This window comes from Microbacterium sp. SORGH_AS_0428 (genome assembly GCF_031453615.1).
Taxonomy (GTDB): Bacteria; Actinomycetota; Actinomycetes; order Actinomycetales; family Microbacteriaceae; genus Microbacterium.
Genome location: NZ_JAVIZT010000001.1, coordinates 1,027,090 through 1,084,760 on the forward strand (window position 1 = coordinate 1,027,090; position 57,671 = coordinate 1,084,760).

Below are 57,671 nucleotides of genomic sequence, written 5' to 3' on the forward strand. Positions count from 1 at the left end.
CAGCACCGTCGTGACCGCCACCGCCGACGCCCAGCGCCCCGCCACCCGGCGGGAGGGCCCGCCGGCCCGCCGCGCGCGGACGTACGCGGCCGCGGCGCGACTGATCGCGAACGGCGCGAGGATCACCGCCCACGTGACGAGGACGCGCGGCTGGGAGAACCCGACCGCGGCGACCGCGACCACGGTGATGCCTGCGGCGGGCCAGAGCGCGAGGTACGTCGCGTTCAGACGGGTGCGGCCGCGGGGGACGAGCGCGGCCAGCGGAGCCGCGATCGCGACCGGGAGCAGCGCGGTCGCGAGATAGCTCGGATACAGCGTGCCCCAGGTCAGCAGGCCGTACGGCATGGCGGCGAACGCGGCACCCAGCGGCAGGGCCACGAGTGCGACGCGACCGGAGGCGAAACCGGACACCAGCACCTGTGCGAGCCACGCGACCCCGGGCAGCCAGACCACAGCCGCCACCGCGATCCACGCCGCGTTGGCGGCGATCGGGATGCCGGCGCCGGACACCTGCACGGTGGCCGCGACGAGCGCGTGCCACGCCGCGGGGTAGAACGCGAAGGTCTTGTCGGTCTCGATGAGGGTCCGCAGCGTCAACGACGAAGCATCGCCGTCGGCCAGGATGCGGGCGGTCGCGGAGAGGTGGAACACGTTGTCGTAGGTCTGGCTGATGCGCTCGGGCGACGGGACCAGGGCGAAGGCGACGACGGCGATCACCGCCGCGGCGCACAGCCACGCGAGCACGAGCGACCAGCGCGGAACGCCCTCGCGCGCCGGCGTCGCACGAGGGGTGCGACGCCGATAGACCGCCGCGCACAGCGCGAGGACGATCCCGATCACGAGAGGCTGCCATGCCGCGAAGGGCACGCCCAGCAACGAGAAGACGATCCCGGCGCCCGCGATGCTCGCAACGCCCGCCGACGCCGCGACGGCGGCACGGCCCACGAGACCCAGTCGGAGGGGGGCGCTCGCGATCAGGCCCGGCACGAGGATCACGAGTGCGGCCGCCGCGATGACCGGGACGGCCGAGAGCCAGCTCACCGCTGATCGCCCCCGTCGAACACGCGTCGCCACGATGCGTCCGAGGTCATGCGCCGAGCGGCGCTGCGGTACGTGCGCGCCAGGCGCGGCCACCGCAGCAGGAGCGTCAGATGAAGCCGGAGGCTGCGACGCAGCGCCCGGCGGGTCTCGCTCCGGCTGCGGCGGAACCAGTTCGTTGCCGATCCGTCGGCCGTGTCGACGAGGGCGGAGTCGATCCTCCGAAAAGCGGGCCACTGGGCCGCGGCGGCGCTCAGGTGCGCCTGCGGCTTCTTCCGGCTCTCCGAGGTCGCGCGCACCATCAGGTGGCGCAGGAGGGTGGCGGCCAGCGCGACCGCTCCGCCGCGAGACGCCGGGCCGTCGTCGGCTTCGGAGCCCTCCGGATCGACGACCGTCGCGTCGGGGTAGGCGGAGCGCAGCTCCCGCACCTCGGACAGCCGCGTGTCCAGTCGCGGCACGAGCGCATCGGGCCCGTCGAGGATGTCCTCCACGGCGAGGGCACGCAGACGCACGGCGCTGTACTGGAGCGACAGCAGCGGCTTGACATCGCCGAGGAACGAATGGGCGACGATGCGCACGGGACGTCGTCTCGGCGCATGCAGGAGCTCGCCGATCAGGCGGTTCCGGTGCAGGAAGTACGCCTCCCAGCTGCGCGTGGGCGCCTTGCCTCCCCAGCCCAGGTGCCACACGGCGATGCCGGGGATGCTGAGGGTCGGCACCCCCGCCTCGGCGGCGCGGCGACCGAACTCGACATCGTCGCCCTTGACGAACAGCGGCCAGGAGAGTCCGTGCGAGCGCAACAGGCTGACGGGGATGAGGCACATCCACCACCCGTTGAAGTCCGCCCGCTGCAGCGCGTGGAAGGAGGGCGAGCGGCGGAACGGCGAGCGGGAGAAGTCGTGGTCGTAGGCATCGGTGCGCGTCAGGTCGACCCAGCCGATCGAGGCGTTCCAGTGCTCGGCCTGCGTGTAGAGCACTCCGGGGTCGTCGAGATGGATCATGCCCCCGCCCACGATCACCGGGTCCCTCGCGGCGTCGGCGAAACGGACCGCGCGCAGCAGCGACTCCGGCTCCGAGATCGCATCGTCGTCGAGCAGGATCACGTAGTCGTCCTCGCCCGCCGCGAGAGTCTCGGACATCACTCGCGAGAAGCCGCCGGAGCCGCCGATGTTGCGCTGGCGCAGCATCGTGAGCCGATCACCGAGACGTTCGGCGACCGCGGCGAACCCCGGGCGCTCGGCGACGAGATCCTCTCCCTGGTCGACCACCACGATGCGACGCACCGCGCCGGCGATGTCGGGCTCGTCAGCGAGCTGACGCAGCTGCGCCAGGCAGTCGTCGGCCCGATTGAAGGTCGTCATGCCGACCGTGGCCGTCCCCGTGCGCCCCCCGCCCGCGATCTCCCACTGCGCAGCCTGCAGCCGGAGTCCGCCCTCACCGGCCTCGAGATCCAGCCACAGCGCTCCCCCGTCGCTGAAGCCCTCCAGCGGGATGTCGATCTGCGCGTCCTGCGAGCCGAGCTCCACCGTCGCCACGGGGACGGCCAGGGCCGCCGCGTCCGACCGCCAGATCCGGGCGATGCCCGTGCCCTCGGTTCGGATGCTCAGCCGCACCTCGTCCGCATCCGTGTCCCGCTGCCAGTAGGCGGCGGGGAACGCGTTGAAGTAGGAGCCGAGCGAGACGGTCGTCCCGGCGTCGAGGTCGAGCGTGCGCCGCCCGATGATCCGCGCTCCCGACGGCAACCCTCCGTCGATGTACAGCGCCCGGGTGTCCGGACGGTCATCGACCGGGAAGACGACACGGGCGACCGTGCGGTAGGTGAGCTCGCGTGTCACGTCAGGCGAGGGTGTTGTTCCACATGCTCAGCGCGGAGCCGATCGCCATGTGCATGTCGAGGTACTGATAGGTTCCCAGCCGCCCGCCGAAGTGCACGTCGGGCTCGCCCGCCTGCAGTTCGCGGTAGGCCAGCAGTCCGGCACGGTCGGCCGCGGTGTTCACCGGGTAGTACGGCTCGTCGGAGCGCTCGGCGAAGCGCGAGTACTCGCGCACGACGACCGTGCGGTCACGGGGATAACGATCTGCCCGCTCGGGGTGGAAGTGCTTGAACTCGTGGATGCGGGTGTACGGCACGTCCGCGTCCGCGTAGTTCATGACGCTCGTTCCCTGGAAGTCGCCGATCTCCAGCACCTCCTGCTCGAAATCGAGCGTCCGCCAGGACAGCGCTCCGGCCGTGTAGTCGAAGTACCGGTCGACCGGGCCGGTGTACACGATGGGAAGCTGCCCCACCGTCGCGCGCTTGCTGAACGGCTGGTCGTCGTCGAAGAAGTCGGCCTCCAGCCGCACCTCGATGCCCGGGTGATCGGCCATCCGCTCCAGCCACGCCGTGTACCCGTCGACGGGCAGCCCTTCCCAGGTGTCGTTGAAGTACCGGTTGTCGTACGTGTAGCGCACCGGCAGCCGGGAGATGACCGCGGCGGGAAGGTCGCGCGGGTCGGTCTGCCACTGCTTCGCGGTGTAGTCGCGGATGAACGCCTCGTAGAGCGGCCGTCCGATCAGACCGATGGCCCGCTCCTCGAGGTTCTGCGCGTCCTTGGGGTCGAACTCGCCCGCGAGCTCCTGGACGAGCCGACGCGCCTCGTCGGGCGTGTACGCCGCCTGGAAGAACTGGTTGATCGTGCCGAGGTTGATCGGCAGCGGGTAGACCACGCCCTTGTGCGTCGTGTAGACGCGATGCACGTAGGAGGTGAAGGCGGTGAAGCGGTTCACGTACTCCCACACGCCCGGGTTGGAGGTGTGGAACAGGTGTGCGCCGTACTTGTGGACCTCGATGCCCGTCGAGGGCTCGTCCTCCGTGTAGGCGTTGCCCCCGATGTGCGCACGACGATCGATGACGGTCACCTTGCGACCGGCAGCCGCCGCCCGCTCGGCGATCGTGAGCCCGAAGAAGCCGGATCCGACGACGAGAAGATCGGTCATGTCATGGTTCCTTTCCCGCGGGCGCTCGTCAGCGCCGTGTCGCGGAGGGTTCCCCACCGACCGGCCGGTCCTCCGGGGCTCCCAGGTTTCATCTGGCAGGATTGCTCGTTGTGAAAGGCATCATTCTGGCTGGCGGCTCTGGGACTCGCCTGCATCCGATCACCCTTGGCGTCTCGAAGCAGCTTATCCCGGTGTACGACAAACCGATGGTGTACTACCCGCTGTCGACGCTGATGCTCGCGGGCATCGAGGAGATCCTCGTCATCACCACCCCGCACGACGCCCCGGCGTTCGAGCGGCTGTTCGGCGACGGCTCCCAGTTCGGCATCTCCATCACGTTCGCGCAGCAGCCGTCCCCGGACGGGCTGGCGCAGGCGTTCACGATCGGTGCGGACTTCATCGGCGACGACACGGTGGCGCTGGTGCTCGGCGACAACCTGCTCTACGGCCCCGGTCTCGGCACGCGCCTGAAGCGATTCAGCGACATCAAGGGCGGCGCCGTCTTCGCGTACTGGGTCGCCGAGCCGTCCGCTTACGGCGTGGTGGAGTTCGACCGCGACGGCACGGCGATCTCGCTCGAGGAGAAGCCCACCGAGCCGCGCAGCAACTACGCGGTGCCCGGCCTCTACTTCTACGACAACGAGGTGGTCGAGATCGCCCGCGGACTTCGTCCGAGTGCGCGCGGCGAGTACGAGATCACCGACATCAACAAGGTGTACCTCGAGCGCGGCGACCTGCAGGTCGAGGTGCTGCCGCGCGGCACGGCGTGGCTCGACACGGGCACGTTCGACCAGATGACCGACGCCGCCGACTACGTGCGCACCATGGAGCGCCGTACCGGCATGCGCATCGGCGTGCCGGAGGAGGTCGCGTGGCGTCAGGGGCTGCTCACCGACGCCCAGCTGCGCGAGCGCGCCCTCACCCTGACCAAGTCCGGATACGGCACCTATCTGCTCGATCTCCTGGAACGGGGTTACTGACATGCGGCTTCTCGTCACCGGCGGAGCCGGCTTCATCGGGTCGAACTTCGTGCACCACGTGGTCGCCCACACGGACCACGACGTGGTCGTGCTCGACAAGCTGACCTATGCGGGCAACCGCGACTCGCTGGCCGGACTGCCCGCGGACCGGGTGGAGTTCGTCGAGGGAGACATCGCCGATGCTGCGCTCGTGGACGGGTTGTTCGCCCGCACGGATGCCGTCGTCCACTACGCAGCGGAATCGCACAACGACAACTCGCTGCACGACCCGCGTCCGTTCCTGGACACGAACATCATCGGCACCTACACGCTCCTCGAGGCGGCACGTCGCCACGACCGTCGCTTCCACCACATCTCCACCGACGAGGTGTACGGCGACCTCGAGCTCGACGACCCGGAGCGCTTCACCGAGCAGACGCCGTACAACCCGTCGTCGCCGTATTCGTCCACCAAGGCGGGCAGCGACCTCCTGGTGCGTGCGTGGGTCCGCTCGTTCGGGGTGCGCGCGACCCTCTCGAACTGCTCGAACAACTACGGCCCCTTCCAGCACGTCGAGAAGTTCATCCCCCGCCAGATCACGAACGTGATCCGCGGCATCCGGCCGAAGCTCTACGGCGCGGGCGAGAACGTGCGCGACTGGATCCACGCCGACGACCACTCCTCCGCCGTTCTCACGATCCTCGAGAAGGGCGTGATCGGCGAGACGTATCTGATCGGCGCCGACGGCGAGAAGAACAACAAGGACGTCGTCGAGCTGATCCTCGAACTCATGGGCGAGCCGTCCGACGCATACGACCATGTCACGGACCGCGCGGGTCACGACCTGCGCTACGCCATCGACTCGACGAAGTTGCGCACAGAGCTCGGCTGGGAGCCGGCCTATCGCGATTTCCGCAGCGGACTTTCCGCCACGATCGAGTGGTACCGCGCAAACGAAGCATGGTGGGCGCCCAGCAAGGATTCCACCGAGGCGTTCTACGCCGGCAAGGGGCAGTGAGCGGTGTGACCGCCGAATCGGACGACCGCGCCGGTCGTCCGGCCTCCTGGCGGACGCGCGTGCTGCAGACCGTCCGATGGGTCGTGATCGCGGCGGTGGTCGTCGTGGCGGTGTGGTACTTCGCGACCATGTGGGACACCGTCGCACCGGAGCTTGCCAAGATGCACCCGGCCGCCCTCGCCGGGTCGTTCGTCGTGCTGCTGGCCGGGCTGATGCTCACCGTGCTGTCCTGGACGACCCTGCTCAACGGGCTGGGCCATCCCGTGCCCTTCATCCGCGGGGCGCAGATCATGCTGGTCGGACAGCTGGGCAAGTACGTGCCGGGATCGGCTTGGGCGTACCTGCTGCAGATGGAGATCGGACGGCAGTACGGCATCGCCCGGGCGCGCGTGCTGGTGGCGTCGCTGTACGCCGCCGGCGTCGGAGTCGTCGCATCGCTCGTGCTTGCCGTCGCGGCGCTGCCTCAGCTGAACGAGGGCCTGCCCCAGGTGGTCTGGATCATCGCCCTGCTCCCGGTGGGTCTGGCATGCCTGCTCCCGCAGGTGATGACCTTTCTCGCGAACCTGGTCCTGAAGCTCTTCCGCCGCACCCCCCTCGGCCAGCGGGTGAAGCTGCGCACCACACTCGGCGCGCTGGGGTGGAGCATCGGCTCCTACGTCCTGTACGGGGTGCACCTCTGGCTCCTGACCGGCGGCGAGGCGGCGGTCACCGACATCCTGCTGTGCGCGGCGGCCATCGGAATGGGCTTCACGGTCAGCCTGTTCGCCTTCCTGCTGCCCTCGGGAGTCGGCGTGCGCGAGGCCGTGCTCATCGGCTGCCTCGGCCTCGTGCTGAGTGCGGGCCAGGCATCGGCGATCGCGCTGGTCTCGCGCGGCATGTTCACGGCGGGAGACCTCATCACGGCGGGCGCGGCGGCCCTGACGGCGCTCGTGCTGCGCCGACGGCTCCATCGCGCGGACGTGGTGCGGGCCGAGTACAGCGACGTCGCGAACTCTTGAGCTCAGCGTCGCGCGATACCCTCGAGAGTCATCCAAAGCGTTAGGCAGTTCTTCCCGTGCACTCCCCCCACGTCCCCGCATCCGCACTCGTCATCATCCCCACCTACAACGAGATCGAGAACCTCGAATCCATCGTGCGGCGCGTCCTGGATGCGGCCCCGGCCGTACACGTGCTGATCGTCGATGACGGCAGCCCCGACGGGACCGGGGAGCTGGCCGACCGTCTCTCGAGCGCCGACGAGCGGATCGCGGTCATCCACCGCACCGAGAAGAACGGTCTGGGAGCGGCCTACCTCGCCGGTTTCGCCCACGGTCGCGCGGCGGGTTACCCCTTGCTCGTCGAGCTGGACGCCGACGGCTCCCACCCGCCGGAGCGCCTTCCGGCGCTGCTCTCGGCGGTCACCGACGACCCGACCGGCCGCGTAGCCGGCGCGATCGGATCGCGGTGGGTGCGCGGCGGCTCGGTCGTGAACTGGCCGTGGCTGCGCCAGGTGATCAGCAGGGGCGGCAGCTGGTACGCCCGCACGATGCTCGGTCTGCCCGTGCGAGATGTGACCGCCGGCTACCGCGTGTACCGCTCCGACGTCCTGGAGCAGATCGATGTGGACTCCGTGGAATCGCGGGGATACTGCTTCCAGATCGATCTCACGCGCCGCGTGCACGGCGCGGGCTACGAGCTCGTCGAGGTGCCCATCGAGTTCCGGGAACGCGAGGCCGGCCAGTCGAAGATGAGCTCCTCGATCGTCGCCGAGGCGATGCTCCGCGTCACGCGATGGGGCATCGACCGGATTCTGCGCCGCCCCTGATCACCGCGAGTGCGCCAGCACGTCCTCGCAGGAGAGGTCGATGGAGCGGTCCGGCGCGACCGGCAGGGTGACCGTTGCGGGAGCGGCGGGATCCGCGCACACCACCGCCGCGGCCCTCGCGGCGGGCGACCAGCGATCGACCCAGTCACGAATGGACATCGTCATCGTGCTGCCGTTCATGAGCGCCCCGATCGTCACGGCGCACACGATCCAGGCACCCCAGTTCGCCGCCCTCGCCCGCGGCCACCTCTCGCGCATGACCGCGGCAGCGATGGGCAGCACGGCGACGAGCATGAGCCCCGACGCGACGCCGTAGCGGATGTTCACCACGAGTGTGCCAATGTTCTGGAGTCCCTCCTCGGCGTACATGAACCAGACCGAGCTGTTCGCCCACGCACTGCCGGTGTAGATCGCGGCAGACCCGAGGAGCAGGGCCACGGTGATGATCCGCTGCGATCCGTTCCCGCGAACGAGCACGAAGACGGCGGCGATCACGATGGGCACGAGGATCAGGACGGCCACGAGGAGCCCGGATTGGAGCACCCACGCGCGGATCGTGTCCGGATCCGCGGTGACCAGCGGCATGACGCTGTTGATCATCCATCCCATGACGGTCGAGGGGATGCTCAGGGGACCGTTGCTGGTTGCGCGCTCGACGGTCACCGCCGTCGCGACCTGAAGCGCGCTCCCGGCCAGGAAGGCGCCGAAGACCGGCCAGGACTTCTTCGAGCGGAGCCGGAACAGGATGAGGGGGAGGAAGAACACCGCCTGGATCTCGGTCGCGACCACGAGCCATGCCACGATCGCCCACAGCACGGAGCTCGTCCAGGTGCGCGGCCGGTACAGGAGGATCCACGGCGCGAGCCACATCGCGTAGGTGTGGATGTCGGCGAGGTTGCCGATCGTCTCCTGGGTGGCCAGCGGGATGAAGGCGGTCGCCAGGGCGAGCGTCACCCGGGCGGGCGCCCACGGCACGATCTCCCGCGACAGCCAGTACACCGCTCCCGCGGTGAGTCCGGTGAGCACCGAGCAGATGGCGAAGACGAGCACCGCGTAGTACGGCAGGTCCAGCACGGGCACAAGCAGCGCGAGCACGAGTCGCGGCACGAAGTGCTGATAGCCCGCATAGCCCTCGAACAGCACGGACCAGCCGCCCTGGTCCAGGGCCTGCGCGAGGAAGATGTTCGCGTCCTCGGCCCACACGCGGTCGCGATGGTCGCCGGGCACCCGCATCCACGTGACCGCCGCGGTCAGTACGACGATGCCGGCGAGGACCAGGTGGTCGACCCACCAGGCTCCGCCGCCGCGGCGCAGGAGACCGCGCGGGGCGCCCGCTGCCGTGTCGCTGGTCATCGCAGCTCCGACAGCGGCGGGTGCGCCCGGTCCTTGTCGGAGAGCTCGGCCTCGGCGAGAGGGATCGGCCACGCGATGGCGAGCTCCTCGTCGGCGAGGTTCACGAACGTGTAGGACTCCTGGGCCTTCGGGCTCCAGTGGTCGTTCACGAGGTAGGTGTACGCCGTGTTGGGCTCGAGGGTCTGGTAGGAGTTGCCCACGCCGCGGGGTACGAAGATGGCGGTCGAGGGATCGATCTCGGCCGTGAAGACGCGTCCGAAGCTCTCGCCCGGACGCAGATCCACCCACGCGCCGAACACGCTGCCGAAGGCCGTCGAGATGAACTTGTCCCAGGGCTCGGCGTGGATGCCGCGAGTGGTGCCGACGGCGTCGTTGAAGGAGATGTTGTTCTGCACCGGGCCGAAGTCCGGCAGCCCGACGGCGGTCATCTTCTCCTGCTGCCAGTTCTCCTTGAACCAGCCGCGGTTGTCCCCGTGCACGGGAAGATCGATCAACAGCATCCCGGGAATCGGTGTCTCACGGGCTGCCAGCGTCTTGCCATAGGTCACAGTCACCACGTCAGCCTAACGGCCGGGATGAGCGGCGACCGGCTCAGCCGTGTGCGGTGGCCGCGTACTCCGCCATGATCTGTCGGATGCGCGTCGCGTCGCCCCAGACCGCGGGCGAGTCGTACGGCCGGTCCGGGAAAGCACCGTACTCGAGCTCGATACCCAGAGCGTTGTCGGCGATGAACGCCTCCACCTGGGTGGCGAGGCTGACCGGCTCGCCGGAGCTGCAGTTGATCACACCGGTCACACCGGGCGTGACCGATGCGACGGCGATCTGATCGGCGAGCTCGGCGACGTCGATGAAGTCGTACTGGCTCTTGCCGGTCGTGAACGGGAAGCTTTGCTGACCGCGATCCGCCGCTTCGAGCAGACGGGCGAAGATCGAGTTGTTCCGGCGGTCGTCGCCGAAGATGTAGTAGCACCGCAGCCAGGCGAGCTCCACCTTGTCGGACAGCGCGATCTGCGTGGACTGGCGCAACGCGTCCTTGGCCACTCCGTAGAGCGACCGGGGAGCGGTCGGGGTGTCGGCATCGATCGCGCCCTCCCAGTAGCCGACCTCGTGCATGGTGCCCAGCACGCTCAGTCGCTGCACCCCCGCGGCCACGGCGTCCGACAGGAAGGCGAAGTGGGAGGAGAGCCGGAGCATGTGCGACGGCGCGTTGTGCACGAAGCCGTCCTCCCAGGCGAGGTGGATCAGCGCGAGGGTCTGCTCGCCGACGAGCGAGGCGACCTGGAAGTCCGGCGCGAAGATGTCCGCCTCGACCACATCGGCGCGCACGTCGATCTCTCCCCCGCGGCCCGGCCGCACGACGGCGCGGGTGCGGAATCCCCGCTCGAGAAGGGCGGTGACGACGTGGCGGCCCACGTACCCGGCCGCTCCGGTGACGACGACGTGCGGCTCGCTGGGAGGTTGAGACATGATCGGTCAAGTATATTCGTAAGGGTGAGTGTGACCCGTTCCCGACGAGGCGCATCAGATGACCGTTGAGGACCGTTATGCCCGGCTCGCGGCCCTTCCGATGCGTCCGGTCGGCGGCCGCCGGACACTGTCCCCGTTCGGACGCGTCCGCGAGGTCGTCGAGCACCGTGAGCTGCTCTGGCTGCTGACGCGTCGTGACCTTCAGGTGCGATACCGCGGAAGCGCGCTCGGGTTCCTGTGGACCCTGATCCGTCCGCTCGTGATGCTGCTGACCTACTACCTCATCCTCGGAGAGGTGCTGGGGGCCGCGAAGGGCGTCACGAACTTCGGGATCTACGTGTTCGCCGGGCTGACGATCTACATGCTCTTCTCCGAGAGCGTGGGCGCGGCGAGCGGCTCCATCGTGAGCAACGGCGGACTCGTGAAGAAGATCTATCTTCCTCGCGAGATCTTCCCGCTGGCATCCGTGGGCGGCGCCCTCTTCCTGTTTGGGATGCAGATGGTGGTGCTGATCGGCGCCATCCTGCTGTTCCGCGTCTGGCCGGACCCCTTCGGTCTGGTCTACCTCCTGCCGTCGATCGCCTTGGTGCTCGTGTACTCGCTCGCCCTGGGACTCATCCTCTCGGCGATGAACGTCTACCTGCGCGACATCCAGTACCTCACCGAGATCCTGCTCACGCTCATGATGTGGGGATCGCCCATCGTCTACTCGTGGCAGATGGCCGCCGACGTCATGCAGCGCTTCCATCTGCCGGCCTGGGCGCTCGAGGTCTACACGAACAATCCGCTCACGCTCGCCGTGCTCGGCTTCCACCGCGCACTGTGGTCGGGCGGGACCCCCGCAGACTTCCCTCACGATCTCGCGCTGAGGATGGGGATCGCCGGCGTCGTCGGCCTGGCCCTCCTCGCGGGTGCGCACGCGCTCTTCCAGCGCATGCAGGGCAACCTCGCACAGGAGCTGTGACATGGTCGACATCCAGCCCGGACCCGAAGTCGTGCGCCTGCACGACGTGTCGAAGACCTTCGTCGTGCGCACGGACAACACGCTGAAGGACCGCGTCGTCGGCTTCTTCAAGGCGCGGCGCCACCGTCGCACCCACACCGCCTTGGACGGCGTGTCCCTCAGCATCCACGCGGGTACGACCGTGGGTCTGCTGGGCGCGAACGGCTCGGGCAAGAGCACGCTGCTGAAGATGATCGGCGGCATCCTCGCCCCCGACCGGGGCGAGGTCCTCGTCCGCGGGCGCATCGCCGCGCTCCTCGAGCTGGGCGCCGGATTCCATCCCGAGCTGAGCGGGCGCGAGAACGTCTATCTGAACGCGGCGCTGCTGGGTCTGTCCCGCGCGGAGACCGATGCGCGCTTCGATGAGATCGTCGCGTTCGCGGGCATCGAGGAGTTCATCGACAACGAGGTGAAGTTCTACTCCTCGGGTATGTACATGCGACTCGCGTTCGCCGTCGCGGTGCACACCGATCCCGACATCCTGCTCGTCGACGAGGTCCTCGCCGTCGGCGACGAGGCGTTCCAGCGCAAGTGCATGGACAAGATCCGCTCGTTCCAGCAGGAGGGTCGCACGATCATCATCGTGAGCCACGCCTCCGGCCAGATCGCCGAGCTCTGCGACTCGACCTACGTCATGAAGGACGGCTCGGTCGAGTTCGAGGGTGATGCCCAGGCCGGGTTGTCGGCGCTGCGCGACATCCTCGAAGGCCGCCGCGCCGGAGAATCGGCCGAGATCGAGACCACGCGCCGGCTGCGCGTCATCTCGGTCGAAGCGCTGGACGGTGAGGGGCGTCCGACGGACCGCTTCGTCCAGGGCGATCCGATGACGCTGCGCCTCGGTGTGACCTCGAGCGGGCCCGTCACGGAGTGGACGATCGGGTTCGGCATCGACTCGCCGAGCGGCCAGATGGTCCTCGGCTCCAGCAGCGACCGTCTCAAGCTCGATCTCGACGCCCTCTCGGAGGGCGAGACCCGTCACGTGGACTTCGAGATCAAGGAGCTGCATTTCGGCGTCGGCGAGTACTTCGTCAACGCGCGCGCCACCGACCTGGACGGCTCGGAGTCAGACGTCCTGTGGCAGGGCGCGCTCATCCATGTCGTGGGCAGCGAATCGAGCCTCGGCGTCGTCGACGCCGACATCAGCGCGCGGCCTGCGTGAGCGGCGCTCGACGCCGTCGGTCGCGGACGGTGCCGATCAGCTCGCGCTGAAGCTGACTCCCCCGGCCGTCGACCGCGCGACGCCGTTCTGGAACTGCTGCGTGCACCCGTTCGCATCGCACACCGGCGCCGCAGCGGGCCATCCGAGCCACGTGCGCTCCGCGCCGTACCGATACCACATGTCGATGATCGGCCCGTAGGGGCTGAAGACGGGCTGCGCCCCGCGGATCTGCGTGATGACGCCCTTGGAGAAGTGCTGGGCCCAGCCGCCGTTGTAGACGTCGGTGTATCGGATGTTATTGATCGCGGCGCCGTACCCTGCCGCTCCCTGACCCGCCCAGAAGGACGCGATGCTGCCGAACGTGCCGTACGTGCCCCAGGAGGACGACGAGAACGCTCCACCCTGGAACGCCTGCGAGCAGAACTCGCCCTCGCAGACCTGGTTGGCCGTCGGCCAGCCGTAGCTCGCGCGTTGCGCGCCGGCTGCGGACCAGGCCGCCTGGATCGGGCCGTAAGCGACGAAGACGGGAGCCCCGCCGGTCGTGGTGAGCATCCCGGCCGCGAAGTTCTGGATCACACCGCCGCTGGCGGACTGCGCGGTGTTGTACGCCACTCCCAGCCCGGCTCGGCCGCCTCGGGCGTTCCACTCCGTCGCGAACGAACCCGTGACGGCGTGAGCGCCGAAGGCGGCGCTGTCGGTGACGACGCCGCCGGTGAACAGCTGCAGACAGTCTCCGCCCACACACTCGTACGCACCACGGGGCCAACCGAGCGGGCCCGCGCCCTGCCCCGAGTCGGACCAGATCTGCTGGATGCGCGAGTAGGGCACCAGCTGGAAGCCCGCGGCGCTCTGCACGAGCACGCCCGCTTCGAAGTTCTGGACCCAGGCGACACCCGCAGTCGGCTGCGTGTAGAGCTGGTCGTTCAGCGCCGCGCCCAAGCGTCCTGCGGCGCCGCCCTGGCCCAGCCAGTAGTCGCGCATCCCGCCCCAGACCACGTGCGCGCCGTATTGGGCGGACGTGGAGATGGTGGCGGAGACGAAGGACTGCGTGCACTTCACGCCCGCGATGCAGACCTGTTCGCCGTTGGGCCAGCCCATCGCACCGCGCGGACCGTTCTGGCGGTCGTACTCGCTCAGGATGACGTTGTTGGCGACGAAGACCGTGCCGCCCTGGTAGCTGCCGTACAGGTTGCCGCCCGAGAAGCGCTGATACCAGCCCTGGCCGTTCTCCTCGACGTAGATGGCGTCCGAGGTGGGCCGGCCGATCGCGCCGTTGGCGCCGCCGCGGGCGTTGTAGAAGGACGTGAAGCCGTCGAGCACCGTGTAGCTGCGGGTGCTGCCGAACCAGTCCGTGTACAACCGCCAGAAGTTCCGGTTGCCGTAGGACGAGCAGCCGTCACCGGTGCCGTACAGGTTCGCCAGGGCGGCGTCGTTGGGCGTGTACGGCGTGTACACGTAGAGAGAGGCGGTCGCCTGGTTCTGGATGTAGACGCTCTTCGTGCCGCACGCCCCGTTGGGGTTGTACAGGATGTTGTTCCAGCGCTGCGCGCGGTAGCCGAACAGCGTGGGGTTCAGGCGATAGACCTCGAGCTGACGAGCGGCGTAGTAGACCTGGTAGAAGAACCCCGAGAACCGCGGATCGCAGGGCGCCGTGTCCGGGCAGGACTGGCCGGTGGCCGCCGTGTATGACCAGGAACTGGGCGCGCGAGAGGTGACGAGGCTCTGCTCCTTCTCGAGAAGCACGAGCAGCACCCGCTGGCTGATGCCGCAACTGCGGGCGACCGCGTCGATGATCTGCGCGGCCGACTGCGAGGAGGAGCCCTGGTAGCCGTTGCAGTAACGGTCGCCGGCGATGTTCGTGGTCGCCTGCGTGTAGGACTTGAGACACGTGTAGCCGGAGCTGCAGGAGGCCACTTTGCCGTTGAGGAAGCTCTGCACATCGGCGGCCGTCATCGAGTCGGTGTCATAGAACTGCTCATCGCTGATGATGTAGCCGGGGTCCCAGTCCGCCGCGGAGGCTGCCGCCGCCGGGGTGGGCGGGTTCACCAGCGGGACGAGGATCGCGACGACCAGCGCGAGGATGACGCCCAGAGCCCCGAATGCGGAACGGGGGCGCATCAGGTCACCTCGATCGTGACCGGAGCGGAGGCTCCCTCGCCCGGGCTCCCCCGGTACGACAGCGTCACCGACCAGGATCCGGCCGAGAGCTGGTCGCGCGGAATCACGAGCACGGGGCAGTAGCTGTTGCCGCCGCTCGGGGTCACGGTGGCCTCGGCCGTGCGCACGACGCCGCCGGAGGCGGCGGTGAGCGTGCAGACGGCGGAGGCGTCGGTCACGGACGTCACGATCCCGCTGACCTCGATGCCGTCCGACTCCAGACCTGCCGTGATGACGGTCACCTCCACCGACCCGCTGGGCGCGGTGGGAGACGACGAGGGCGCCGTGGTGGGGACGACGGGAGGCGGCGTGGTCGAGGGCCGGGGGGTCGCGGACGACGACGACGGGGACTGCGATACGCCCGGCGAGGAGGTCGTGGACGAGACCTCCGGCTCCGCTTTGCACGCGGCCAGGGTCACCAGCGCCGCGGCCACCACGACCGCGCACACCACTCGAGCCGGTCGCCGGCGCAGCACACTCACCTTTTCAGGCTAATACGACGCCCCCGGCGGCGGTGTATTGATGAGGTGGCGTTCGGCGAGTTGCAGGACGACGACGTTCGGCTTGTACTGCGCGACCAGCTCGCGATACTTCGGGAAGTCGGCGAACCCGGTGTATGCGTGACTCACCTGCCATGTGGGCGAGTAGGCCTGATCCCAGTACGGCGACAACGCGCCGCCCATCGAATCCCGCACGATCAGGGCGCTCTTCCCGGTCCAGGAGTCGGGCACCGTCGTCGACAGGGGAAGCTTGCTGGCATCCATCACGCTCGAGCCCGGCACGGTCGAGGTCGCACCGTCCTTGTCGGTCACGGTGACCTCCTGGAGCGGATCGCTGAAGATCGGGACCGCCCAGTCGGCGCCGGGACTCGTCACGCCGAAGGATGCCCACTCGTTGAAGTCGCCGATCACCTCGTGACCCGACACGGCGGGAACGCGAAGCCCAGGCGCGTCCGGGAACATCGCGTTCACGCACGCAGCGAGCGCGCTCCAGCCCACGTAGCCGCCGTAGTCGGTCCAGTGGCTGTTGCTCCAGCTGAACAGGTTGACGTCCGGCGTCTTGGCATCGATGAGGGGCTGACGAAGATCGACGACGGGCAGATCCGCCGAAGCCGCCATGAACTGGTCGAGGATCGTCGAGCCGCGCAGAGGCTGCATCCACGACGGCAGCTCCTCCGGATAGATGCTCGACGTCGACGGCGTGACCACGATGTAGAACTCGACGCCCTGGGCGGCGAGACCGTCACGGATCGAGCCATAGTAGTCGACCCAGCGCGCGATCTCCGACTCGCTCAGCGTGTCACGACCGACGGCCTGTGACGCGTACTGCTCGATGTAGTCGCTCCAGAAGATCCACCCGTTGGGGCCGATGATGTACGGCTGCGCCACCTCGTCGGCGTGCTGCTGCCACACCTGCTCCGCGGACCCGTCGCCCGCGAGCCACGGCTCCTGAGCGGGCTTCTGCACGGGCTGACGGCACAGCGCGGCGGCGGAGCCCGCCGCCGGCGGCGTCGCGGTGGGGACCGCGTGCTCGTTCTGGCGCGCGGTCGTCACCCCGCCGAGCACCAGCGCGGCGACCGAGGCGAGGCCCAGCAGCGCGAGGGTGACGTAGGGGACCCGCGTGCGCAGGCGGCGCGGTCGCTGACCGCCGGTCGGGGCGTCGGCGGTCATCGCGTCACCTCCGGTCTGCTCAGCACGAGCCGCGAGGACACCGCGGTCGACAGGCGTGCCCGCGGACCCGCCGTGCGCTCGCCCAGCTTGGTCATCCAGGTCGGAGTCCACCGTTTCAGCGCCATGGCCGGCTTCTCCACCAGATGCCAGCTGAGGAACGCGTACGCGTGGCAGGCGATCACGACGACGGCGTGGTAGGCGAACCAGCCCCACTCCTCGATGTGGAAGAAGGTGGCGAGCCACATGATCGGCCATCCGCTGATGTAGATGCCGTAGGAGAGATCCGCATAGCGATCCCATCCGACGAGCTTCGTCGCGCGGATGCCGAACCAGATCAGCGCGTAGCAGAAGGCGTACTGGCCCAGCACGAGCCATCCGCCGCGGACGTACGTGGCGGCCGCGACCAGGATGCACGCGATGGCGAGGCGATCGTCGATCGGGATCTTGTCCTGGAAGAGCTGGAAGATCATTCCCCACGCGAACGGCGCCAGCAGCAGCAGCAGGCGGAAGTCGCCGAACACGCTGCTGAGGCCCGTCAGATCACCGATGCCCATCCACTGCATCGTGGACAGAGCGATGATGATCCCGGCGACCACACCGCCGACGAGACGGTTCGCGAGAGCGCCGAACACGCCTAGCAGGGCGACGAGGATGTACGCGCCGAACTCGAAGGCGAGGGTCCACGCGGACCCGTTCCAGTCGAGGATGCCGTGATCGGTGTACAGCGGCGTCGTGGTTCCCATGCCGGCGATGTTGAGCTGACCGAGCAGCAGGGTGAAGTTGTTGGAGAAGTAGGTGAACGGCGACTCCGAGCCGGCGTTCCAGAACCCGTCCCAGGTGCCGCGTTCCTGCCACCACGCCAGCGGGGCGAACACGAACGCCGTCATGAGCAGGATGAGGAAGAATCCGGGATAGATGCGCAGGAACCGGTGCCAGAAGTAGCGCAACGTGCTCGAACGGCCCATCTTGCTGCGGGTGATGAGAAACCCCGAGAGGAAGAAGAAGCCGCACACGGCGACGCCGCCCAGCGACTGCTCCTTGCTCCACTGCGTACCCAGGTCCGCGCCGCCGTAGAACCCGGCGATCGGCCCCGCGTGGGAGAAGATGACCATGAAGGCCATGAGCCATCTCACGAAGCCGATCGCGTTGCGCCGGGGGTCGAAGGCGTTCGCGAGTGAGTTCACAGAAGGTCCATTTCGTCCACGGCGTCCTCGACGGGCGTGGCCCGCTCGGAACGGCGCCATCTGCGGTACGCGGGATCCAGCGCGTACCGCGTGCCGCGGTAGATCGAGCGCAACGGCTTGTGCACCGCCGCCATCAGCGGGTACCAGCGCGGGTGACGCAGCTTCATGTACGCCAAGGCGTATCCGACGGGGCCTCCCCCGAGGAAGTCGCCCGACGCATCCAGCAGATGCACCTGATCGATCGCGTATCCCTGGACGTTCGCGCTGATGCGATCCAGCTTGTATTCGAGCGAGGTGTGGCTGATCGCGGCGTAGCGCGTGGTCGCGACGGTCTTCGTGTAGAAGCCCAGTTCGGCCGCGGCGTAGCTGAACAGGCGCTCCTGCACGTGTGCGACGCTGCCGTCCTTGTGGTTCTTCGGCGACGGGTAGTCCTTGTAGGTCCACTCGACGTCGGTCAGCAGACGCAGCGCCTCGGGGCGGAAGGCGAACATACAGCCGTAGGGGGCCAGGGGCGTGGGATCGTCGAAGGGGACGTGGATGCCTAGTCGCTCGCTCAGCTTCTCGGCCTCGTCCTTGTTGCCGAACCACCCGCGGCCCAGGGTGGGATAACCGATGTGGATGGTGGGCGCGTAGGCGATTCCGAGTCCCGGCTCGTGCTGGAAGAGGCCGAGCAGGTTCGCGGCGTAGCCCGGAGAGTTCAACAGGTTCATCATCTGATGACGCCGGAACAGGTCGCCCGCGTTCTTACCTTCCTGAACCGTCTTCTTCGAGTGGATCTTGAAGATGACGTCGTAGTCGTCGCTGCGCAGCACATCGGCGCACCCGACGAAGAACGCGCCCATGTCGCGCCCGCGATTGGACGGCAGGACACGCACGTCCACGCGCCCCCGGTGGGGGTCGGCGACCTCATCGAGGATGGTGCGGATCACCCGGGCGCTGCTCTCGTCGACCGTCGTGATGAACAGGTCGTACTCGGAGGGCAGGCTCGCGCAGTACCCCAGCATCTCCCGCGTCAGCTCGACGTAGAAGATGTGCGCGACCACGGCGACGCGCAGAGGCGCCGTCTCGTCGTAGGAGATCGCCGTGTCCGGCATGATCTCCAGCATGGCGGCGTTGGTGTTGAACGCCTTCGGCTGCGAACTGCGCGCGATGTTGCGCCAGATCATGTCGACCGGGTATCCGAGCGCGTCGGCCTTCTCCGCGAAGCGCCGGGCGATGATCGAATGACGATCCAGCAGCAGCGGATCGTGGAAGAAGGGCCGGCGCTTCAGCGCGGGGCATCCGTCCTCCAGCAGCGCCTCGGCATCGTAGAAGGCGGGGTGCCACGTCGAGTAGTTCCGCTGCGGGAACGCGACCTCGTAGGTGAAGCCGAGCTTCGAGAAGTGGTCGGTGAAGCGCGACTCGTGACTCAGGATCGAATCTGTGTAGGAGACGATCGGCGGCATGTCGCGCCAGTACGCGCGCCACGCGTCGCTGAGGAACATCGACCGGCGCACAGAGATCCAGTGCGACTGGATGTGGCTGGGCAGCACACCGCGACGCGTGAAGGGGTTCGGGACCTGCTTGGCGTGCTCGGTCATGCCCCAGAAGTCGACGCGGGCGTTGTCCATCCGCTCGAAGACCGGCTCGAACGGGTTGACCGGACCGAACCACGTGTAGTTCATGAGGATCAGCTCGTCGTAGGCGGCGAGACGCTCCTCGCCGAACTCCTCGAGGGCCTTCTTGTAGCCCCAGACGTCGAACCCGACGTTCTCACGCAGCCAGATCGTGTCCACGAGCGGCTCGAGCCGGGCGCGCCCCTGGTCGGAGAGCTGACCGTTGACGACGACGAAGATGTGCTCCGCGAACGGACGCAGCCGCTCCAGCTTGTACGCCACGTAGTCGTCCACGATCCCTTGAGGGTCGTAGAAGAGATAGAAGATAACGCGTCGCCCGCCCGCCGGGTACGTCGCGAGCTGGTCGGCTCGTTCGCTCACTCGATGACTCTCAGTTCTGTTCGTGGCGCGCCGCGATGCCGCACGTCGGCGCACGGCTGCCGATTCTACCCGGGCGATTCTGAGGATGATCTCCGCCCGCCGGAGACGACGTCGTCGATCACCCGTGCGCGCGCGTCGAAGGAGTGCTCGGTGCGGACGCGCTCGGCGATGACGGCGAGCTCGTCGTCATCCGGGAAGAGCGCATCCGGATCGCGCCCGAGCAGCGCGACCAGCTGCTCGGGCGTGTCGTAGGTGACGACGGCGGGCCCGAAGACCTCCGCCATGTGCTCGACGGACTCGCTGATGACGCGTCCGCCGGCGGCGACGACATCGAACGGTCGCATTGCCATGAACCCCTCGCGCCGCATCGCAGGCCAGTGGTCGTTGAGCACCACGGCCGCGCTCTCGTAGCGCAGGCTGAGCTCGTCGTTGGGAATGGAATCGGCCTCGATGGCCGACCCCGGGATGAAGCCGCGCCAGTCCGGTCCGTAGACCTTCACGTCGATGCCGGCTTCCAGCGGCGCGACCACCGCGGGCCGCGCGATGCCGCGGGCTGTTCCCACGAAGACGATGTCGCGGGTGCGCCGGAGACCCCGAGGGAAGAACGCGTCGGCGTCCGTGCACTCGAGAAGCGGATCGATCCGCACACCCCAACGGCGGCTCATGCGCCGGGCCCACCCCGGTGAGACGGCGAAGACGTGGTCGACATCGGCGACCTCGTCGCGGGTGATCTCGTCCGGGTGGCTGATGATCCACTCCACACGCACCCCGTTCGAGGGCACCGGGAGCCGGCGAGGGCCGCGCACCAGCACGTGGACGTCGTCGAGATAGGTCGTCGGCCGGTCCGCTGCCGCCTCCGCATCCACGACGACGTCGTGTCCGAGACGCCGCAGCGCGCGGGCGAGCCCGCGGGCGAAGTGCGCGTCGCCCCACACCTCACCCGCTGCTCCCGCGGGCGCGCAGGTCTTGATCGCCCAGCGCTGCGGGCGCCCCGCCGCATCCGTCCAGCGCAGCCGCGGTACGGCGACCGCGCCGGAGGGTCCGGGCCACCCCGCCACCTCGAGACCGGCGGCGTGCAGCAGACGCCGGAGGTCCGCCTCGTCATCGCGCGTTGCCAGGGCCGCGGGAAGCACGGTGCCGCCGGCATGCGCGAAAGCGCGATCCGCCTCCTCCGGCGCGAGCACGATGTCCGCGAGCAACCGGGCGGAGCCGGCGAGGTGCGACGCGAGTTCCGCGGCGAACGGCGTGTCGCCGTGCTCGTCCAGCACGCGCTCCAGCACCCGCGCCGGTGCGGCGAAGGTGCGCCCGCTCGCCAACGGCACCTCCATCGACTCGACGGTGAACTCCTGCGCGTCCTCGAGCGGATGGTCTCGGAGCGGGCGGACAAGACCCCGTCCCGGCCAGACACCCCCGCCCAGACCGGCGAGCGTCCCGTCGTGACGGCGCGCGAGAGGCGAAGCCACCGCCGTCTCGGCGGCGTCCAGGAGCCGTCTCGCCTGCGCCGCGTCCAGCGCATGGCGAGGATCCACCGTCAGCACGCGCCGGTGCCGAGCCTTCTGTACCGCCGACCGGACGGCGGGAGAGAAGCCCGTGCCGTGCGGCAGCCGGATCGCACCCGCGCCGGTCAGATCGGCGGCGAGTGCGAGTGCGCTCCAGACGCTGGGCTCGACGCCGACGGCCACGAGATCGACCTCGGCGTCCTGCGTCTCGGCGATCGATGCGAGGCGCTCGTCGAGGTGTTCCTCGCCCGGTTGGATGAGTCTGACGACGAGGTCCCGGCCGGCGCGTGCGCTGTCCCAGCGCGAACGACGCGTCGATGCGAGGGCCACCGAACGCCAGTGCCGCAGCGAGACGCGCACGCTCCGGCCGCCGATCACGGCGTTGACGACGGCGACGTCGCGACCCGCCCACGCCCCGTCGAGTCGGGGGCCGGCGGCGCGCTCGGCGAGCGGCAGCCACGGGTGCACCTGCACGCTGGGACGATCGCTGACCAGGTACGCGTAGAGGGCCGGCACGCGCCCGGAGTCCGGAAGCCGCCGCGAGAGGAAGCGCTCCTCGATCAGGGGGTTCGGACTCGTTCCCTCACGGAAGCCGACCGACACGTAATGCACCGCGCAGCGCAAGCGGGAGGTCGGCCCCCAGCCGCGCTGCGCAGCGTAGAACTCCGCATCGAACAGGCCGGAGCGCAGCACCGCACGAAGCCACCATGCGCGGTCGACGAGCGAGATCACCCGCGCGGCGAGCGGATTGCCGCGGAGCTCCCGCACGGCGCGGCGCACATGCGCGATCCGCGTCATCGTCCCGTGCCCCGGCGCCGTCGCGCGGCGAGCACGACGCGTCGCGCGAGCGCCGAGAAGGGATGCCGACGGTCGAGTTCGACGGTGAGGCGGGCGAACAGCTCGCGACGCAGCTCGGCGAACTCGCCCGCGATCATCAGCGGCAGCCCGACGCCGTTGCGTTCGATCCATTCCTGGAGCGCCCGGTCGCGCACGACGGCGTCGTCGCGCCGGTGCTCGGTCTCGAGGGCGAACATGCTGTTCGCGTCCGCCGCACCCGCGGACGGGCGCTGCGCCCAGATCGCGAGCGGCTCCGGGATGAAGCCGATCGTGTGGTGCACGAGCAGCCGGAGGGTGAACTCCCAGTCCTCGACCGCGTCCAGGGTCTCGTCGTACCCGCCCACCGCATCGTGCGCAGCGCGGCGATAGAGGAACGAGATCGGAACCGCGCGGTTGACCTGGAGCATCTCGGTGAGCGAGATGCGCTGCATGTCGGCCCAGAAGGGCGCCGTGCCCACCTGGCGCCACGCGCCGTCCTGCCATGCCTCGTAACGGATCGTGGTGCGCGTCATCACCCCGATGTCCTCGGGGTGGGCGTCGAGCCACGCGACGCAGCGGGCGAGGAACTCGCGCTCCCACAGGTCGTCGTCGTCGTGCAGCACCAGCAGATCGCCGCCCGCGGCGGCCACCCCCGCGTTGGCCGCGGCGCAGCGCCCCGGGCGCTCGGGCTCGACCACGCGCACCGCCGCGAGACCGGCCTCGTCGACGACTCTGGCCGTCATCGCGGAATCCGTCCCGTCGTCGACGACCACCACCTCGAAGTCGCGGAACGTCTGCGCGCCGATGTCGCGCAGGGCACGGGCGAGAAACCAGGGCCGATCCTTGGTGCGCAGGACGACGCTTACACGTGGCATGGTCACCAGCCTATTTCGCCCTACAGCTCGGAGTGCAGCGCCCAGACCCGCTCGGCGTGATCGCGCCAGGAGAACGCACGTCCGCGATCGGCCGCACGCACCGCGTACCGCTTCCTGCTCTCGTCCGAAGCGAGAACCTGCCCGAGAGCGTCGGAGAGGGACTCGACCGGCGCGATGAGCGCGCCGTCGAGGAGCACCTCTTCGTGGACCGCCGATGCCATCGCCACGATGGGCACGCCCAGCGCCAGCGCTTCCACGGCCCGCCACGGAAATGCGCTGAGCGCGGACGGCGAGACGAGCGCGCTCGCCGCATCCAGCACGGATGCCCGGTCGGGAGCACTGAGATGGGCGTGCACGCTGACCCGCTCTGGGGCGAGCCCGGCCGCCGAAGCGAGATCCCGGACACGACTCTTCTCCTCCGCCGCGGCGTCCAGCACCACGACGCCGCGATCGCACCCGCGGGATCCGATCGCCGAGAACGCCGCCGCGAAGGCGGCGTCGTCACACCGGGATCCTGCGACGACGATGACGTCCTCCGCGACGCCGAGCTCGCGGCGCCGCCCGACCGCGTCCGACGGAACAGCGAAGCCTTGCGGTGCGGCTCCGGGGATGACGCGCACGCGACCCGCCAGCCGCGGCGCGACCTCCCCGAGCTTCGCCGCGAGTGCGTGCGTGGGCACGACCACAGCGTCGGCGAACTTCTCGGTGCGTCGCATGAGTGCCCGCTGGGCGGCGACGGCACCGCGGGGAAGATCGCCCGGAACCTCCCACGCGCACAGCTCCCACAGCGTCACGACGGTCTGATCGTTGTCGTTGACGCGATCGTGACGCACGAGCGGCGCGAGAGGTCCCGGCGCATGGATGAGTCCTCCGCCGATCCCGGGTGCGATCCCGAGTTGCCAGGACGCAGCCAGAGCCGGCCGCGCCAGGGGCGCGCGCCAGACATCTGCCAGGCCGGCGATCTCGGCCGCGGCGTTCTCCGCCCCCGCAGGCACGATCGCCCCCACGGCACATCCGCGTGGCGCCGTCCTCACGAGAGCCGCCGCGATCTCCCGCGCGGCTTCGGCGGCGTCAGGATCGACCACATCGATCAGCTGATCGAGCACGAGGCGGAGCGTGACGGTCATCCTTCGAGACTACCCATCCGATCGCGCCCGCTTCTGGGAGCTCACCGCGCCGGTATGCTCTCAGCCCTCGGGAGTCGGGGAGGGTGTCGGCGGGTACAGAGCCTGCTGAACGATCTGGTGCACCTTGTCGTAATCGGGATGGCGATCGTCGATGCCGCCCTGCGGGGTCAGCTCGATCGAGGTGACCGGCTGCTCCTTCGCCTTGATCGCGAGCTCCACGAAGTACCCGAGCATGGTCTGCGGGACGTCCGTCTTGACGAGGTGGGTGCCTGCCGCCGCGACGTCCTGGAACCGGCTGAGGACGTTGCCGGGAGTGAACTGCGCGAGAATCGCCTCCTGCAGCTGGCGCTGGCGCAGCATGCGGTCCCAGTCGTTGGTGGTGTAGCGCGATCGGGCGTACCACTGGGCGGTGTCGCCATCCATGTGCTGCTCGCCGGGTTCGATCCACCCGATCGCCCACTCCTCGGCGCTCTGCCCCTCGTAGGTGGGACCGCCGCCCTTCGGGAGACGCTCGCTGACGTTGATGTCCACACCGCCCAGCGCGTCGATCAGCGCGGCGAAACCATCCATATCGATGAACGCGTAGAACGGGATCTGGATGCCGAGGATCCCCTCGGCGGCGTCCTTCGTCGCCTCGACACCGGGCTCGGATCCGTTGGCGACCGCATCCGGATAGATCGCGTTGCCGTCCTGACAGACCTCGACCTCGGTGCGCAGCTGGTTGATCCCGCTGCCCCAGCCGCACGTCGCGCTGGGATGCGACTCGTGTCCGTTCGGGTACTTGTCCTGCATCGGGCCCGGAGCGAACGGGAAGTTGGGCATGTCACGCGGGATCCCGAAGATCGTCGTCGCGCCCGTCTCCGCGTTGATCGAGACCACCGAGATGCTGTCGAAACGCATGGAGTCGCGGCCTTCACCGCTGTCGGCGCCGAGCAGCAGGATGTTGTAGTAGCCGTCGACGGGTTCCACGGCGGGCCCGGTCTGGGTGAAGACCGCGCCGAGCGCGTCGCGCGCGGCACCGACCGAGTTCGACGCCCACACCGCACCCGCGCTGGAGAGCACCAGTGCGCCGATGGCGACGATCGAGGTGGCCAGCCGCGCCCAGGGCTGGATCTTCACGAGCCGCACGAGACGGAGGGTGTCGATCGTCAGGACGATCCACAGCCCGGCGTAGAGGAACAGGATCCCCTGCACGACGAGCATGGGCACCGGCCGCAGCAGCGCGAGCCACCCCGGGACCCAGGCCCCTGTCGCGAGGTCGACGAAGGTACCGATATCGACCAGCGCGATCACCGCGCAGATGAGCGCGAGCGCCCAGAGCAGCAGTGTCGCGCCGAGGCCGAACCGTCCGAGCCGGCGATTGCCCGCCAGTGCCTGAGCGGAGCCCGGGACCAGGAAGTTCAGCACGACGAGCCACCATGCGCGTCGCGTCATGACGGCACGGGACGAGCTGTCCGGATATCGCAGCGGATAGGGGTTGACCACCGGCGCGGCCGCCTGGCGCCGACCGGGGCGCGGCGGGCTCACTGCGCTCACAACGAGTCCTTCAGCCGCTGGTTCTTCTGCTCGACGATCTGCTCGAGCTCGCGTGCGTACGACTCGAGTCGATCGGCGATGCCGGGATCCGATGCGCCGAGGATCCGCGCCGCGAGGATTCCGGCATTGCGTGCCCCGCCGATGGAGACGGTCGCGACCGGGATTCCGGCCGGCATCTGCACGATGCTCAGCAGCGAGTCCAGCCCGTCCAGCGTCGCGAGCGGGACGGGGACTCCGACGACGGGAAGCGGCGTCACGGATGCGAGCATTCCCGGCAGGTGCGCAGCTCCGCCGGCGCCGGCGATGATCACCCGCAGGCCGCGCGATCTCGCCTCGACGCCGTAGCGGTGCAGCTTCTCGGGAGTGCGGTGCGCGGAGACGACCTCCACCTCGTGCGGGATGCCGAACTCGGTGAGAGCGGCCGAAGCCTCGTTCATCACGCGCCAGTCGGAATCGGAGCCCATGACGACGCCGACCAGGGGCGCCTCGGAGGAATGCAGCGGCCGGGTCACCCGTCAAGGCTAGGCGGCATCACTGGAAGATCACCGCAACGGCGCGCGCGAGGTCGGAGCCGTCAGTCCAGGAAGTGCGCGGCGGCGGCCCTCGCCTCGTAGACCACGTCGTCGAGGTCGTCGCCGGCGACGTTCACGTGCCCCACCTTGCGACCGGGACGCGGCGCCTTGCCGTACGTGTGCACCTTCGCCGCCGGATGCGCGGACATCGCCGCATCGAAACGGTCCTCGAGCGTCCCCTCGGCCGGCCCGCCCAGGATGTTGATCATGACCGACCACGGCGCACGCGCGCCTGCCGCGCCCAGCGGCAGATCGAGCACGGCACGCAGGTGCTGCTCGAACTGACTCGTGATCGCGCCGTCCTGGCTCCAGTGACCACTGTTGTGCGGACGCATCGCGAGCTCGTTGACGAGCAGCCGCTCGTCGGTCGTCTCGAACAGTTCCACCGCCAGCATCCCGGTGACTCCGAGGCCGTCCGCGATCGCGACGCCGATGCGCTCGGCCTCCGCGGCGAGCCGGCCGTGCGCACCGGGCGCCGGTGCCACGACCTCGGCACAGACGCCGTCACGCTGGACCGTCTCGACCACGGGATACGCGACGATGTCGCCGGAGGGGCGCCGTGCGACCTGCTGCGCCAGCTCACGTCGGAAGTCGACGAGCTCCTCGACCAGGAGAGCTCCGCCGCGGGCATCCTCCGCGAGCGCCGTGAACCAGTCCTGCGCCTCGGTCGCCGCAGACACGACGCGTACGCCCTTGCCGTCATAGCCGCCGCGCGGCGTCTTCACGACGGCGCGTCGGCCGTGGTCGTCGAGGAACTCCTGCAGCTGCTCGGTGTTCTCCACGCGCGCCCAGTCGGGCTGGGGCATGCCGAGCTCCGCCAGTCGCTCGCGCATCTCGAGCTTGTCCTGCGCGAACCGCAGCGCGTCGGGGCCGGGATGCACTGCGACGCCCTCGGCGACGAGAGCGCGCAGCACGTCCTGCGGCACGTGCTCGTGATCGAAGGTCAGCACGTCGACGTCGCGGGCGAAGGCGCGCACCGTGTCGAGGTCGCGGTAGTCGCCCACCGCCGTCGCGGCGAGCGCCGCGCTCATCCCCTCGGACTCCGCCAGCACGCGGATCTCGAGACCGAGCTCCGCCGCCGGGGCGATCATCATCCGGGCAAGCTGTCCGCCGCCCACGACTCCCACGCGCACTGACATGATTCCCCTTCCGGACGCTGACCATTCTTCCTCACGCGGGCGCCCGTCGCGGGCGCTGTGGGGCGTCGGCGGCTCAGGCGGGGGCGCTGGGCGGCGCGGGAAGCGGCTGCGCGTCACGGTGGGCGAGGATCTGGTTGACCTCGACCTGGTCGACGAGCACCTCGTGCAGCAACTGCACCTGCGGGATGCGGCGGATGACGAGGGGCGCTTCCACGCCGTCATCGAGGATCAAGGTGCCGGTGCCCCACAGCCGCTGCAGCGGGCCTCTGCGCACCGTGATGCGATAACCGCGGACGTGGCTGAGCTCGCGCGAGCGACGCCCGAAGGCTCCCGAGCGCTCGATGACGCGACGCGTGGTGACCGTGTAGGTGTGCGAGAGCCAGGTGAGATACGGGATCACCACGAGCACGAGGACGACGAGCCCGGCGGCCAGCACCAGCATCCAGTCTTCGAACGGTGCCGGGAGATTCCCGAGGAAGTAGCCGACGGCTCCGGCGACGCCGATGAACACCAGGGCGCACCAGAGCAGTCGCCGGGCATGCCGGCGGGTGCGCACGATACGACGCTCCGGCGCCGCGACACCGGGTGCGGGTGTCGGCGGGCGGACCCCGAATCCGGTCGGCTGCGTCACGTTCCCATTGTGCCCTGCGGCGCCGCGCGAACGCGGCTCACACGCCCGCCACCCCGCAGCGGGTGCGGCACCTATCGGACGTGTGTGACGTCTCCTGCCGCCACCGGCACCTGCGCACCGCCCGCGGACACGACCAGTCGTCCCTCCGCATCGATCCGCTCGGCACGGCCTTCGAGCGTCGTGCCATCCGGCAGCGACACCACGACCTCGCCGCCGAGAGTCGTGCAGACGCTCTCGACGGCGGACTGCACGCCCGCCGCGACCGCGTCACCGTCGGCGTCGATGAGCGCCGTGAGCAGGTCGTCGAGACCGCTCAGGTAGTCGGCGAGCAGCCTGTCCTCGTCGGCCTCCTGGCCGAGAGCGGCGAAGGAGATCGCCGTCGCCACGGGCAGATCCACCCGCGGCATCCGCGTATTGACCCCCGCACCGACCACGACCGCGTCGAACTCGCCGGGCACCGCCTCGGCCAGGATGCCGCAGATCTTCTGCCCCTCCACGAGCACATCGTTCGGCCATTTGAGCCCCACCGCCTGGGGGATGCCGCGCAGTTGCGCGGCGATCGCGCGCGTCATCGCGACGCCCGCGATGAGCGGGATCCACCCTCGCGCATGGATGGGGAGCGCCCCGACGCGCACCACGACGGAGGAGGCGAGCGCCGTCCCGGCGGGCGCGACCCAGGTGCGCTCGAGCCGGCCGCGGCCTCGGCGCTGATCGGTCGTCACCAGCACGGACAGATGCGGCCACCCGGCATCGTCCGCGAGGACGGCGGCGACCGCATCCGCGTTCGTCGAGTCGGTCGTCTCGACGACCTGCACCCGGGGACTGACGGCGGCGGCGAGCGGGTATCCATCGGCGGGGATCGGCATGGGCCACACCCTACTCGCGGCCCCGGATCGGGCTCCCCCGTTGACAGCCGGAGTGCACACCTCACGACGACGGCATCGGAGACAGACGACAGCGGATGCGGCGCACCCCTGTCGACACCCTCCAACGCCAGCGCAGGCCGCGCCGATAGGGTGGAACCCGTGACGGACAGCCCCGACCTCTCGACCACCGCAGGCAAGATCGCCGACCTGCGCCAGCGCTACCAGGAAGCGGTCGTCGACGCCGAGAAGAACGCCCAGACGAAACAGCACGCGAAGGACAAGCTCACGGCGCGCGAGCGCATCGAGCTGCTGGTCGATCACGGCAGCTTCGTGGAGATGGACGAGTACGTGCGGCACCGCACGACGGCCTTCGGGATGGAGCGCTCGCGCCCCTACGGCGACTCCGTCGTGATCGGCACCGGCACCATCCACGGCCGCACCGTCGCCGTGTACGCGCAGGACTTCTCCACCTTCGGAGGCTCGCTCGGCGAGGTGGCGGGTGACAAGATCATCAAGATCATGGAGTTCGCACTGCGCGCGGGCTGCCCCTGCATCGGCATCCTGGACTCGGGCGGCGCCCGCATCCAGGAGGGCGTGGTGGCGCTCGGAAAGTACGGCGAGATCTTCCGCCTGAACACGGCCGCGTCCGGCGTGATCCCGCAGATCTCGCTCATCATGGGTCCCGCTGCCGGTGGAGCCGTGTACTCCCCCGCCCTCACCGACTTCGTGATCATGGTCGACAAGACGAGCCAGATGTTCGTGACCGGACCCGACGTCATCAAGACCGTCACGGGCGAGGATGTGGGGATGGAGGAGCTGGGCGGCGCCCTCACGCACAACACCCGCTCCGGCGTCGCGCACTACCTCGCCGAGGACGAGGACGACGCGATCGACTACGCCCGCACGCTCATCGGCTTCCTCCCCGACAACAACATGTCGGAGGTCCCGGGGTACGAGGGCGCCTTCGAGTTCGAGACGACGGATGCGGACCGCGCGCTCAACGCGGTGATCCCCGATTCGCCGAACCAGCCCTATGACATCCATCAGGTCATCGAGCACGTCGTCGACGACGGGGAGTTCCTCGAGGTCCAGCCCCTCTTCGCCCCGAACATCGTGATCGGCTTCGGCCGCGTCGAGGGCCGCACGGTCGGCGTGATCGCGAACCAGCCGTCGCAGATGGCGGGCACGCTCAACATCGACGCGGGAGAGAAGGCCAGCCGCTTCGTGCGGTTCTGTGACGCGTTCTCCATCCCGATCGTGACGCTCGTGGACGTGCCGGGCTACCTGCCGGGCACCGACCAGGAGTGGACGGGCGTCATCCGCCGCGGAGCGAAGCTGCTCTACGCCTACGCCGAGGCGACGGTCCCTCTCGTCACCGTGATCCTGCGCAAGGCCTACGGCGGCGCCTACATCGTGATGGGCTCCAAGCAGTTGGGCGCGGACATCAACCTGGCCTGGCCGACTGCGGAGATCGCCGTCATGGGTGGGCAGGGAGCCGTCAACATCCTCTACCGCGGCGAGATCAAGCGCGCCGAAGAGGCCGGCGAGGACGTCGCCGCGGTGCGCGCCCGGCTTGCGAACGAGTACACGTACAACGTGGCATCGCCCTTCCTCGCCGCCGAACGCGGCGAGTTGGACGGGATCATCGAGCCCGCCCAGACGCGCGTCGCGATCGCGAAGGCGCTGCGCTCCCTGCGGGGCAAGCGCGCGAGCCTGCCGCCGAAGAAGCACGGGAACATCCCGCTATGACCCTCGAGGATTCCGGCGACGCGCTGCGGATCGACGTGCGCCGGGGAAACCCGGACGACGTGGAACTCGCCGCGGCGATCGCGGTCGTCGCTGCCGCCTATCGGCAGGAGGAGCAGGGCGCGGTGGCCGCGGATCCGGTCCGTCGCTCGGCGTGGTCGCTGTCGCAGCGCGGACTCCGGCAGCCCCTTCGGCGCGAGGCCGGATGGGGCGGATACAGCGGCTGAGGCAGCCCGCAGGAGCACCGAGGAAGGTGTCCCCCAAAGTACCTACAGACACCTCGAGCGGCCCTTCGCATACTGGAGGAGCTGGAACGCATCTTCGCGTTCGATCGGCCCGTTGACCGTCAGGGTGCACCAACCGGGTTCGATCTTGCGGGTGGTTTTCGGGTAACCACTCGCCCGGAGACGAGGGGCGAGCGACTCGCCGCCCCTCGTCTCCTTTCTTTTTGCCGGTCCGCGTGCGGCACCGGATCCGGATTCGCGGGTCTCAGCCCGCCGGGTGCTCGATCTCGCGCCAGAGATCGACGCTGTCCTCGTCGGACAGGCCGAGCGTCGACGACGCGCGCCCGACGACGGTGACCGCGACCCGCTCGTCGGGTGAGGTCCGGATGTAGAGGCGTTCCGATCGCGCCGAGCGCAGCGTCTGGGCGAGCTCGGCACGGATGACGTGCAACTGCTCCTCGGCGAGCCCGTCGAGGCCGCCCTCGTCGAACATGGTGACCATGGCACCGCGCCTGCGCGCCGCATCCAGCGCTTCGCGGACGTCGGCGTCCAGGAGGCGCGGTCCGCGCAGCTCATCACGCAGCCGGCCCTCGGCGATGCGGGCCTCGGTGCGCTCATCCTCCGAGAGGCGCCCGCCCGTCGCGATCGTGCGTGCCAGCACGGGACCGGCGACGGCCAGCGCGCGCTGCACCTGGATGCGACGCTCCCGTTGCTGGGACCCCTGCGCCGCTTGCACGGCCGATGCGGTGCGCTGCAGCTCGCCGAGTCTCTCGGTGTCGCGCGCCGCGCGGTCCAGGGCGAACGTGAAGAAGTGCGCTCCGGTGACCCAGACGATCGAACCGACCAATCCGAGACCGAGCGCGGGAATCGGGCCCAGGAGCACCATCGACCACCCGGCGAGCACCGCGGTGCCGCTCCACGCCGCCCACGGCCGGCGGCGGATGACGAGGATCGTCATCAGCGCGCCCAGGCCTCCGATGTACCAGGTCGCGTACTGCTCTGTGCGCGCTTCGAGGGGGATCGCCGCGGAGATGAGCGGCGGCAGCACCATCGAGACCAGCAGCGCCGCCACGCACAGCCACATGGGAAGCCGGTCACTGCCTCGCGCGACGGTGATCTCCTGGCTCCGCGTGCGCAGTCCCGACGTCATCCCCCAGAAGATGCAGAACCACGCGACGACGAGGAAGAGGATCAGCGCCGTCCACAGCAGCAGCGGCTCGCGGACGGGGCCGGTCACCCAGGAGGCGCGTGCGACGAGGAACCCGGTGAAGGCGACGCCGAGCATCATGACGACGAAGCGGATGCTGATCACGGGCGCACCGCCCGCCATGTCATCGTGACCCGCGTTCCGTCCTTGGAGGAGACCACCTCGGCGCTCCCGCCGAACGCGCTCACGCGGGCCAGGATGGATGCGCGGATCCCGAGGCGATCAGCGGGCACCTCGTCGATGTCGAAACCGGGGCCGCTGTCCGCGACGACGATGACGACACGTCCGGGCTCCGCGCTGCCGCTCACGCGCACCACGAGTCCCGCTCCCGCGGCGTGCTCCACCGCATTGGAGATGGCTTGGGCTGCCGCGAGCGCCAGCGCCCGCGCCACCCGGCCGGGCACTTCGGGGGTGTCCGGGTCGAGGTCGACGACGAGCTCGGCCGGGCACCGCGCGTCGTCGATCGTCCGACGGATGTCGGCGACGATGGCCCCCGCCGGCACGGGCGCGTCGCTGCCTTCGCCGACGTCGCGATCGGTGTTGGCCAACCGGGTCAGCGCCTCGCGGGCCATGGACACCGCCAGATCCCGCTCACGGGGCGTCTCCGCGCGCTCGGCGGCCAGCAGCGCCGCCAGGACGCTGTCGTGCATGAGCGCCGCCACTGCGACGCGTTCACGCTCCGTGGCGTTCACGGCGGCCGCCTGCGCGTAGGAGCTCACGGCGCGAAGGCGCCGCTCGTCGATCGTCGAGGAGGCGGTGCGGAACGTCCACGCGAGCATCATCAGGACGCTGCCCAGGATGAGGGAGAACGAGGTGTCCAGGGACACCGCGATCCACGCATCGGCCACGAAGCGCAGCTCGATCATCCTGACGAGTCCGTACGCGAACGGCAGGAGAACGGTGATCGCGACGTGAACGGGCCGCGGAAAGACGATGACGCTCGCCACGGTGGCGACAGTCACGAGGAAGTAGATCCACGGCTGATACGTGATCACCGTCTCCGACCCGGCCGTGGCCCACGGCCAGACGGCGAGGGACGCCGTGTAAGCGACGACGAAGAAGCGCCCGCCGAAGAGCGTGAAACGGCCGCTGAAGAACGTGACCTCCATGACCACGAACGGGACGAAGACCACGAGCATGAGGGCGAGCTCCCACCCCTCCCGCACGTCCTGCGCGCCGAGGGCGGCGAAGAAGGCCTGCGCTCCGAGCGCTCCGAAGGCGAGGGCGACCGACACCGCCATGACGCGCTCGACGCGCTCCCGCGTGAACGAGGCGATGCCGGGGATGCCGGTGCTCTCGAGCTCTTCGCGAAGGACCCGTAACGGTCGGCTATCGGTCATGGGCGCCCACCGACTGCTCCGTGAGCAGTCCGTCCTCCAGCGCGCGCCGCAACAGGTCGACCTTGGTGGGTGCGGGTCTGCCGACCTCGACGTACTTCACGCGGATGCGCGTGATGTTCTCCTTCGCCGTCGAGAAGGCGATGCCCAGGCGATCGGCCACGATCTTCAGCGGCAGCCCCGCGGCATACAGCTTCAGCACCTCGCGCTCACGCGTCGACAGCTGAGCGTCGGCGAAAGCACGGTCCCCTTCGATCGCGCTGGCCCACTCGACGGTGTTCAGGACGTCTCCCCTGGCCACCGTCGCGATCGCTCCGACGACATCCGAGATCGGTGAGGCCTTGCTGATGACGCCGACCGCTCCCGCGAGCAGGGCCTCCCGCACGGATGAGGGCCGATCGGCGACGCTGTAGATGATCACCGCCGAGCCGTCGCCCGTCAGCCGGGTGACGTTCTCTGTGACCGTGGTGCCGTCGCCGAGGGTCAGATCCAGCACCACGACCTCCGCCTGCTCGCCCCCGTCGGCGCGCCACGCGAGGTAGGAGGTGACGGATGCTCCGGAGTAGACGACATCGGTCGTGCCGGTGCGCGCGCAGGCGGCTTCGACCCCGAGCCGCACCGACTCGTGGTCGTCGATGAAGGCGACGCGCGTCATGCGCTCATGCTAGCCGTGCACCCGTCCGCCGCAGTGTGGCGACCGCTTCGACGTGGTGGGAGTGCGGGAACAGGTCGACCCCGCGCACCGCCTCGGCCTCATAACCGTGCAGGCGGAACTCGGCGAGGTCGCGCGCAAGCGCCACGGGATCGCACGCGACGTAGACGACGGCGGCCGGCTCGAGACCGGCGATCGCGCGGGCGGTGTCCTTGCCCGCGCCCGAACGGGGCGGGTCGAGCACGACGACGCCACGGGCGAGTCTGGCACGCTGCTCCTGGCTCGCGTTGTTCGCGAGGTCGGCCACCCAGCGCTCCACGCGCGCCGTCTCGGCCCGCGCACCCACCCACTGCGCCAGGTTGTGCCCCGCGTGTTCGGTGGCGCGGGCGTTGGACTCCACGCTCGTGATGCGGGCGGAGGGTCCTGCGACATCCCCGATCGCGGCCGCGAGCAGCCCGACGCCGCCGTACAGGTCGAGGTGCCACCCCTCCGGATCCACGCCGACCTCGTGGAGCGCATCGCCGACGAGCGTCGTGAGGGTGCCCGCCGCCAGACGGTGCACCTGCCAGAACCCGCCCGCATCCACGCGGAACGCCCGCTCGCCCACCCGCTCGGTGACGACCTCGGGCCGCGCGGCACGCTCGCGTGCGTCGGGTCGCGCGATCACCCGCACCCGGCCGTCGGCGGGCTGGACGAGTTCGACGCGGCCCGGCTGCGCGCCGGAGAGCCCCGCCGCCATGTCTTGGATGGCCGCGGTCGCGAGGGGGAGCTCGTGAACCGGCACGACCCGGTGGCTGCGTGCGCCGAAGGGCCCGATGTTGCCCTCCGTATCGACGTGGAGACTGACCCGCGTGCGCCAGCGGGTGCCGTCCGCGCTCTCCGCCTCGCCGGTCGCGCTCGTGTGCGCTGCCTCCATCGTCGCCGGAAGCGACAGTCGCCCGATACGTGCCAGAGCGTCCTCGAGCACGCGGAGCTTGAGCGCCCGCTGCTCCGGCAGGGCGATGTGACCGAAGTCCGCGCCGCCGGGACGGTCCGCGGCGGGCACCGACAGATCTGCCTGCGACCAGACATGCGGCTGCCGGTGCGGCGAGGCGTCGAGGACCTCGACGACCTCCGCCCGCCAGAAGGACTTCTTGGACGTGTCCGTCAGGCGCACCCGCACCCGCTCGCCCGGCAGGGTGTCCGGCACGAAGACGACGCGTCGCTCCTCGCCGTGCCGCGCGACGAACACGCCGCCGTGGGCGACGTCGGTGATCTCGAGCTCGAGGGGCGTTCCGGCATCCATTCTTCGAGCTTCGCACACGCGCTCGCCGGCGGCGTCCGACGCATCAGCCCGCCGGCGAGCGCGCACGGGCCACGGGCTACCGTAAGAGGATGCGCGTGCTCCTCGCCTCGACATCGCCCGCCCGACTCATGCTGCTTCGCCAGGCGGGGATCGAACCGCGCACCGCTTCTCCCGACGTCGACGAGGAGGCGGTGATCGCCGCCGTCGAGGCCGCGGAAGCACGCACGCTCACCCCCGCCGAGCACGTGCTGCTGCTGGCCCGACGCAAGGCCGCGGCCGTCGTCGCGGCCTTGGAGGAGGACGGCGAGGACTTCGACGGCGTCGTGATCGGCGGCGACTCGATGTTCGAGCTCGACGGCGAGATCCTGGGCAAGCCCTACACGCCGGACGTCGCGACGGCTCGGTGGCGCGACATGCGCGGACGCACGGGGGTGCTGCATTCCGGGCACAGCGTCATCCGGCTCGCCCCCGGGGCAGCTCCCGTCGAGGCGCACGCCGTCGCGGAGGCATCCGTGAGCTTCGCCGCGGATGTCACGGATGCGGAGATCTCCGCCTACGTGGCCACGGGCGAGCCGCTGCTCGTCGCCGGCGCCTTCACGGTCGACAGCCTCGGCGGGCCCTTCATCACGCGCGTGGAGGGCGACCCGTCGACGGTGGTCGGAATGTCCCTGTCCACGCTGCGGGCCCTGTGCCGCGAGCTCGGCGTGGCGTGGCCCGATCTGTGGGGACCCTCCACCGACTGAACCACGGTGGGGGCAGTTGTAGGTTGTCCCGAACAGATTTATTTGTTCTTGTGGAGTTCGGTCAAAAAGACACGGCAACCTCTCGCTAGGCTGGCACTCATGCCTCGCATCGCCAAGGTCCTCATCGCGAACCGCGGCGAGATCGCCGTACGCATCATCCGAGCCGCGCGTGACGCCGGTATCGCCTCCGTCGCCGTCTACTCCGACCAGGACAGGGACGCACTGCACGTGCGTCTCGCCGACGAGGCGTACGCCCTCGAGGGCACCACCGGCGCCGAGACCTACCTGTCGATCGAGAAGATCCTCTCTGTGCTCCGGCGCGCGGGCGCCGACGCGGTGCACCCCGGCTACGGGTTCCTCGCGGAGAACGCGGACTTCGCCCGCGCGGTGATCGGCACGGGCGCCACCTGGATCGGCCCCTCGCCCGATGCCATCGAGGCGCTCGGCGACAAGGTCACCGCCCGCCACGTCGCCGAGAAGGTCGGCGCACCGCTCGCTCCGGGAACCCCGGGCCCCGTCTCGGGCGCCGACGAGGTCATCGCCTTCGCCGAGCAGTACGGACTGCCGATCGCCATCAAGGCCGCCTACGGCGGCGGCGGCCGAGGCCTCAAGGTGGCGCGTGAGCTGGACGAGGTCGCGGAGCTCTTCGAGTCCGCGACCCGCGAGGCCATCACCTCGTTCGGGCGCGGCGAGTGCTTCGTCGAGAAGTACCTCGACAAGCCGCGCCACGTCGAAACCCAGTGCCTGGCGGATGCGGCCGGCAACGTCGTGGTGATCTCCACCCGCGACTGCTCGCTGCAGCGCCGCCACCAGAAGCTCGTCGAGGAGGCTCCGGCGCCGTTCCTGACCGAGGAGCAGAACCGCATCCTCTACGAGTCCTCCAAGGCCATCCTGCGCGAGGTCGGCTATCTGGGCGCCGGCACCTGCGAGTTCCTCATCGGTGCGGACGGGACGATCTCCTTCCTCGAGGTGAACACGCGCCTCCAGGTGGAGCACACCGTCTCCGAGGAGGTCACCGGCATCGACCTCGTCCGTGAGCAGTTCCGTATCGCCGAGGGCGAGCTGATCGGCTACGACGACCCGGCCCCGGTGGGCCACTCGATCGAGTTCCGCATCAACGGCGAGGACCCGGGGCGCGGCTTCCTGCCGCAGCCCGGCCCCGTGAAGGTCTTCAAGACCTTCGGCGGCCCCGGCATCCGTCTCGACTCGGGAGTGACCGCGGGCGATGTCGTCTCGGGAGCGTTCGACTCGCTGCTGGCGAAGCTGATCGTGACCGGGCGCGACCGCGCGGAAGCGCTCGCCCGGGCCCGTCGCGCCCTCGACGAGTTCGAGGTCGCGGGCCTGCCCACGGTCATCCCCTTCCACCGCGATGTCGTGCGCCAGCCGGCGTTCACCGCCGAGGACGGCGTCTTCGGCGTCTACACGCGCTGGATCGAGACCGAGTACGTGAACGAGATCCCCGCGTGGGACGGCGAACTCGGCGACATCGCACAGCCCGAGCAGCGGCACACGGTCGTCGTCGAGGTCGGCGGGAAGCGTCTCGAGGTGAGCCTGCCCGACCGGATCGCCGCGGCCCCCGCGCAGACGGGTCGCCCTGCGGCCGTGCCGCCGTCTCGTCGTTCGCATCAGACGACCGCGAATGCGGGCGCGTCGGGTGATGCCGTCAAGGCGCCGATGCAGGCGACGATCGTGAAGATCGCCGTCTCAGAGGGTCAGCAGGTCGTCAAGGGCGACCTCGTCGTCGTCCTCGAGGCGATGAAGATGGAGCAGCCGATCCAGGCGCACAAGGACGGCGTGGTCGGCGCGATCAACGCCTCCGCGGGCACCACGGTCTCCGCGGGGCACCAGCTCCTGACCATCAACTGAACCGGCCGGGTCGCCCGCCCGGGGACCCGAGTTGCGTCGCAGGTGCGCAGATGCGCCACTTCTGCGCAGTTGCGACTGTCATCACCTGTAGCGGGTGCGCAGAAGTGGCGCTGCTCGAACGGATGAGCGCCGCTCAGCGACACCGACGGATGCGGCGCACCGCCGCATCCGGATCAGTCCTCGTCTTCGGTGGCCGGCTCGATCACGTGCATGGCGCGCATGGCGTCGGTCACGGAGCCGGACAGCGACGGGTACACCGTGAACACGCGCGACACCTGGTCGACGGTCAGGCGGCGCTCCACGGCGATGGCGATCGGGTAGATGAGATCGGATGCGCGCGGGCCGACGATCGTGCCGCCGATGACGGTTCCGCTGCCCTCGCGCGCGATGATCTTGACGAAGCCGTCCTTGATGCCCATCATCTTGGCCCGCGGGTTCGCCGCGAGCGGCATCTTGCACACGACCCCGTTGATGGCGCCGTCTCGGATGTCCTTCTCCTGCCAGCCGACGGTCGCGATCTCGGGGGCGGTGAAGATGTTGGCGGCGATGCGTCGCTGCTCGAGCGGGATGACGACGTCGCCGAGGGCGTGGAAGATGCCCGTTCGCCCCTGCATCGCGGCGACGGAGGCGAGCGGGACGAAGGTCGTGCAGTCCCCCGCCGCGTAGATGTTGGGCACCGAGGTGCGCGCGACGCGGTTGACCCGGATGTGGCCGGACTCCGTCGTCTCGACGCCGGCCTCTTCGAGGCCGATGCCCGCCGTGTTGGGGATGGAGCCCACGGCCATGAGGCAGTGGCTGCCCTCGATCGTGCGGCCGTCGGCGAGGGTCACGCGGACGCCGTCGCCGGTGTTCTCGGCACGCTCGGCGCGCGCCTTGGCCAGCAGGGTCATGCCGCCGCGCGCGAACACCTTCTCGAGCACCGCCGCGGCATCCGCATCCTCGCCCGGAAGCACCTGGTCACGGCTGGAGACGAGCGTCACCTTCGCGCCGAGGTTCATGTAGGCGGAGGCGAACTCCGCGCCCGTCACACCCGAGCCCACCACGATGAGGTGCTCGGGGATGGTCTTCATGTCGTAGAGCTGGGTCCACGTCAGGATGCGTTCGCCGTCGGGCTTCGCCGTGGCCAGCTGACGCGGGGACGCGCCGACCGAGACGACGAGCGTGTCGGCCTCCACGCGGTCGAAGTCCGTGCCGCCGGGGCCGGTGGAGGCGACCACCGCGCCGGGCCCGTCGAGGCGGCCATGGCCCGAGATGATGCGCACGCCCGCCGTCACGAGCGAAGCGCGCATGTCGTCGGACTGCTGACGGGCGAGGGACAGGAGCCGCTTGTTCACGGCCGCGAGGTTGATCGCCACCTGCGGCTGCAGGGGCTTGCCGGTGCCGTCCTTCGCGAACAGCTGGACGCCCAAGTCGCTCGCTCCGGCGATGGCGACGGCGGCGTCCGCGGTCGCGATGAGCGACTTCGAGGGAACGACATCTGTGATGACCGCCGACCCTCCGACGCCGGCGCGTTCGACGAGCGTCACCTCGGCTCCCAGCTGGGCCGCCGCCAGCGCCGCTTCGTAGCCGCCCGGGCCACCACCGATGATCGCGACGCGCTGGGCGCTCTCGAAGCTCGCAGACATGGTGCTCATTCTCTCCCCCGACGGCGCGCGCCGACGAATCGGCGGATGCGGAGAGCGTCGATGTGGCCCGCGGGGCCTCGGGTTCATAAGGTGGGGACATGGCAACGACCCCCCTCAACCCGCTCGACGACCCGGCAGCCGATCCGTTCGAGATCGCCCGCCGCGCCGCCGACGACATCGCGCGCCTCACCGGCGTCGCCCAGCACGACATCGCCCTCACGCTCGGCAGCGGCTGGGGCAAGGCCGCGGAGCTCATCGGTGAGACCGTCGCGACGATCGATGCGCCGGAGGTCACCGGCTTCAGCAAGCCGGCATTGGAAGGCCACGTCGGCACGCTTCGCAGCGTCCGCACGCCCTCGGGCACGCACGTGCTGGTGATCGGCGCGCGCACGCACTACTACGAGGGCCACGGCACCCGCCGCGTCGTGCACAGCGTGCGCACGGCCGCCGCGACCGGCGCACGCACCATGGTGCTCACCAATGGCGCCGGCGGCATCAAGGAGCACTGGAAGCCCGGCACTCCCGTGCTGATCAGCGACCACATCAACCTCACGGCGGACTCGCCGCTCGAGGGTGCGACCTTCGTCGACCTCACCGACCTCTACTCCTCGCGCCTGCGCGATCTCGCGCGCACGGTCGATCCGAGCCTGGATGAGGGCGTCTACTGCCAGTTCCGCGGACCGCAGTACGAGACGCCCGCCGAGGTGCAGATGGCCAAGATCATCGGCGGACACATCGTCGGAATGTCGACCGCCCTCGAGGCGATCGCCGCCCGCCAGGCCGGGATGGAGGTGCTGGGCTTCTCGCTCATCACCAACCTCGCCGCGGGCATCTCCCCCACCCCGCTCAGCCACGCCGAGGTGATCGAGGCCGGCCGCGAGGCGGAGCCCGTGATCTCCGATCTTCTCGCCCGCGTGATCGGCCGGCTGTGAGCGACGTCGTCACGGCCGCCCGCGCGTGGCTCGCACAGGACCCCGACCCTCAGACGCGCGACGAGCTCACCCGCATCCTCACCGCGGCGGATGCGGGCGACGGGTCCGCTCTGGCCGAGCTGGAGGATCGTTTCGGCACCCGCCTCGCGTTCGGCACCGCAGGCCTGCGCGGCGAGCTCGGCGCCGGCAGCAACCGGATGAACCGGGTGCTCGTCGCGCAGGCGGCCGCAGGGCTCGCCGCCTACCTCGCGGCGAACGCCGCCGACGGCCACACGCCCCGCGTCGTGGTGGGCTACGACGGACGCCGCAACTCCGACGTCTTCGCGCGCGACTCGGCGGAGATCTTCGCGGGCGCAGGGCTGGACGCCGTGCTGCTGCCGAGGCTCCTGCCCACCCCGGTGCTCGCCTTCGCCGTCCGGCATCTGGATGCGGATGCGGGCGTCATGGTCACAGCGAGCCACAACCCGCCCAACGACAACGGCTACAAGGTGTACCTCGGCGGCGCCGATGACGGGTCGCAGATCGTGCCGCCCGCCGACGGCGAGATCGCGGCACACATCTCGCGCATCGCCACGGACGTCTCGGCGAGCGAGATCCCGCGCTCGCTGGGATACCGCACCGCATCCGAGGAGGTCGTCGAGGCATACGTCTCGGCCACCGCCGCCGTCGGGCCCGCTCCTGCGGGCGCCGAGGGGCTGCGCTGGGTCTACACCGCGATGCACGGCGTGGGCGGCGAGACGTTGGGGCGCATCGTCGCCGCGGCCGGATACCCCGACCCCGTTCAGGTGGCCGCGCAGGCCGAGCCCGACGGACGCTTCCCGACGGTCGCCTTCCCGAACCCCGAAGAGCCCGGCGCGATGGATCTCGCCTTCCAGACGGCGCGGGAGGCGGAGGCGGAGCTCATCATCGCCAACGACCCCGACGCCGACCGCCTCGCTGTGGCGGTGCCCGACGCGGATGCCGAGGGCGGCTGGCGCCGTCTGACGGGCAACCAGATCGGGCTGCTGCTCGGCTGGCGCGCGGCGCGCAAGGCCGCGCAGGCCGGCGCATCCGGGACGCTCGCCTGCTCGCTCGTCTCCTCCCCCGGGCTGCAGACCGTCGCCGAGCACTACGGCCTCGGCTTCACCGCGACCCTCACCGGGTTCAAGTGGATCTCGCGCGCGCCCGAGCTGATCTTCGGTTTCGAGGAGGCGCTCGGCTACCTCGTGAACCCCGAGACCGTGCGCGACAAGGACGGCATTTCGGCGGCCGTCGCGGCGCTCGAACTGGCGAGCGAGGCGCGTGGCGCCGGGAGGAGTCTGCAGGATCTGCTCGATGAGTTCGACCGGACGTTCGGCTTCTTCGCGAGCGATCAGATCTCGGTGCGCGTGCAGGACCTCGCGATCATCGGCACGATCATGTCGAGCCTGAGGGCGGATCCTCCTGCGCGCATCGGCGAGGTGAAGGTCAAGGCTGTCGAGGACCTCAGCGAGGGGTCGGAGACGCTCCCGGCGAGCGACGTGCTGCGCTACACGCTCAAGGGGGGCTCGCGCGTGATCGTGCGGCCCTCGGGCACCGAGCCCAAGCTCAAGGCCTACCTCGACGTCCGCGGAGAGTCGACGACGGATGCGGCCGAGCGCATCGCGGCCCTGGGCGAGGGAGTGCGGGCGCTGCTGGACGCTCGTTCGTGAGCGGCTGGTCCGACGCCCCGCTGCTCGAGAACGCCCACGTGCGCCTCGAGCAGCTGGGACCCGAGCACGCCGACGACCTCGCGGCGGCCGTCGCGGTCGACGAGCTCTGGCGCACCTGGTACACCCGCATCCCCTCACCGGAAGGCATGCGGGACGAGATCGACAGCCGTCTCGAACGGCAGCGAGCGGGACTCGTCGCCCCGTGGGCGATCGTGTCGGTGCGCGACGGCCGCGCCGTCGGCATGACGACCTACCTCAACCTCGACGAGGGCAACCGGCGGCTCGAGATCGGCTCGACCTGGATGGGGCGCGCCGCACAGGGCGTCGGCATCAATCCGGCCGCGAAGCTCCTGCTCCTGGAGCGCGCGTTCGATCAGCTCGGATGCGGGGCGGTCGAGTTCCGCACACATTGGCACAACCATCAGTCGCGCGCTGCGATCGCCCGACTCGGCGCCAAACAGGACGGAGTGCTGCGCAACCACACGGTGTGGTCGGACGGCACGATTCGCGATACGGTCGTCTTCTCGATCATCGACGGTGAGTGGCCGACGGTCCGCGCGGCGCTGACCGCCCGTCTCCGCCGCCGCTGACCGGCCGCATCCGCTCACGCGCCGCATCCCTCCGGGCCGCGACATCTCCGTGTCGCAATCGTTCACGCCAAACGCGCCCGAACCCTGCATGAGTGAGACACGAACCCACCGCGGGCGTCCCCGCGCCAGCCGCACCCCGCCCGTGTCTCGAACGTTCACGGGGGCGGACTCCGAAACGTGAACAGGTGAGACACGCAGGATGCGTACCCACGGTGGGCGCGTACCCGGGCGGACCGGGGTCAGCCGTCGATGACGGCGACGAGTTCGTCGAGGAAGGCGGAGAAGTCGGCACCGCGACGCACGATGCGCTGCACGGAATCGCGTTCGCTGAACACCTCCACGAACTGTTCGAACACGGTCTGGAACGCTTCGCGGTCGGTCTCGGAGAATGCCGCGAGCGCGACGACCTGCACCCGTGAGTCACCCCATGGCATGGGAGGATCGGCGATACCGATGGCGATGGCCGTGCGCACCGCCGTCATCCCGATCGCGTGCGGCACGGCGAGCGCGTCGGTGAACGCCGTCGACGACAGACGCTCACGCTCGATGGCGCGCTCGACGTAGTCCGCGTCGATGACGCCGCGCTGCACCAGCAGTCCGCCGAGCTGACGGATGACGCCGTCCTCGCCCTCGGAAGCATCGAGCCCGCGCACGAACGAGGACGCGTCGAAGTAGCGTTCGAGTTCGGCGCGCAGGCGCGCAAGGCGACGTCCACGACGGATGCGGCCGGCCACGGCCTGCACGCGCTCGATGTCGCTGGGCGTCAGGAACGGCTGGATCCGCACGAAGCGATCGCCCGATACGGGCGCATCGATGGTGGTCAGGACGAGGTCCGTGTCGATCGCGGCCCAATCGGGGTCGACCCGCGTCTCGACGTCCATCACCTCGATCGCCTGCCCGAGCGAACGATCGACGCTCGATCGGAGCAGTTCGTGCAGCTCGTAGTACCCGGGGCACACGATGGTCGCCGTCAACAGGTTGTCGGAGCGGCGGCTGCGCTCGAGCTGACCGCCGACGTGCATCGCGATGTAGGCGATCTCGTCGTCCAGCAGCGGGATGTCCAGGCGTTCCTGCAGGCGGCTCGCGATGTAGACGGCGACGTCGAAGATCATCGGATAGGTCGACTTCAGCGAGCGGGTCAGGGGGTTGCGCGACCACGCGTTCTCCCGAGCGCGAAGCCGCAGATTCTGCACGTGCAGACTCAGACGCTGTACGAACTCGGGCGCGAGGATGTCGACGAGGAACTCGGATGCGGCCTCCGCCACCACCTCGCTCACCACCTGCTCCACCTCGGCGTCCAGGGGCGTCCGCGCGGACTCGGCGGCACCGGGGGCGACGATGCGCGTCAGCACGATCGTGGCGAGGTGGATCGTGTCCCCCGTGCCCAGGCGCACACCCAGATGCTCTTGCGCGAGCTCGTCGATGACCCGGGCGATCGCCGCCTGCGCATCGGTCGGCGTCGTCGCAGCCTCGTCCAGCGCGCGACCGAGCGAGACCCGGTCGGCCGAGATCGCGATGTGCATCAGCACATCGGCGATGCCGAACTCGTTGACGTAGTAGCCCAGCTCGCTCAACTGCGCGACGAGCTCCGCCTTGAACTGGCCGAACGCGCGGGGCGCGACGGACTCCTCCCCCAGTGTGCGCCGCAGTGCCGAAAGGTCGAAGGCCCCCTCATCCATCTCGTCGTGCACGAGGCGACTGAGGAGCCGGCGCTGTGCTGCTTCCGAACCGATGAGCCGCGCTCGGGACGCGGAGCGCTCCAGGACGAGCTCGGTGCCCCCCAGGAGGCCGCGCACGCGGGCCAGGTCGGACTCGAGGGTGGCGGCGCTGACGAACAGCCGGTCGGCCGTCTCGAAGACGTCGATGCCCTCATCGCCGGCGAGCAGCGCCCGCACGATCGTATGGAGGCGGTCGCGCGGGGTTCCCGCATCCGTCGTGTGAGCGCGCAAGGTGGCGGCCGCCTCGGCGCCGGCGCGGTAACCGAGCGGGCCCGACTCGACGGCTCCCGCTGCACGCGCGTTCAGCGCGGTGACATAGCTGCGGATACTGCGCGGGGTCACCCCGAGGAGGTCGGCGAGCGTCGCGGCGGTGATCCAATCACGCTCGCGGACCAGAATGCCCAGCACCCTGTCCTGTCGCGCTCGCGTCACGTCACCCTCCGAGATTCCGGCTGGCACCGGCACTCCATTCCACCACGCGGCCGGCGGGCCCGGCCCACCCTGCCGCGGCGATTTCCGCTCGGGGCGGAAGAACCTCTGGTTGCTGCACTCTCGGCCGGTTCACAGGATGGAGAGGAAGGAGGCGGGTCGATGAGGATCCTGGTGGTGTGCGGCGCTGGTGCGTCGAGCACATTCGTGGCACAGCGGCTGCAGCGAGCGGCGGTGTCCGCCGGGCTCGATCTCCAGGCCGAAGCCGTACCGCACGCCGCGTTGGCGGCGCGGATCGGCGAGGCGGAGCTCGTGCTCATCGGACCGCATCTGACCCAGGTGGCGGACAGCATCCGCGAGGATGCGGCGCGCCACGGAGTCTCCGTGATCGTCCTGCCCGAGGACATCTTCACGGACCGAGACGGTCGGCGAACGCTCGACCTGATCACGAACCAGACAGCGTCGCTCCCCGGCCCCACGGCCTGAGAAGGAAAGGCACCCACATGTCCCTCGCAACCCGTACCGTGCGCATCGGCTCGTCGCACGGCCTGCACGCCCGCCCCGCGAAGCTCTTCGCCCAGGCGGCCAAGGATGCGGGAGTCCCGGTCACGATCGCGAAGGACTCGGGCGCGGCGACGAACGCCGCCAGCATCCTGGGCGTCATCTCGCTCGGACTGGACTACGGCGACTACGTGACCCTGACCGTGGACGGCGGCGACGCCGAGGCCATCCTCGACCGTCTCGCCGACCTGCTGACCACCGACCACGACGCCGCCTGAGGAGACACACCATGAGCACCACCATTCCCGGAGTCGGCATCGGACTCGGCGTCGCGCAGGGGCCCGTCGCCCGCATGGCCGCACCGCTTCCCGCACCCGCGGACGAGCCTTCGACGCTCGACGTCGCGGCCGAGACCGCCCGCGTGCGCGAGGCCGTCGCGGCCGTCGCACGTGAGCTCGAGCAGCGCGGCGCCACCGCGGGCGGCGCGGCACAGGACGTCCTCGAAGCCCAGGCGATGATGGCGGAGGACCCGGCACTGGAGTCCGAGGTCGACACGCGTCTCGCCGCCGGCGCCACCGCAGAGCGAGCCGTCTACGACGCCTTCGCGAGCTTCCGCGACACCCTCGTCGCCGTCGGCGGCTACCTCGGCGAGCGCGCCGCGGACCTCGACGACGTCGCTCAGCGCGTGATCGCGCGGCTGCAGGGGGTCGCGGCTCCCGGCCTCCCCGAGCCGGGTCATCCCTACGTGCTGGTCGCCACCGACCTCGCTCCCGCCGACACCGCTCTGCTGGATCTCGACCAGGTGCTCGCGCTCGTCACGAGCGAAGGCGGCCCCACCTCGCACACCGCGATCCTGGCCCGCGAGAAGGGCATCGTGGCGATCGTGGGTGCTGCCGGTGCCGCAGACCTCGTCGACGACCAGGTCGTCATCGTGGACGCCGCTGCGGGCATCGTGACCACCCACCCGAGCGAGGAGGAACTGCGTCGCGCGCAGAACCGCGCCGATGCGCGCGCCGCGGCGGCCTCCGCGCCGATCACGCCCGGTGCGCTCTCCGACGGCACCGCGGTGCCCCTTCTGGCCAACCTGGGCAACCCCGAGGGCGCCGCCGAGGCCGTCGCTCTGGGCGCCGAGGGCGTCGGCCTGTTCCGCACCGAGTTCCTCTTCCTCAGCTCCGCCAACGCGCCCACGGTCGCGCAGCAGAAGGAGTCGTACACGCGCCTGCTCGCCGCGTTCCGAGGCAAGAAGGTCGTCGTCCGCGCCCTGGATGCGGGCGCCGACAAGCCGCTCGCGTTCCTCAACGACGCACACGAGGAGAACCCGGCACTCGGGCTCCGGGGGTTGCGCGCCCTCCGTGCGAACGAGGACATCCTGCGCGAGCAGCTGACGGCGCTGAGCGAAGCGGATGCGGCGGTCGCCGCATCCGGTGAGCCCGCCGACCTGTGGGTCATGGCACCCATGGTCGCCACCGTCGAGGAGACGATCTACTTCGTGGAGCTCGCCCGCGAGTTCGGCATCAAGACCGCCGGCGTCATGGTCGAGGTGCCCTCGTCGGCCCTGCTCGCCGATCGGGTGCTGAAGCACGCCGACTTCGCCTCGATCGGGACGAACGATCTGACCCAGTACACCCTGGCCGCCGACCGCCTGCTCGGCTCGGTCGCCGGTTTCCAGGACCCGTGGCACCCCGCGGTGCTGGGTCTCATCGGCACCACCGGTCGCGCCGGACGCGAGCTCGGAAAGCCCGTCGGCATCTGCGGCGAGGCGGCGGCGGATCCGCTGCTGGCCGTGGTCCTGGTCGGCCTCGGCGCGACGAGCCTCTCGATGGCCCCGACGGCCCTGGCCGACGTGCGGGCCACCCTCCTGAAGTACAGCCTCGAGGACGCCCGCCGCATCGCCGAGGCCGCCCTGGCCGCCGACGACGCCGCATCCGCACGCGACGCCGCGCGCGCCGCGTCCACCCCCGCCCCGTAACACCCGTCCCACAAAGAGTAGAAAGAGACAGTCTCATGACGACGACGTCAGCTCCCGTCAAGCAGCCGGGAGGAGCCCGGGTCGCGGTCCAGCGATTCGGCACGTTCCTCTCCGGCATGATCATGCCCAACATCGCGGCCTTCATCGCGTGGGGCTTCATCACGATGCTGTTCATCCCCGCCGGCTTCTTCGGCGCGGACAGCCCCTTCGGCTGGCACTGGTACCCCGTCTCCGAGATCATCGGCGGCGGCGGCGACTCCGCCATCATCGGCTGGAACGGCGCCATGACCGCGCTCGCCCAGGGCGACGGCGGCACCTTCCAGGCCTACGCGGGCCTCGTGGGCGCCATGGTCACCTACCTGCTCCCGCTGCTGATCGCCAACACCGGAGGCCGCATGGTCTACGGCGAGCGCGGCGGCGTGGTGGCCACCATCGCCACGATGGGTGTCATCCTCGGCACCAACATCCCGATGTTCCTCGGCGCGATGATCATGGGCCCGATCGCGGCCTGGATCACCAAGCAGATGGACAAGATCTGGGACGGCAAGATCAAGCCCGGCTTCGAGATGCTGGTCAACAACTTCTCGGCCGGCATCCTGGGCATGATCCTCGCGATCATCGGTTTCTTCGCCTTCGGCCCGGTCTTCCTGGCCATCAGCGACGGCCTCGGCGAGGCGGTGAACTGGCTGGTCTCGCTGAACCTGCTGCCGCTCGTGTCGATCATCGTCGAGCCGGCCAAGGTGCTGTTCCTCAACAACGCCATCAACCACGGCGTGTTCACCCCGCTCGGCATCCAGCAGGCGGACGAGGTCGGCAAGAGCATCCTGTTCCTCATCGAGGCCAACCCCGGCCCCGGCATCGGACTCCTGCTCGCCTTCTCGTTCTTCGGGGTGGGCATGGCCAAGGCCTCTGCTCCGGGAGCTGCGATCATCCAGTTCTTCGGCGGCATCCACGAGATCTACTTCCCGTACGCGCTGAGCAAGCCCGTCACGATCCTCGCGCTCATCGCGGGCGGTGCGGCCGGTGTCACGACCAACATGGCGCTCGGCGGCGGTCTCGCCTTCCCTGCGGCCCCCGGCAGCATCATCGCCGTGGGAGCCGCGGCGATCGGACCCGGTGTCGGCAATCTGCTGATCGTGCTCCTCTCGGTGGTCGTCGCCGCAGCGGTCACCTTCATCCTGACCGCGATCATCCTCCGCGCCTCGCGCAAGCGGGACCTCGCGGCAGAGGCCGACACCTTCGGCGCCGCGATCGCCCAGACCGAGGCGAACAAGGGCAAGTCGTCCGCCGCGATGGATGCGCTCCGCGCCTCGGGCTCTTCGGATGCGGACGCCGCGGACGAGGCGCTCGACAAGCTCGAGACTGAGCTGGAGACCGGCGGCCGGGCCGACGGCGGGCTGCTGACCACCACGAAGATCACCAACATCGTCTTCGCGTGCGACGCCGGTATGGGCTCCTCCGCCATGGGCGCGAGCGTGCTCCGCAACAAGATCAAGAAGGCGGGCGTCGACGGCGTCACGGTCACCAACAAGGCGATCGCGAACCTGGACGGCAGCGAGGACCTGGTCATCACCCAGAACCAGCTCACCGATCGCGCGCGCAAGCAGACGCCCGGTGCGATGCACGTCTCCGTCGACAACTTCATGAACTCTCCGAAGTACGAAGAGGTCGTGGACCTGGTCGTCGATCAGCAGAAGGATGGTCAGCAGGGCTGACCCCACAGGATGCGGGTCGCACACGCCGTGCGGCCCGCATCCGTGTCCGGCGGGCACGAGGTGCCCGCGGCGCCGCGAGCAGGCAGCGCGCGGCAGGAACGGGAAAGGAAGAATCATGGCAGTTCTCGGTATCGGACAGGTGCGCATCCACTCGGGCGGCGCGACCCGCGACGAGGCCATGCGCGAAGCCGCCGGCATCCTGGAGTCCGCCGGCGCCGTCACCGGCAGATACTTCGACGCCATGCAGCAGCGCGAGCAGGCGGTGTCGACCTATATGGGCAACGAGCTCGCGATCCCGCACGGCACCAACGAGACCAAGGACGAGATCCTCGCCTCCGGGCTGTCGGTCGTCCGCTACGACGGCGGTGTCGACTGGGACGGCAACCCCGTCTCGTTCGTGATCGGCATCGCCGGCAAGGGCGACGAGCACCTCGACATCCTGTCGCAGATCGCACTGCTGTTCTCCGACGAGGACGACGTCGCGCGCCTCAAGGCCGCGTCGACGCCCGAGGAGCTCTACGAACTGCTCGCGTCGGTGAACGCATGAAGGCCGTCCACTTCGGCGCCGGCAACATCGGGCGCGGCTTCGTCGGCCTCCTCCTGCACGAGGGCGGCTACGAGGTGGTGTTCTCCGATGTGTCGGCCGGGCTCGTCGATGCGATCAACGCGGTCGACAGCTACACGGTCCACGAGGTCGGCGACGGTGGCACGGACGTCGTGGTCACCGGGTTCCGCGCACTCAACAGCGCCGAGGACCCGCAGGCGGTCGTCGACGAGATCGCCTCGGCAGACGTGGTCACGACCGCGGTCGGCCCCACGATCCTGAAGTTCGTGGCCCCTCTCATCCGCGCCGGCCTCGCCCGCCGCGACGAGACCCTCGCACCGCTGCAGGTCATGGCCTGCGAGAACGCGATCGGCGCGACCGACCAGCTGCGCGCACACATCGAGGAGCAGGCCGGTGACGACTGGGCCGAGCTGTCCGCGCGCGCCGTGTTCGCCAACACCGCCGTCGACCGCATCGTGCCGGGTCAGCCGGCGGACGCCGGCGTGGATGTGGTCGTGGAGCCCTTCTACGAGTGGGCGATCGAGCAGGCGCCCTTCGGCGGCGAGCTGCCCCGCATCCCGGGCGCCCACTTCGTGGACGATCTGGCGCCGTACATCGAGCGCAAGCTGTTCACGGTGAACACCGGGCACGCCGCGACCGCCTACTACGGCGCACGCGCCGGCATCGAGCGGATCGCGGATGCGCTGGCCGAACCGGAGATCACGGCGGCGGTATCGGCGACGCTCGCCGAAACGTCGGCGGTGCTCATCGCGAAGCACGAGTTCGCCCCCGACGAGCTCGCCCGCTACCGGGAGACGATCCTCTCCCGCTTCCGCAACCCTGCCCTCCCCGACACGGTGTGGCGCGTCGGCCGACAGCCCCTGCGCAAGCTGTCCCGGCACGAGCGGTTCGTCGGGCCCGCCGCGGAGGCGGCCGAGCGCGGACTGTCCACCGAGGCGCTGGTCGCCACGATGGGCGCCGCGCTCTCCTTCTCGTCCCCCGAGGATCCGGAGGCCGTCGAGCTGCAGCGTCTGCTGAGCACGAGAAGCGCCGCCGCGTTCACGACCGAGGTCACGGGCCTCGACCCGCAGCATCCGCTGTTCACGGCCGTGCGCGACGTCGTCGCCGCACACCAGTCCGCCTGAGCATCCGCTCTTGCGAGCCCCGCCCCCGTCCGCCATGACGGGCGTGGGGCTCGCGGCGTTCTCACCGTCGGCGCCCTCTAGCCTGGACGGGTGACCGATCCCGCGCCTTCTCGTCCTCGCCGCCGCATCCGTCGGGTTCTGGGGTGGACGTTCGGCGGCCTGGGCGCACTCGTCGTGGCCGCCGTCCTGGGCGTGCTCGTCTGGGGGCAGGTGGGCGTCATGGCCGCCGAGCCCGGCCCTCTCGAGGCGGTCCGCGCCGACGCCGCCGTCACTGTCGACGAACAGGCCGGCGCCATCGTCCTCTCGCCCGCATCCGGATCGTCCGAGGTGGGGCTCGTGTTCATCCCCGGCGCCAAGGTCGAACCGATCGCCTATGCAGCCACGCTCTCGGGTCTCGTGGACGACGGCATCACCGTCGTGATCACCCGCCCCTGGTACAACCTCGCCTTCCTGGACCCGCGCCCGCTGGAGGCGTTCACCTCGCTCGCCCCGGCCGTGGACACGTGGATGGTGGGCGGCCACTCGCTCGGCGGCGTGCGCGCCTGCCAGCTCGCAACGGATGCGGACGCACTCGTGCTCTTCGCCTCATACTGCGCGAACGATCTGTCGACCACCGGTCTTCCCGTGCTCAGCATCAGCGGCAGCGAGGACGGCCTGTCGACCCCGGCGAAGATCCGGGACGCGGCACCCCTCCTTCCGGCCGACGCCGAGTTCGTCGAGATCGACGGCGCGTCGCACGCATCCTTCGGCGCCTACGGCCCGCAGGCGGGTGACGGCTCGCCCTCGATCGGTGAGGCGGAGATGACAGAGCGCGTGACAGAGCTCGTCACCGACTTCGCCGCATCCCTGCTGTGACGAGCGCGCGGCTCAGCTGACTCGGGCTTCCATCCCCGCGGGCAGCGGGTGGTCGGCGAACCACGCGCGCGCGGTGTCTTCGGCGGTGTCGTCTGCGCGCACCTCGATGAGCTGGAGACCACTCGGAGTCTGCGTGAGGCTCACGAGGACGACGCCCGACAGTTCCCCACCGTCCAGGAAGCTCTGCGCCTGCCCGCACAGCGCTGACAGATCCTGTCCGGGTTCGACGCGCACCGACCACTCGGTCGACTGCGCATCACCCGATACCGTCACCCCGGTGAAGTCCGGGGCGAGAGCCGCCGCGCTGGCGCAGCCCTGGGTGAGCGTCGCCGACGCGGACACCGTGACACCCGGCTGCGCCGGATCGACGCTGACGAACCTGATGTCGACCGCGTCGCCGATGGTGTCGTAGATGCGCCACAACAGCGAGACGTCCTCGGGCGCGAGCGCCACGTCCGCACCGCGATAGTGGAGTTCCATCTGCGCACCCTGAAGCTCAGGAACAGCAGCCGCCTTCTCGATCAGCGATCGGTCGTCGCTTCGCATCGTCACGCGGGTCTGACAGCTGTCGACACGGCCCGGAAGCGCGCCCGAGCAGCTGTACTCCGCTCCGAGCTGACCGGTGAGCCCCGCCGATGCGATCGCCGCGTCCACCCGCTCCTGCCCTTCCCTGCTCGCCGCGACCGTGCAGCCGGCCACAAGGATGACGGCAGCGAGGAGCCCGACGGCACCGGTCCGACGGCGAAGGCTCATGCGAAGCCGTCGCTGATGAGGTCGATCAACTCCTCGCGCTCCTCGACCGGCAGGAAGACGCCCGCGGCAGCGTTGATCTGGAAGGTCTCGAGGTCGTCGAGTCCGTAGTCGAAGGCCTCGGCGAGCAGGGCCAGCTCGCGCGTGAGCGAGGTACGGCTCTGCGTGCGGTTGTCGACGTTCACGGTCACCGCGAAACCCAGCTGGTACAGCAGGTCGAAGGGGTGATCCGCCATCTCGTTGCCCCACGCGGCGATCGCGCCGGTCTGCAGGTTGGAGCTCGGCGAGAGTTCCAGCGGGATCTCGCGGTCGCGCACCCAGCGCGCCAGGTCGCCGAAGACGACCTCGACGACATCGCCCTCGCGAGAGACGACCTCGAGGTCTTGGGCGATGCGCACACCGTGTCCGAGACGCAGCGCGCGGCCGTCCCACAGGGCCGAACGGATCGAGTCGAGCCCCGCCGCCTCGCCGGCATGAACGGTGACCGGGAAGAACTGCGCCGCGAGGTAGTCGAAGGCGGCACGGTGACGCGACGGGAGGAACCCGTCCTCGGGGCCCGCGATGTCGAAACCGACGGCCCCGCGATCGCGGAAGGCGACGGCGAGTTTGGCGATCTCCAGCGAACGGTCGGTGTGGCGCATCGCGGTGATGAGCTGGCCGACGCGGATGTCGTGCCCGGCATCCGCCGCCGCATCCTCGCCCTCCTCGATGCCCTCCTGCACCGCTTCGACGACCTCTTCGAGGGAGAGCCCGCCGGACAGGTGCTGCTCGGGCGCCCAGCGCACCTCTCCGTAGATGACGCCGTCGGCGGCCAGGTCCTCGACGAACTCCCGGGAGATCCGCGTCAGGTTCTCCCGCGTCTGCATCACCGATGTCGTGAGGTCGAAGGTCTTCAGGTATTCGACGAGCGAGCCGGAGTCGCTCGATTCGGCGAACCAGTCGGCGAGGTCGTCGCCGTCGCTCTCGGGCACGGGAAGACCCGCGGCGTCGGCGAGCTCGACGATCGTGTCGGGGCGCACGGCACCGTCGAGATGGTCGTGCAGGGAGATCTTCGGCAGGCTCCGCAGCGACACTCCGTCGAGGGTGGCGTCGCCGTGCTGGTCGATGGGCATAAGGGGTGCTCCTCGCGGATCGCGGTGGACTCAGGCGGTGATGCGTTCGGCGACGCGGGCGGATGCGGTCGGTGCCGCATCGCCGATCTCCCATGCCCCCTCGAGCGCCTCCAGGGCGCGCGGGAAGCGGGCAGCATCCTCCGCCGACAGGGTGAACAGCGGGTGACCAGCCTCCACGCGTTCCCCGAGCTGCGCGTGCAGGTCGATGCCCGCTGCGTGCACGACGGCGTCCTGCGGACGTGCGCGTCCGGCCCCGAGCCGCCACGCGGCGATGCCGAACGGCAGCGCCTCCAGGCGGGTCACGACGCCGGAGCGGGGCGCGAGGACCGTGTGCGTCTCCCGCGCCACCGGCAGGGCTGCATCCGGGTCGCCGTCCTGCGCGACGATCATGCGGCGCCAGACATCCATGGCGCGCCCGTCCTTCAGCGCCGCCTCGACATCCGCGTCGGGCTGACCGGCCAGCGCCAGCATCTCGCGGGCGAGGGCGACCGTCAGCTCCACGACATCGGCGGGGCCTCCGCCGGCGAGCACCTCCACGGACTCGCGGACCTCGTTCGCGTTGCCGATGGCCCGGCCCAGCGGGCTGTTCATGTCGGTCAGCAGGGCAGTCGTCGCGACGCCGGAGTCGTTGCCGAGCGCGACCATCGTGCGTGCGAGCTCGCGAGCCTTGTCGATGTCCTGCATGAAGGCGCCCGAGCCGAACTTCACATCGAGCACAAGGGATGCAGTGCCCTCGGCGATCTTCTTGGACATGATGCTCGATGCGATCAACGGGATGGCCTCGACCGTCCCGGTGACGTCGCGCAGCGCATACAGACGCTTGTCGGCCGGCGCGAGCCCCGAGCCCGCGGCGCAGATCACCGCGCCGACGTCGTCCAGCTGCGCGAACATCTCGTCGTTGGACAGGGCGGCCCGCCATCCCGGGATCGACTCGAGCTTGTCGAGCGTGCCACCCGTGTGACCGAGGCCGCGTCCCGAAAGCTGGGGCACGGCGACACCGAAGGCTGCCACGAGCGGCGCCAGTGGCAGGGTGATCTTGTCCCCCACGCCGCCGGTGGAGTGCTTGTCGACCGTGGTCTTCGACAGCGCGGTGAAGCTCATCCGCTCGCCCGAGGCGATCATGGCGTCGGTCATCACGCGGATCTCATCACGGCTCATGCCGTTCAGCAGCACCGCCATCGCGAACGCCGACATCTGCGCATCCGTCACGTACTCGCGCGTGTACGCGTCGATCATCCACCTCAGCGCCGACTCGTCGACGGGACGGCCGTCACGCTTGGCTCGGATCACATCGACGGCGTCGAACGGCTCCACGGCGCTCATCGGCGGTACTCCTCGAGATCGCGGGGGCCGAACGCGTCGGGCAGCACCTCGTCGATCGTGCGGATGCCCGACACGGTCTCCAGCAGCATCCCGGGCAGGGCGAACTCGTTCAGCAGCTGACGGCAGCGCCCGCACGGCATGATCGTCTGTCCGTCGCCGTTCACGCAGACGAACGCCACCAGCTGGCCGCCGCCGGTCATGTTCAGCTCAGAGACCAGGCCGCACTCCGCGCACAGTCCGACCCCGTAGGAGGCGTTCTCGACGTTGCATCCCGAGACGATCCGCCCGTCGGTGACGAGGGCGGCGGCTCCCACCTTGTAACGGGAATACGGGGCATAGGCGCGCTGCATGGCCTCGGTCGCGGCGGTGCGCAGCTCGTCCCAGTCGATGTCGGTCACGGTGTCCTTTCACGCAAGCGGATGCGGGCGTCAGCCCTTGATGTACGGTTTTCCGGCGGCGGCGGGGCCCCGGATCTGCCCGGCGAACCCGGCGACGGCGAGGATCGTCACGACGTAGGGCAGCATGAGCATGAACTCGCTGGGGATCGGTGTCTTGAGCACCGTCAACAGGTTCTGCAGGTTGGTCGCGAACCCGAACAGCAGCGCAGCGAGGGTGGCACGGATCGGATCCCACCGACCGAAGATCACGGCGGCGAGGGCGATGAAGCCGAGGCCGGCGGTCATGTCCTTTCCGAACTGCGGGACGGAGACGAGCGTGAAGTACGCACCGCCGATGCCGGCGATGGCACCCGCGAGAGACACGTTCCAGAACCGGGAGGCGTTGACCTTGATGCCCACGGTGTCGGCCGCCTGCGGGTGCTCGCCGACGGCGCGCAGACGCAGACCCCAGCGGGTGCGGTACAGGCCCCACGCGACGAGGGCGACCGTGATGAACATCAGGTACACGATGAACGTCTGGTTGAACAGCACCGGGCCGATCACGGGGATCTCACTGAGACCCGGGATCTGCAGGCGCGTGAAGCGCTCGGGGCGGTTCAGCTGGTCTTCGTTCGGCGCCAGCAGGGCGCCGTAGAGGAATCCCGTCAGACCCGTGACGAGCACGTTGAGCACGACACCGACGATCACCTGGTCCACGAGGTACTTGATTGCGAACGCGGCGAGCACGAACGAGACCAGGACCCCGCCGATCATCGCTCCGACGAGCCCGATGAACGGGTTGCCGGTGATGCTCGACAGGAGCGCCGCGGAGAAGGCTCCGAGCAGAAGCTGGCCCTCGATGGCCACGTTGACGACACCGACACGCTCGCCGATCACGCCGCCCAGGGCGCCGAACACCAGCGGAACCGACAGCGACACCGCGCCGAAGAGCAGGCTGGGAACGGGCACGAGTCCGTCGGCGCCGGCCCAGACGAGGAACGCGAAGACGCCGAGGACGCTGAAGGCGATGGTCAGCCAGAGCGGCTGGCGACGATACGACCATGCGAGCCAGAATGCGACGAGGGTCAGGACCACCAGGACGGCCCACACCAGCCACGACGTCACGGCCGTGGGCACGCCCACATCCCCCAGCGCCAGTGCCTGCGAGGGGTCGCCGAGGCGGAACGAAGACGTGCCGTCGCGCGGGGAGAGCCCGAACAGCGCCGCCAGCAGGACGACGACCGCAGCCAGCACGATCGGGGCCTTGAAGTGCCGCTGCTTGACGACCGCGAGGTGGATGGTGCCGTCGCTCTGCTCGAGCTGCGCGGTGGCGTTGTCTTGGATCGGAGCGCTCACGCGGCCACCGCCTTCTTCGCGGCCTTGGCTCGCGCCTTGGCAGCCTTCTCGGCATCGGACTTGGGCAGGAAGAACACCGCGCGCAGCAGCGGCGGCGCCGCGATGAAGAGCACGATGAGCGACTGCACGACGAGAACGATGTCGACCGGGATCCCCTGCGCCTGCATCGAGAACGATCCCGCCTTCAGCGCTCCGAACAGGATGCCCGCGGCGAACGTCCCCCACGCGCGGCTGCGTCCGAGCAGGGCGACCGTGATCGCGTCGAAGCCGATGCCGGCATCGATCGTGGCGCCGAAGCCGGTGGTCACGGTCCCCTGGATCTGGTTCATCGCTGCGAGCCCGGCGAGACCACCCGCGAACAGCATCGCGTAGATGTAGAGGCGGTCGACGCTCATGCCCGCCGCACGCGCGGCGTGAGGGTTCTCCCCCACCGCGCGCAGCCGCAGACCGAGGCTGGAGCGCTCGATCAGCCACCACACGAACACGGTCGCCGCGATCACGACGACGAAGCCCCAGTTGAGCTGCGGGAACTGCGGTCCCAGCAGGTCGGGGAACTGCGCCGACTCCGGGGTCGGCTTCGTGATGGGCTGGTTCGTGCCCTCCATCTGGAGCAGCCCGGGCGTGCGCAGCATCCACAGCAGCAGGTAGTACGCCACGTAGTTGAGCATGATCGTGAGGATCACCTCGTGCGCCCCGGTGCGCGCCTTCAGCAGACCCACCAGGCCGCCCCACAACGCACCGCCGACGATGCCGGCGATCAGCGTGATCGGCAGGTGCAGCCACAGCGGCAGGTCCAGGTTGAAGGCGAACAGCCCCGCGAACATGGCCGCGATGAGCATCTGACCACGGGCACCGATGTTGAACAATCCCGCGCGGAAGGCGAGCGCGACGCCGAGGCCGGCGGCGATGAGCGGAGTGGCGAAGCCGAGTGCGTTCGTCAGCGGCCTGATCTGGGCCGCGAAGTCCGCGCCGCGCGCATTGAAGATCGCTCCGCGGAAGAGCGCCTCGTATCCGTTGTAGACGGCCTGCCAGATCGCGACGAAGGTGTCGCCGGGGCGGGCGAAGAAGTAGCCGGATGCGGCCTGCACGTTCTCGTTCGTGAGGGCGATCAGGATGCCGCCCACGATCATCGCGAGCACGATCGCGAGCAGCGTCGTCACGGCGCTTCCGCGCAT

At 69.9% G+C, this 57,671-nt stretch carries 51 protein-coding genes and 1 pseudogene (2 of these 52 only partly in view); 21 read left to right on the forward strand and 31 right to left on the reverse strand.

Translation table 11 applies throughout. The features are described from left to right. The 3 genes in view from QE374_RS05000 to glf are tightly spaced (at most 1 nt apart) and all read right to left on the reverse strand, a layout consistent with a single transcriptional unit that may run on beyond the window. Window positions 1–1,041, reverse strand: the 5' portion of a protein-coding gene (locus QE374_RS05000) for a DUF6541 family protein (protein WP_309732693.1). It extends 978 nt beyond the left edge of the window; 1,041 of the gene's 2,019 nt are visible here — the first part of the coding sequence; it begins with the start codon at window positions 1,039–1,041; its stop codon lies beyond the left edge, outside the window. Further along, window positions 1,038–2,873: a glycosyltransferase gene (locus tag QE374_RS05005; protein ID WP_309732695.1), complete on the reverse strand. Its 1,836-nt coding sequence runs from the start codon at window positions 2,871–2,873 to the stop codon at window positions 1,038–1,040. Before QE374_RS05005 ends, QE374_RS05000 begins: the two co-directional genes overlap by 4 nt. Window position 2,874: 1 nt before the next feature. Then, window positions 2,875–4,014: a UDP-galactopyranose mutase gene (gene glf / locus QE374_RS05010; protein ID WP_309732697.1), complete on the reverse strand. Its 1,140-nt coding sequence runs from the start codon at window positions 4,012–4,014 to the stop codon at window positions 2,875–2,877. 110 nt (window positions 4,015–4,124) lie between these two features. Between glf and rfbA the strand changes: the two genes are divergently transcribed. Genes rfbA through QE374_RS05030 form a run of 4 tightly spaced genes read left to right on the forward strand, consistent with a single transcriptional unit; the run spans window position 4,125 to window position 7,795 of the window. Then, window positions 4,125–4,994 carry a glucose-1-phosphate thymidylyltransferase RfbA gene (gene rfbA / locus QE374_RS05015; RefSeq protein WP_309732698.1) on the forward strand — a complete coding sequence of 290 codons (870 nt, stop codon included), beginning with the start codon at window positions 4,125–4,127 and terminating at the stop codon, window positions 4,992–4,994. A gap of 1 nt (window position 4,995) precedes the next feature. Then, window positions 4,996–5,991, forward strand: a complete 996-nt coding sequence (gene rfbB / locus QE374_RS05020; RefSeq protein ID WP_309732700.1) for a dTDP-glucose 4,6-dehydratase — start codon at window positions 4,996–4,998, stop codon at window positions 5,989–5,991. 5 nt (window positions 5,992–5,996) lie between these two features. After that, on the forward strand, window positions 5,997–6,989 hold the full coding sequence (locus QE374_RS05025; RefSeq protein ID WP_309732702.1) for a lysylphosphatidylglycerol synthase domain-containing protein: 993 nt from the start codon (window positions 5,997–5,999) through the stop codon (window positions 6,987–6,989). 56 nt (window positions 6,990–7,045) lie between these two features. Continuing rightward, window positions 7,046–7,795 carry a polyprenol monophosphomannose synthase gene (locus QE374_RS05030; RefSeq protein WP_309732704.1) on the forward strand — a complete coding sequence of 250 codons (750 nt, stop codon included), beginning with the start codon at window positions 7,046–7,048 and terminating at the stop codon, window positions 7,793–7,795. Here QE374_RS05030 and QE374_RS05035 read toward each other — a convergent pair whose 3' ends face one another. The 3 genes and pseudogenes from QE374_RS05035 to QE374_RS05045 form a co-directional block, all read right to left on the reverse strand. Continuing rightward, a complete protein-coding gene (locus QE374_RS05035; protein ID WP_309732706.1) occupies window positions 7,796–9,148 on the reverse strand; it encodes a hypothetical protein in 1,353 nt (450 codons plus the stop codon). 2 nt (window positions 9,149–9,150) lie between these two features. After that, window positions 9,151–9,702 (reverse strand): annotated as a pseudogene (locus QE374_RS05040) (dTDP-4-dehydrorhamnose 3,5-epimerase family protein); the annotation flags it as partial. Between the two features lie 37 nt (window positions 9,703–9,739). Next, the gene (locus QE374_RS05045; protein ID WP_309732708.1) at window positions 9,740–10,615 is read right to left on the reverse strand and encodes an NAD-dependent epimerase/dehydratase family protein; all 876 of its coding nucleotides are present in this window, start codon (window positions 10,613–10,615) and stop codon (window positions 9,740–9,742) included. Window positions 10,616–10,673: 58 nt separating this feature from the next. On the opposite strand from QE374_RS05045, the gene QE374_RS05050 reads away from it, so the two are divergent. Together QE374_RS05050 and QE374_RS05055 are read left to right on the forward strand one after the other, a co-directional pair. Next, window positions 10,674–11,579, forward strand: coding sequence for an ABC transporter permease (locus tag QE374_RS05050; protein ID WP_309732710.1), 906 nt, complete (start codon window positions 10,674–10,676; stop codon window positions 11,577–11,579). A gap of 1 nt (window position 11,580) precedes the next feature. Continuing rightward, window positions 11,581–12,777, forward strand: a complete 1,197-nt coding sequence (locus QE374_RS05055) for an ABC transporter ATP-binding protein (RefSeq protein WP_309732712.1) — start codon at window positions 11,581–11,583, stop codon at window positions 12,775–12,777. Window positions 12,778–12,813: 36 nt separating this feature from the next. Here the strand turns inward: QE374_RS05055 and QE374_RS05060 are convergent, their stop codons facing one another. Both QE374_RS05060 and QE374_RS05065 read right to left on the reverse strand, forming a co-directional pair. Continuing rightward, window positions 12,814–14,895 (reverse strand): hypothetical protein, encoded by a 2,082-nt coding sequence (locus tag QE374_RS05060; RefSeq protein ID WP_309732714.1) that lies wholly within the window; start codon window positions 14,893–14,895, stop codon window positions 12,814–12,816. After that, complete coding sequence (locus QE374_RS05065) at window positions 14,895–15,176, reverse strand: hypothetical protein (protein ID WP_309732717.1); 282 nt, start codon at window positions 15,174–15,176, stop codon at window positions 14,895–14,897. Before QE374_RS05065 ends, QE374_RS05060 begins: the two co-directional genes overlap by 1 nt. Between QE374_RS05065 and QE374_RS05070 the strand changes: the two genes are divergently transcribed. Next, a complete protein-coding gene (locus QE374_RS05070; protein ID WP_309732719.1) occupies window positions 15,166–15,429 on the forward strand; it encodes a hypothetical protein in 264 nt (87 codons plus the stop codon). The two genes, QE374_RS05065 and QE374_RS05070, sit on opposite strands and share 11 nt — an antisense overlap. On the opposite strand, the gene QE374_RS05075 is transcribed toward QE374_RS05070, so the two are convergent. From QE374_RS05075 to QE374_RS05125, 11 genes are all read right to left on the reverse strand, one after another. Further along, window positions 15,426–16,604, reverse strand: a complete 1,179-nt coding sequence (locus QE374_RS05075; RefSeq protein ID WP_309732721.1) for an alginate O-acetyltransferase AlgX-related protein — start codon at window positions 16,602–16,604, stop codon at window positions 15,426–15,428. The two genes, QE374_RS05070 and QE374_RS05075, sit on opposite strands and share 4 nt — an antisense overlap. Beyond that, entirely contained in the window at window positions 16,601–17,788 is a 1,188-nt protein-coding gene (locus QE374_RS05080; protein WP_309732723.1) for an acyltransferase, read from the reverse strand. The genes QE374_RS05075 and QE374_RS05080 overlap by 4 nt, the downstream gene beginning before the upstream one ends. After that, complete coding sequence (locus QE374_RS05085) at window positions 17,785–19,764, reverse strand: rhamnan synthesis F family protein (RefSeq protein ID WP_309732725.1); 1,980 nt, start codon at window positions 19,762–19,764, stop codon at window positions 17,785–17,787. Before QE374_RS05085 ends, QE374_RS05080 begins: the two co-directional genes overlap by 4 nt. 65 nt (window positions 19,765–19,829) lie before the next feature. Beyond that, entirely contained in the window at window positions 19,830–22,061 is a 2,232-nt protein-coding gene (locus QE374_RS05090; protein ID WP_309732727.1) for a glycosyltransferase, read from the reverse strand. After that, window positions 22,058–22,954 carry a glycosyltransferase gene (locus tag QE374_RS05095; protein ID WP_309732729.1) on the reverse strand — a complete coding sequence of 299 codons (897 nt, stop codon included), beginning with the start codon at window positions 22,952–22,954 and terminating at the stop codon, window positions 22,058–22,060. The genes QE374_RS05090 and QE374_RS05095 overlap by 4 nt, the downstream gene beginning before the upstream one ends. 20 nt (window positions 22,955–22,974) lie before the next feature. Beyond that, window positions 22,975–24,081 carry a glycosyltransferase gene (locus tag QE374_RS05100; RefSeq protein WP_309732731.1) on the reverse strand — a complete coding sequence of 369 codons (1,107 nt, stop codon included), beginning with the start codon at window positions 24,079–24,081 and terminating at the stop codon, window positions 22,975–22,977. A 60-nt stretch (window positions 24,082–24,141) separates the two neighbouring features. Next, window positions 24,142–25,617, reverse strand: coding sequence for an LCP family protein (locus QE374_RS05105; RefSeq protein WP_309732733.1), 1,476 nt, complete (start codon window positions 25,615–25,617; stop codon window positions 24,142–24,144). After that, a complete protein-coding gene (gene purE / locus QE374_RS05110) occupies window positions 25,614–26,081 on the reverse strand; it encodes a 5-(carboxyamino)imidazole ribonucleotide mutase (RefSeq protein WP_309736623.1) in 468 nt (155 codons plus the stop codon). Before purE ends, QE374_RS05105 begins: the two co-directional genes overlap by 4 nt. A gap of 110 nt (window positions 26,082–26,191) precedes the next feature. After that, a complete protein-coding gene (locus tag QE374_RS05115; protein ID WP_309732735.1) occupies window positions 26,192–27,328 on the reverse strand; it encodes a 5-(carboxyamino)imidazole ribonucleotide synthase in 1,137 nt (378 codons plus the stop codon). 73 nt (window positions 27,329–27,401) lie between these two features. Beyond that, window positions 27,402–27,959: a PH domain-containing protein gene (locus QE374_RS05120; protein ID WP_309732737.1), complete on the reverse strand. Its 558-nt coding sequence runs from the start codon at window positions 27,957–27,959 to the stop codon at window positions 27,402–27,404. 71 nt (window positions 27,960–28,030) lie between these two features. Beyond that, a complete protein-coding gene (locus tag QE374_RS05125; protein ID WP_309732739.1) occupies window positions 28,031–28,825 on the reverse strand; it encodes a biotin--[acetyl-CoA-carboxylase] ligase in 795 nt (264 codons plus the stop codon). Between the two features lie 150 nt (window positions 28,826–28,975). Between QE374_RS05125 and QE374_RS05130 the strand changes: the two genes are divergently transcribed. Next, entirely contained in the window at window positions 28,976–30,574 is a 1,599-nt protein-coding gene (locus tag QE374_RS05130) for an acyl-CoA carboxylase subunit beta (RefSeq protein WP_309732741.1), read from the forward strand. Further along, window positions 30,571–30,798 carry an acyl-CoA carboxylase epsilon subunit gene (locus QE374_RS05135; protein ID WP_309732743.1) on the forward strand — a complete coding sequence of 76 codons (228 nt, stop codon included), beginning with the start codon at window positions 30,571–30,573 and terminating at the stop codon, window positions 30,796–30,798. The genes QE374_RS05130 and QE374_RS05135 overlap by 4 nt, the downstream gene beginning before the upstream one ends. A gap of 262 nt (window positions 30,799–31,060) precedes the next feature. On the opposite strand, the gene QE374_RS05140 is transcribed toward QE374_RS05135, so the two are convergent. The 4 genes from QE374_RS05140 to QE374_RS05155 are packed head-to-tail and all read right to left on the reverse strand — an operon-like array spanning window position 31,061 to window position 35,276. Then, window positions 31,061–32,107, reverse strand: coding sequence for a hypothetical protein (locus QE374_RS05140; protein WP_309732745.1), 1,047 nt, complete (start codon window positions 32,105–32,107; stop codon window positions 31,061–31,063). Continuing rightward, entirely contained in the window at window positions 32,104–33,342 is a 1,239-nt protein-coding gene (locus tag QE374_RS05145; protein WP_309732749.1) for an ATP-binding protein, read from the reverse strand. Before QE374_RS05145 ends, QE374_RS05140 begins: the two co-directional genes overlap by 4 nt. Next, on the reverse strand, window positions 33,332–33,994 hold the full coding sequence (locus QE374_RS05150; RefSeq protein ID WP_309732752.1) for a response regulator transcription factor: 663 nt from the start codon (window positions 33,992–33,994) through the stop codon (window positions 33,332–33,334). The genes QE374_RS05145 and QE374_RS05150 overlap by 11 nt, the downstream gene beginning before the upstream one ends. A gap of 4 nt (window positions 33,995–33,998) precedes the next feature. After that, window positions 33,999–35,276: a TRAM domain-containing protein gene (locus QE374_RS05155; protein ID WP_309732754.1), complete on the reverse strand. Its 1,278-nt coding sequence runs from the start codon at window positions 35,274–35,276 to the stop codon at window positions 33,999–34,001. An 89-nt stretch (window positions 35,277–35,365) separates the two neighbouring features. Between QE374_RS05155 and QE374_RS05160 the strand changes: the two genes are divergently transcribed. Further along, window positions 35,366–36,019 carry a nucleoside triphosphate pyrophosphatase gene (locus QE374_RS05160; RefSeq protein WP_309732756.1) on the forward strand — a complete coding sequence of 218 codons (654 nt, stop codon included), beginning with the start codon at window positions 35,366–35,368 and terminating at the stop codon, window positions 36,017–36,019. A 99-nt stretch (window positions 36,020–36,118) separates the two neighbouring features. After that, on the forward strand, window positions 36,119–37,885 hold the full coding sequence (locus QE374_RS05165) for a biotin carboxylase N-terminal domain-containing protein (RefSeq protein ID WP_309732759.1): 1,767 nt from the start codon (window positions 36,119–36,121) through the stop codon (window positions 37,883–37,885). A 173-nt stretch (window positions 37,886–38,058) separates the two neighbouring features. Here QE374_RS05165 and QE374_RS05170 read toward each other — a convergent pair whose 3' ends face one another. Continuing rightward, complete coding sequence (locus tag QE374_RS05170) at window positions 38,059–39,519, reverse strand: NAD(P)H-quinone dehydrogenase (protein WP_373459509.1); 1,461 nt, start codon at window positions 39,517–39,519, stop codon at window positions 38,059–38,061. 89 nt (window positions 39,520–39,608) lie between these two features. On the opposite strand from QE374_RS05170, the gene QE374_RS05175 reads away from it, so the two are divergent. From QE374_RS05175 to QE374_RS05185, 3 genes are read left to right on the forward strand one after another with little or no spacing between them, the layout of a single operon-like run. After that, window positions 39,609–40,442: a purine-nucleoside phosphorylase gene (locus QE374_RS05175; RefSeq protein WP_309732761.1), complete on the forward strand. Its 834-nt coding sequence runs from the start codon at window positions 39,609–39,611 to the stop codon at window positions 40,440–40,442. Continuing rightward, entirely contained in the window at window positions 40,439–42,112 is a 1,674-nt protein-coding gene (locus QE374_RS05180) for a phospho-sugar mutase (RefSeq protein WP_309732763.1), read from the forward strand. Before QE374_RS05175 ends, QE374_RS05180 begins: the two co-directional genes overlap by 4 nt. Further along, window positions 42,109–42,702, forward strand: a complete 594-nt coding sequence (locus tag QE374_RS05185; RefSeq protein ID WP_309732765.1) for a GNAT family protein — start codon at window positions 42,109–42,111, stop codon at window positions 42,700–42,702. Before QE374_RS05180 ends, QE374_RS05185 begins: the two co-directional genes overlap by 4 nt. A 239-nt stretch (window positions 42,703–42,941) precedes the next feature. On the opposite strand, the gene QE374_RS05190 is transcribed toward QE374_RS05185, so the two are convergent. Beyond that, a complete protein-coding gene (locus tag QE374_RS05190; protein ID WP_309732767.1) occupies window positions 42,942–44,852 on the reverse strand; it encodes a PTS sugar transporter subunit IIA in 1,911 nt (636 codons plus the stop codon). 159 nt (window positions 44,853–45,011) lie between these two features. Here QE374_RS05190 and QE374_RS05195 point away from each other — a divergent pair, with 159 nt between their 5' ends. The 7 genes from QE374_RS05195 (at window position 45,012) to QE374_RS05225 (ending at window position 51,578) form a co-directional block, all read left to right on the forward strand. Next, the gene (locus QE374_RS05195; protein WP_309732769.1) at window positions 45,012–45,335 is read left to right on the forward strand and encodes a PTS sugar transporter; all 324 of its coding nucleotides are present in this window, start codon (window positions 45,012–45,014) and stop codon (window positions 45,333–45,335) included. A gap of 17 nt (window positions 45,336–45,352) precedes the next feature. Then, complete coding sequence (locus tag QE374_RS05200; protein ID WP_137416332.1) at window positions 45,353–45,628, forward strand: HPr family phosphocarrier protein; 276 nt, start codon at window positions 45,353–45,355, stop codon at window positions 45,626–45,628. A gap of 11 nt (window positions 45,629–45,639) precedes the next feature. After that, window positions 45,640–47,319 (forward strand): phosphoenolpyruvate--protein phosphotransferase, encoded by a 1,680-nt coding sequence (gene ptsP / locus QE374_RS05205; protein WP_309732772.1) that lies wholly within the window; start codon window positions 45,640–45,642, stop codon window positions 47,317–47,319. A 35-nt stretch (window positions 47,320–47,354) separates the two neighbouring features. Beyond that, window positions 47,355–49,034 carry a PTS mannitol transporter subunit IICB gene (locus QE374_RS05210; protein WP_309732774.1) on the forward strand — a complete coding sequence of 560 codons (1,680 nt, stop codon included), beginning with the start codon at window positions 47,355–47,357 and terminating at the stop codon, window positions 49,032–49,034. 115 nt (window positions 49,035–49,149) lie between these two features. Then, window positions 49,150–49,581 carry a PTS sugar transporter subunit IIA gene (locus QE374_RS05215; protein WP_307319651.1) on the forward strand — a complete coding sequence of 144 codons (432 nt, stop codon included), beginning with the start codon at window positions 49,150–49,152 and terminating at the stop codon, window positions 49,579–49,581. Further along, the gene (locus QE374_RS05220; RefSeq protein ID WP_309732775.1) at window positions 49,578–50,723 is read left to right on the forward strand and encodes a mannitol-1-phosphate 5-dehydrogenase; all 1,146 of its coding nucleotides are present in this window, start codon (window positions 49,578–49,580) and stop codon (window positions 50,721–50,723) included. The genes QE374_RS05215 and QE374_RS05220 overlap by 4 nt, the downstream gene beginning before the upstream one ends. A 90-nt stretch (window positions 50,724–50,813) precedes the next feature. Beyond that, a complete protein-coding gene (locus QE374_RS05225) occupies window positions 50,814–51,578 on the forward strand; it encodes an alpha/beta hydrolase (protein ID WP_396653322.1) in 765 nt (254 codons plus the stop codon). 12 nt (window positions 51,579–51,590) lie between these two features. Here QE374_RS05225 and QE374_RS05230 read toward each other — a convergent pair whose 3' ends face one another. The 6 genes in view from QE374_RS05230 to QE374_RS05255 are tightly spaced (at most 30 nt apart) and all read right to left on the reverse strand, a layout consistent with a single transcriptional unit that may run on beyond the window. Continuing rightward, a complete protein-coding gene (locus QE374_RS05230; RefSeq protein ID WP_309732777.1) occupies window positions 51,591–52,331 on the reverse strand; it encodes a hypothetical protein in 741 nt (246 codons plus the stop codon). After that, the gene (locus QE374_RS05235; protein ID WP_309732779.1) at window positions 52,328–53,440 is read right to left on the reverse strand and encodes an adenosine deaminase; all 1,113 of its coding nucleotides are present in this window, start codon (window positions 53,438–53,440) and stop codon (window positions 52,328–52,330) included. The genes QE374_RS05230 and QE374_RS05235 overlap by 4 nt, the downstream gene beginning before the upstream one ends. A 30-nt stretch (window positions 53,441–53,470) precedes the next feature. After that, complete coding sequence (locus QE374_RS05240; protein WP_309732781.1) at window positions 53,471–54,763, reverse strand: thymidine phosphorylase; 1,293 nt, start codon at window positions 54,761–54,763, stop codon at window positions 53,471–53,473. Continuing rightward, a complete protein-coding gene (locus tag QE374_RS05245) occupies window positions 54,760–55,161 on the reverse strand; it encodes a cytidine deaminase (protein WP_137416324.1) in 402 nt (133 codons plus the stop codon). The genes QE374_RS05240 and QE374_RS05245 overlap by 4 nt, the downstream gene beginning before the upstream one ends. Window positions 55,162–55,191: 30 nt before the next feature. Further along, window positions 55,192–56,496, reverse strand: coding sequence for an ABC transporter permease (locus QE374_RS05250; RefSeq protein ID WP_309732783.1), 1,305 nt, complete (start codon window positions 56,494–56,496; stop codon window positions 55,192–55,194). After that, window positions 56,493–57,671 carry the 3' portion of an ABC transporter permease gene (locus QE374_RS05255; RefSeq protein WP_309732784.1) on the reverse strand. It continues 135 nt past the right edge of the window, so 1,179 of the gene's 1,314 nt are visible here — the last part of the coding sequence; its start codon lies beyond the right edge, outside the window; the stop codon is at window positions 56,493–56,495. Before QE374_RS05255 ends, QE374_RS05250 begins: the two co-directional genes overlap by 4 nt.

Excerpts from the sequence above, each read along its gene's own strand:
- glf (WP_309732697.1), bottom strand. The coding sequence starts at position 4,014 with ATGACCGATCTTCTCGTCGTCGGATCCGGCTTCTTCGGGCTCACGATC.
- rfbB (WP_309732700.1), top strand. The coding sequence starts at position 4,996 with ATGCGGCTTCTCGTCACCGGCGGAGCCGGCTTCATCGGGTCGAACTTC.
- QE374_RS05035 (WP_309732706.1), bottom strand. The coding sequence starts at position 9,148 with ATGACCAGCGACACGGCAGCGGGCGCCCCGCGCGGTCTCCTGCGCCGC.
- QE374_RS05045 (WP_309732708.1), bottom strand. The coding sequence starts at position 10,615 with ATGTCTCAACCTCCCAGCGAGCCGCACGTCGTCGTCACCGGAGCGGCC.
- QE374_RS05050 (WP_309732710.1), top strand. The coding sequence starts at position 10,674 with ATGACCGTTGAGGACCGTTATGCCCGGCTCGCGGCCCTTCCGATGCGT.
- QE374_RS05055 (WP_309732712.1), top strand. The coding sequence starts at position 11,581 with ATGGTCGACATCCAGCCCGGACCCGAAGTCGTGCGCCTGCACGACGTG.
- QE374_RS05060 (WP_309732714.1), bottom strand. The coding sequence starts at position 14,895 with ATGCGCCCCCGTTCCGCATTCGGGGCTCTGGGCGTCATCCTCGCGCTG.
- QE374_RS05070 (WP_309732719.1), top strand. The coding sequence starts at position 15,166 with ATGACGGTCACCTCCACCGACCCGCTGGGCGCGGTGGGAGACGACGAG.
- QE374_RS05075 (WP_309732721.1), bottom strand. The coding sequence starts at position 16,604 with ATGACCGCCGACGCCCCGACCGGCGGTCAGCGACCGCGCCGCCTGCGC.
- QE374_RS05090 (WP_309732727.1), bottom strand. The coding sequence starts at position 22,061 with ATGACGCGGATCGCGCATGTGCGCCGCGCCGTGCGGGAGCTCCGCGGC.
- QE374_RS05095 (WP_309732729.1), bottom strand. The coding sequence starts at position 22,954 with ATGCCACGTGTAAGCGTCGTCCTGCGCACCAAGGATCGGCCCTGGTTT.
- QE374_RS05100 (WP_309732731.1), bottom strand. The coding sequence starts at position 24,081 with ATGACCGTCACGCTCCGCCTCGTGCTCGATCAGCTGATCGATGTGGTC.
- purE (WP_309736623.1), bottom strand. The coding sequence starts at position 26,081 with ATGGGCTCCGATTCCGACTGGCGCGTGATGAACGAGGCTTCGGCCGCT.
- QE374_RS05115 (WP_309732735.1), bottom strand. The coding sequence starts at position 27,328 with ATGTCAGTGCGCGTGGGAGTCGTGGGCGGCGGACAGCTTGCCCGGATG.
- QE374_RS05125 (WP_309732739.1), bottom strand. The coding sequence starts at position 28,825 with ATGCCGATCCCCGCCGATGGATACCCGCTCGCCGCCGCCGTCAGTCCC.
- QE374_RS05135 (WP_309732743.1), top strand. The coding sequence starts at position 30,571 with ATGACCCTCGAGGATTCCGGCGACGCGCTGCGGATCGACGTGCGCCGG.
- QE374_RS05145 (WP_309732749.1), bottom strand. The coding sequence starts at position 33,342 with ATGACCGATAGCCGACCGTTACGGGTCCTTCGCGAAGAGCTCGAGAGC.
- QE374_RS05150 (WP_309732752.1), bottom strand. The coding sequence starts at position 33,994 with ATGACGCGCGTCGCCTTCATCGACGACCACGAGTCGGTGCGGCTCGGG.
- QE374_RS05155 (WP_309732754.1), bottom strand. The coding sequence starts at position 35,276 with ATGGATGCCGGAACGCCCCTCGAGCTCGAGATCACCGACGTCGCCCAC.
- QE374_RS05160 (WP_309732756.1), top strand. The coding sequence starts at position 35,366 with ATGCGCGTGCTCCTCGCCTCGACATCGCCCGCCCGACTCATGCTGCTT.
- QE374_RS05165 (WP_309732759.1), top strand. The coding sequence starts at position 36,119 with ATGCCTCGCATCGCCAAGGTCCTCATCGCGAACCGCGGCGAGATCGCC.
- QE374_RS05170 (WP_373459509.1), bottom strand. The coding sequence starts at position 39,519 with ATGAGCACCATGTCTGCGAGCTTCGAGAGCGCCCAGCGCGTCGCGATC.
- QE374_RS05175 (WP_309732761.1), top strand. The coding sequence starts at position 39,609 with ATGGCAACGACCCCCCTCAACCCGCTCGACGACCCGGCAGCCGATCCG.
- QE374_RS05195 (WP_309732769.1), top strand. The coding sequence starts at position 45,012 with ATGAGGATCCTGGTGGTGTGCGGCGCTGGTGCGTCGAGCACATTCGTG.
- QE374_RS05200 (WP_137416332.1), top strand. The coding sequence starts at position 45,353 with ATGTCCCTCGCAACCCGTACCGTGCGCATCGGCTCGTCGCACGGCCTG.
- ptsP (WP_309732772.1), top strand. The coding sequence starts at position 45,640 with ATGAGCACCACCATTCCCGGAGTCGGCATCGGACTCGGCGTCGCGCAG.
- QE374_RS05210 (WP_309732774.1), top strand. The coding sequence starts at position 47,355 with ATGACGACGACGTCAGCTCCCGTCAAGCAGCCGGGAGGAGCCCGGGTC.
- QE374_RS05215 (WP_307319651.1), top strand. The coding sequence starts at position 49,150 with ATGGCAGTTCTCGGTATCGGACAGGTGCGCATCCACTCGGGCGGCGCG.
- QE374_RS05220 (WP_309732775.1), top strand. The coding sequence starts at position 49,578 with ATGAAGGCCGTCCACTTCGGCGCCGGCAACATCGGGCGCGGCTTCGTC.
- QE374_RS05230 (WP_309732777.1), bottom strand. The coding sequence starts at position 52,331 with ATGAGCCTTCGCCGTCGGACCGGTGCCGTCGGGCTCCTCGCTGCCGTC.
- QE374_RS05235 (WP_309732779.1), bottom strand. The coding sequence starts at position 53,440 with ATGCCCATCGACCAGCACGGCGACGCCACCCTCGACGGAGTGTCGCTG.
- QE374_RS05240 (WP_309732781.1), bottom strand. The coding sequence starts at position 54,763 with ATGAGCGCCGTGGAGCCGTTCGACGCCGTCGATGTGATCCGAGCCAAG.